We start from the raw sequence: 40,527 nt of genomic DNA, 5'->3' as shown, positions 1-40,527 counted from the left end.
GCTGTACCTGCTGAAACGGTTTGATTTTCATTGGTGGGGTCATTATCGTTGTCGGCCACAGAAATTGTACCTCCTCCGTCAGATAGGGTTACATTATTTCCTGCCTGGGATAAAGTCTGTAATTCATTCGTAGGATCAGAATCTGCATCGTCCACGTTCAATGTGAGGGTACTTCCATTTTGTATAGAAATATTACCTGGACTATTATCCGTGCTGATATCCTGACTGTCGCTCCCCGCAGCCAATTCATCCAAAGCACCCTGCACATCTGAGGCAATGAGAAGTCCAGTAATCGTATTATCATATGGATTGCTGGCTGCCCGGGTGTCGATGGTTTCGTCACTCCCATCATTATTAGTAAATGTGTAAGTGCCATCGGCATTATCTATGAGATCCGCTTTTGAAATTATTTCTGCGGCCCCAAGTTCATTCGTGTAGGTAAAAGTGCCATCTCCATTGTCCAGAATAGTAGTATTGGTCTCCCCGCTCGCCGCAGCATCTACATTTACGTAAAGTCGGCCATCTACCCCAAAAAGCAGGTCATTATTTGCATCTGTACTAATTAAGCTTTCTGAAAGTGTAGCCCCGATATCTGTTATTTCAAGGGCTCCTGCATTCATGGCTAAAGCTGTATTGTATTCATTTGCCGGATCTGCATCTGCATCATCAACTAAACTGGAAAGGTCCACTATTTCATTTGTACCATTTTCAATACCGATGGTAAGGTCTGTTCCAATTAGTACGGAACCTGAGATATTTTGATCATCAGACCCCCCGGCTACAGCTGTACTTACTTCATCAATCGCGGCCTGCACATCAGTAGCGGTTAGATTGCCAAGAATGGTATTATCAAAAGGCAGAGCAGCTGCATTGAAATCGAGAATAACATCCACACCATCGTTGTTGGTAAAGGTGTAAGTACCATCGGTATTATCAGTGATATCGGCCTTGGCCACAGTATCCTGAGTGCCGTCTTCTTTGGTGAAAGTGACAAATCCATCTCCGTTGTCAACTAAAGCTGTAATGGTCTCATTGATATCCGTATTACTTCCATCGGCCTGTGTGAGGGTGGCAATCAAATTACCGGCTACCGTGTTGGTAACAACCAGGCCATTTGTAGTAATGGTTACATCTACACCATCATTGTTAGTAAATGTATAGGTGCCGTCAAGGTTATCCGTGATATCCGCCTTGGCCACAGTATCCTGAGTGCCATCTTCTTTTATAAAGGTGACAAATCCGTCTGAATTATCAATGATACTGGTAACGGTCTCATTGATATTTGTACTGCTGCCATCAGCCAGAGTAAGAGTGGCAATCAAATTTCCAGCTATAGTATTGGTCACAGTTAAACCATTAGTAGATAAGATTACGTCAGATCCGTCATTATTCGTAAATGTATAGGTACCATCAAGGTTATCAGTGATATCAGATTTGGCCACTGTATCCTGACCACCATTTTCCTTGGTAAAAGTGATAAGACCGTCCCCATTATCTGTAAGGGCCGTAATGGTTTCATTTACAGAAGTACTACTTCCGTCTGCAAGGGTAAGTGTTGCAATTAAATTACCGGGTACCGTATTAGTTATGGTAAGTCCGTTGGTATTAAGAATTACATCAGTACCATCATTATTGGTAAAGGTATAAGTCCCATCTCCATTGTCTGCCATATCAGACTTGGCTACAGTTTCCTGGGTTCCATCTTCCGTGGTATAGGTAATAAAACCGTCGCCAGTGTCAGTAAGGCTGGTAATAGTTTCGTTGATATTCGTACTACTGCCGTCTGATAAAGTAACTGTTGCGATAAGGTTACCGGCCACCGTATTGGTAATTGTTAGTCCGTTGGTAGTTATTAACTGAATATTTCCCATCGAATCGGAAAAGCTATAAGTCCCATCCCCATTATCCACTAAAGAGATAGTGGTAACCGCTACATCCAGATCGTTTAAAGCGGTTTGTACAGGGGTGAGATCTAAAAATGCCCCGTTATCGCTCCCGGGGATGATGGAATTCCCTGCATCTGCACTTACTATAGCCGCGCTGGTAATATACCCTGCGTCATTGGTGAAGTCAATCAGAGTGACCTGTGAGTAATCCATTTCGTCATCGGTGATTGTATTGTCCTGTAATTCCTCGTTCCCTACAGAATCGGGCGCAAGTTTTGATGAAGTAATGGCATTGTTCTGAATATCAACACTGGTTATCGTAAAATCGACAATGTTTTGTCCCCGTATTTCGAGTACTTCAAAATTGACATTATCCGCACTTTCTGTGATTACAATTGTACTGTAATCGTTGACAATAGGGTCTGCCGTAAAGGTGAGCCTGAGTGCATCACAGAGATTGATCCATTCTGTGCCTTCATAATAAAAGAGGCATTGTTCATCCGTATTGTAAACCATGGCCCCGGGCAAAGGAGTAATTGCATTCATTTCAGCTGTACTGATACGTGTTATGACGAATACCCGGTTAGAGCTTTCCAACTCAAGGACGGAAGAAGGATCCAAATTTTGCGGATTGTCACCGATCTTAATCTGTGAATAAAGTCCGGCAGACAAGACCATGAATAGTAAGGTCAGTAGAATTCTTCGTTTCATCATCAAAAATTTACATCGCAAAGATGGCAACTACAAAAGTAGAATTATATCGGAATCGGACTAAAGATACACCCCGAAATACATAATTAATGGGTAAATCACCCTGTATTGATTACAAAGCCTTTATTTCCCTAAAATTTCGTAATTTCTTGAATAATACCCTGATTACGGATACGGAGAATAGTACTTTTTAACATAAGTTTTATGACACATTATTTTTTTATGAGTCGAACTTATTTTTTCTTTATCCACTCAAGGGATTCCGGTCTCAATTATAATTCAAATGGGTGCTCTACGCACTGATGCAACACATGAAACAACTGTTAATTCTTTTACCTGCACTCTTTTTTCTCTCCTTTGGCTTTTCTCAAACCGATGATCGCAGACCTTTGAGGGGGCAGGTGATCTACCGGAATGTACCTGTTCCCAATGAAAACGTTATCAATACAACTACCGAAAAAGCTACGATCACCAACGATAAGGGTGAGTTTCTGATCTATGTTGCAGAAGGAGATGAATTGGTCTTTACCGCCATCAACTACCAGATCGAGATTTTGAAAGTAACGGCCGATATTTTAAGGAAAAATCGACTTGTAGTGGAGGTCAACGAAAAAGTGACCGAACTCGACGAGGTTACTGTAAGCCCGGAAAATCAGAAAAAATTCCTGCAGTTGCAAAATGAGGAATTCAAGCAGTACGCTTATGAAACCGACGCCACCGCAGAGGTGCAGAATATCGCTCTGGATCCCACAGTAAGGGGGATGCAGGACGGACTTAATTTCAAGAATATCTTTAAGGCCTTGTTCCTGTCTTCTAATGACAATGCCGAAACAGCAAGAACGCCGTTAAAGGTCAGCGAAGTGCTCCGGCAGGTGTATGACGATGATTTTTTTGTGCGCGATCTCCAGCTACCCCAGGACAAGATCGATGCGTTTCTCCTGTATTGCGACAGCAAGCTTCCTGCCCAATCTCTTCTGAGGAAGGACAATGAATTTCAACTGATCGAATTTCTGGTCACTCAAAGTAAGGAATTCAGAAAGGGACTCGATGTGGAGGAATAATTACCTTTTCCCTGTTTTTCTTTTTTGCTGTTCCCTGCTGAGCGGACAATCTTACTTCAATTTTCAATTGGAAGGCCAGACTATGTTCGAAGGGAAGGGAGTGCCCGATGTGCATATCATGAATATAACTGCAGGGGAAGCAACTATTTCTAACCAGAATGGAAGGTTTGCCATCTCAGTTACTATGGGGGATACACTTCTTTTCTCAGCCGTACAATATCAGAGAAAGAGCCTGGTCATTTCAGCATCTATATTAGAAAGTAGTTTCGTTTATATTACCCTTGAGGAATTTGTAAATGAACTCGATGAGGTAGTGGTACGCCCTTATAACCTGACAGGCGATTTGAGAAGGGATATGAATGGGATAAAAACAGAGCCGGTGGTAACCGCATCAACCCTGGGTCTGCCCAATGCGTACGTAAAGCCATTGATGCAAAGTGAACGTCTGCTCAAAGAAGCATCCATGGGACCTTTTCAAATAGGTATGCTCACTGCGGTTCCTTTTAATCCTTTGATCAATATGATCACGGGACGAACCAAAATGCTCAAAAAAAGAGTGGCGAGAGATCAAAAATACCTGCTTACAGAACAGGTCCGCAATTATTATCCCGATAGTATTTTTGTAAAGAGACTGAGAATTCCCGCCGAGCGGATTGACGATTTTATGTACTATTGTGAAGTAGATGAGAAGTTTGATTCTATTGTCGCTACAGATGATCATATAGCCATCTTAAACCTCCTCCAGGTGAAAAGCAAAGCATACAGGGAAAATAATCAGCTCGAATGAACATACCTGGCACAGGAATTGCTTTTGAAATAATTGAAACTTTAGATAAATATTCTTGAAAGGACTTTACTTCATTATCATACCGCTGCTCATCGCCTTTGGCGTACATAAATTCTATGTAAGTGTTACCCAGGTCGAATATTACGCACCGGAGGAAGCTATCCAAATTACGAGTCGGGTTTTTATTGATGACCTGGAAAAGGCCCTGTTAGAACGATATGATGTTCAGACTTTTTTGGCGACCTCAAAGGAGGTAAAGGAAACTGACGGTATTGTAGAAAGGTATCTCATGGCAAAATTCGTTGTTCGAATTAATGGAAGTAAGGTAGAATACAAATACCTGGGAAAAAAGACAGACAGTGACCTTATGATCCTCTTTCTTGAGATTCCGGGAATTTCTTTGGATAAACTGAAATCTATAGAAATTCAAAACGAACTGTTGATGGATGTCTTTGAGGAACAGAAGAATATCCTCCATTTCAAAATAGGCGATAGAAAAAAGAGTTACGTACTGATCAGGGAAAGCAATAAGGGAATGTTAAATTTTTAAAAAGTCAAGGTTAATTCTCCCTGAAAAATCCTATTTTCCGCGCCGGAAAAAAATCAAATCACAATTAATTATATGGATCAGATAAAAAATTATGCTACGGCAGTCCTCGTTCTTGTTGCGACTGTCCTTTTTGCTCAGGAAGAGAAGATTTATGAAAGAGATCCCGGCCACCTGAATGAGAGTAAATTCAGGCAGATGTACCAGGAGTTTGCAACCCCGAATATGTACAGATCTGCTTCCGGTACTCCCGGGCCTGATTATTATCAGCAACAGGCTGATTATAAGATGGACATCGAGCTTGATGATAAGAATGCAAGGATATATGGGGAAGAAACGATAACCTATCACAACAATGCGCCCGAAGCCCTGGAATTCCTATGGCTGCAACTCGACCAAAACGTCAGATCCAGAGATTCTAAATCTCCACTTAGAAATTCAAGCAGCCTGAAAGTGGCTTATACCACAGCAGCGTTTTCAAAGACATATCTCAAGGAAGATTTTGACGGAGGGTTCAATATTGAATTTGTAAAAGACAGTAATGGCAACCCACTTCCTTATACCATCAACCAGACAATGATGCGTGTAGATTTACCCGAAGCACTGCAATCTGGCGAGAAAGTATCCTTTTCGGTAAAATGGTGGTATAACATACCGGACCATACCGTAGACAGGGCGCGATCTGGTTATGAGTATTTTGAAAAAGATGGAAACAGAGCCTATGTAATCGCCCAGTTCTTTCCTCGTATGGCAGTTTACAGTGATGTAGAAGGCTGGCAGAACCATCAGTTCTGGGGGAGTGGTGAATTTGCACTTCCTTTCGGGAATTACGATGTGAATATCACGGTTCCGGCAGACCATATCCTCGATGCTACAGGTGAGTTGCTTAACCGTAAAGAAGTCTTCAGTAAGGAGATGATAAAGCGTTATGAGCAGGCAAAAAAATCATATGATAAACCCGTGCTGATTGTAACTCAGGAAGAAGCAGAAGCAGCAGAAAAGGGTTTTTCTGAAAAGAAAAAGACCTGGAAATTCAGGGCTGAAAATGTCAGGGATTACGGATTTGCCACTTCCCGTAAATTTATCTGGGACATGCAGGCGGTAAAAATTGGCAATAAGGATGTCATGGCGGTTTCGCTTTATCCCAAGGAAGGAAATCCGCTTTGGGAAGAATTGTCAACCAAGGCAGTTGCCAGTACTCTGAAGTCGTATTCGGCCCATACGTTTGATTATCCATACCACAAAGCCATTTCTGTACATGCTAAAAACCAGGGGATGGAATACCCCATGATCTGCTGGAATTACGGTCGGCCTAATGAAGATGGGACCTATTCAGACAGGACAAAATACGGGATGATTAGTGTGATCATCCATGAAGTGGGTCATAACTTTTTTCCTATGATCGTTAATTCAGATGAACGTCAATGGGGATGGATGGATGAAGGACTTGATACCTTCATGCAATATCTTGCAGAGCAGGAATTTGGAGAGGCCTTTCCGGAAGTCATAACTCCTAACAAAAAATACCCTTCCAGAAGGGGAGATCCTTCTAAGATCGTGCCTTATATGAGTGGGGACCAAACCACGATAGCGCCTATCATGTCTAATCCGGAAAACGTTTACAAACTGGGCCCTAACGCCTATGCCAAACCGGCAACCGCCCTGAATATCCTCAGGGAAACCGTAATGGGAAGGGAATTGTTCGATCACGCCTTTAAAACATATGCACAGCGCTGGATGTTTAAGCACCCTACACCGGAGGATTTCTTCCGCACCATGGAAGACGCTTCTGCGGTAGACCTGGATTGGTTCTGGAGAAGTTGGTTTTATACGACTGATTTTGTCGATATCGGAGTGAAAGGGGTGAAGAAATTTGTAGTTAGTGATAAGCCCGGAAAGCAAATGCAGGAATATATGACATCGAGAAACCTGACGGAATCAGACTATCCTCCCCTTGTGTATCTTGCTGAGCAAAATACCGATGAAATAGACCCGACAATGGTTGGCAAAGCACCGAGTGAAGTTTCATCTTCCCTGAAAGAATTCATGATGGATAACCTCACGGCAGAAGAGAGAGCCAGGGTAAAAGAACCTAAGTATTTTTACGAAGTAACCTTTGACAAACCAGGAGGTATCCCAATGCCCTTGATCGTGGAGTACACTTATTCGGATGGAAGTTCCGAACAGGTAACTTACCCACCGGAGATCTGGCGTAAAAATGATGCCGAGTTCAGGCGTGTCATTGCTTCACAAACTGAAATTGTGGCCATTACAGTAGACCCACGGGCCGAGACTGCAGATATTGATGTCACAAACAACAGCTGGCCCAAAAAAGAATCACCTTCAGAATTTAACCAGTTTAAGGAGGGGATAAAAGGCGACTAAAAAAAATTTGTTGTAAGTATTACGATCCCGACAATTATGTTCGGGATCGTTTTATTTTATAAAAGGGCTTAAACTTGATTATATTTGTACTATGAATTTGATCCTGGTCTTATTTATTAGCGGTGCTGAAATTTTCTTTATCATGTTTATCGTGGTGATGGTTTTTGGCGCAGACAAAATCCCGGGAATTGCCAAGGGACTGGGGAAAGGCATGCGTCAATTGAAAGATGCAACCGAAGATATCAAACAGGAGATTCAGAAAAGTGCCGAAAAACAAGGGATCGATACGAGTATTACTGATGACATTAAAAAGGAGATGAATCAGGTGAAGAAGAATATCGAAGACGTCTCCGGAACTATCAAAAGAAAGTAAAGGACCGGATGTGGGAGAGGTTGTTACAGTGGGATCGCAATGCATTCATCTACCTCAATAGCCTAGGCATTGAAGAATACGACTGGTTCTGGTCACTGGTAACCCAAACTACCACCTGGATTCCCCTGATACTCCTCTTTTTTATTTTATTTCTACGCCATTTTAAAGGGAAAGATGCATTGGCCATGATTCTGATGACCGTCCTGCTTTTCGGTTTTGTGATGGCCCTGATGTACCTCACCAAAGAATATGTAGGTCGCCTCAGGCCTAATAATACAGCAGAACTCAGCGGACTTGTACGTATCCTGTTCAGACCGGAGGACTACAGCTTTTTCTCAGGTCATGCCGCCAACTCATTCGCGATCGCAACTCTGGTAGTTCTTTTTCTCCGTTCCAAACTCTCCTGGGTATGGGTCTTTTACCTTTGGCCCCTCTTGTTTTCCTTGAGCAGAATTTATGTTGGGGTACATTATCCCCTGGACCTGATCGCTGGAGCCCTGGTCGGTTTGCTGATGGCATTTATTTTTTACCGGGTTTTTACTAAGATCCTAGTACCCTACTTAGGGTTAAGCCATCCCTGACGGGGAGCATTACAGTTTCTATTCTCGGGTCTTCCTTCAACATTTTATTGTAGTCTAATAAAGCTTTTGTCGCTTTATCCGAAGGATCGAGGGGTTCTACTACCTTCCCGGACCACAATACATTATCTGAAAGGATAATACTTCCGGGTCTCGTCTTTGGGAGCACAACCTCAAAATAACGCTGGTATTCTTTTTTTTCTGCATCGATAAAGACCAGGTCGAATTCGATCTGTAGTTGGGGAATAAGTTCCAGAGCGTTTCCGGTATGTTGTATGATTTGATTGCTGAAGCCCGATCGATCAAAATACTTCCTTTGAATATCCACCAGTTCTTCATTGATGTCTATGGTGTGCAATTCGCCGGTATGCGGAAGGCCTTCTGCAAGACAAAGAGCCGAATAGCCCGTGTAAGTACCTATTTCCAGGATACGCTGCGGCATGATAATTTTGGAAAGCATACTGAGTACCCTGCCCTGGTAGTGCCCTGTGATCATTCTTGGTTGAAGCACTTTCAGATGAGTTTCTCTGCTTAATTCAGCCAGGTAATCCGGTTCATTTTCCGTATGATCTGATAGATATTGCTGCAGGCTGTCTGATAAAAAATGCATGCCATTCTTTTTGTAAAAATAGGCTTTTTGGGCTACTTTGAAGGCGGTTAAACATACCCTGATATGAACGAGATACTGATTCGCGATGCTGTTTTAGGTGACCTGCCTGTTCTTTTGCAATTTGAAGAAGAGCTGATTGAGGCTGAACGACCCTTCGACCCTACCATCCGAGATGGAAAAATCCATTACTACGACCTGCAAAGCTATATTGAGAGCAAGGAGGTTAAGGTAGTGGTTGCAGAAGACAAAGGTACTATTGTGAGTTCGGGATATGCTTTAAGTCGTCCTGCCAGGAATTATCTCGATCATGAGAATTATGCATATTTAGGATTCATGTATACCCTTCCCGGATACAGGGGAAAGGGCATTAACAATTTGATCATAGAGGAACTAAAGGCCTGGGCGTATCAAAACAACTTGCATGAAATTCGTCTTACAGTTTATGAGGATAATATCCCGGCTTTAAAGGCCTATGCCAAAGCTGGTTTTAAAAAGCATATTGTGGAGATGAGACTGACTTTTCATTAGCATGAATTCTTTATGAGAATAGCTGATTCATAAGTGTTGTTGTATTTTTGAGAAAAAGAAGTCTATGACCTTTCAGAATACGCTTTCCTTTGCACAACAACTCGATGCGGAGGATCCATTGGCGGCTTACCGGGATCAATTCCATTTTCCAAAAGTAAATGGAAAGGATGTCATCTATTTTACGGGAAATTCCCTTGGGCTGCAACCCAAAAGTACTTCAGCTTTTGTAGAGGAAATCATGAAAGACTGGCGGGAATTGGCTGTGGAAGGTCATTTTCATGCAGAAAAGCCCTGGTGGGATTACCATGAAAGGCTGGCAGAACCACTTGCCAAAGTTGTTGGAGCTAAATCTTCTGAGATTTCGGTAATGAATACCCTCACGGTTAACCTGCATCTATTGATGGTTACTTTTTACAGGCCTACACAAAAACGATACAAGATCCTTTGTGAAGAAAAAGCATTTCCTTCTGATCAGTACATGTTCCAGAGTCAGATTAAATTTCACGGCCTTGACACTTCCGACACCCTGGTGGAAGTGAAGAAGCGGGAAGGCGAACACTTCTGGCGTACAGAAGATGTGCTGGCAAAAATTGAAGAAGTTGGAGATGAACTTGCCCTCGTTCTTCTGGGGGGAGTGAATTACTACAACGGGCAGGTATTCGACATGGAAGCCATTACAAGGGCCGGAAAAGCGGCAGGAGCATATGTAGGATGGGATCTTGCACATGCTGTTGGAAATGTAGAACTTAAACTGCACGACTGGAATGCTGATTTTGCGGCCTGGTGTAGTTACAAATATATGAACAGTGGCCCAGGAAATGCCTCGGGCGTTTTTATACACGAACGCTACCACGGCCGTACTGATATTCCCCGTTTTGAGGGCTGGTGGGGAACCAAGAAGGAAACGCGATTTCTGATGCAACCGGAATTCGATCCCATGGATAACGCCGATGCCTGGCAAATCAGTAACGCCCCTGTTCTTGCCCTTGCCCCATACCTGGCTTCCCTTGAAATGTTTGAAGAGGTTGGTATGCAGGCACTGATTGAAAAAAGAAATAAAATAGTTGCCTATCTTGAATTTATCCTTCGTGAAATTGATAAGGAAGTAGACAGCTCCTTTGAGATTATTACACCAAAGGCCAGAGGTACTCAGCTTTCGGTATTTTTACACGGAGAAGGCAGGTCGCTTTTCGATTACCTTATGAAAAATGGTGTGATCACAGACTGGAGGGAGCCCAATGTTATCCGTCTGGCCCCTGCACCCTTTTATTGTTCTTTTGAAGATATGTATCACTTTGGACAGATTCTGAAGCAAGGAATCGAGGAGTCTTAAAAAGAAGGCCTCTTTAATAATTTTACACCTATGAGGTCGCTTCGACTCATCTTAACAAATCCCAGATATTTTGGCCCGGCCTGGGCCTTCGCCAGTCTGAATATACTATTCGGTACCTGGGCCATTTATATACCCTTGGTAAAAGAGGATTTGGGAATCGATAAGGCGACCCTGGGAATTGCCTTGTTCTTTCTTTCCCTGGGGGTTTTCACAGTGTTCCCTGTAGCGTCGCGAATCGTGAATTTTCTTGGTGTGGGAAGGGCGACCTGGATCGGGATCTTATTGTTGTGCTTTACCGCTTTATTTCCCCTGATGGCCAATAGTTTTATCACCCTGGCCCTTGCCCTGTTCTTCTTTGGATCGGCTAACGGCTTTCTGGATATTTCCATGAACACACTTGTCACGGAAATCGAAAAAGAAGACCAGCAGAAATTTATGTCTGCGTCTCATGGCTTCTTTAGCCTCGGGGGTGTTTTGGCAGGGCTGGGTAGCTTTCTAATCCTAGTATTTGAAAGCAGGATGCTGCATATGCTGGCGGCAATTTTCCTTGTCTTATCCATCAATCTTATTTTCCATAAACGCTATCGGCATATAAAAGCAGCACCGATTGAAAAAGAACCTTTTAAGCTAAAGAATTTCAAGCCTCTCTTGCTCCTCGGAATAGTCTCTTTTGTTGTTATGGGAAGTGAAGGTGCTATAGTAGACTGGAGTGGCTTGTTTCTCAAAGAAATAACATTAGCCCCTGAAACGCTATGGGGGGCGGGATTTCTCGGTTTTCAGGTCACTATGACCCTGGGTCGATTTCTGGGAGATGCCATCAGTGCGCGTATAGGTTCAGTTAAGATTGTAGCACTAGGTGCATCCATAGCCATTTTAGGGTATTTATTCGTGCTTTTAGCCAGTACCTATCTGGCTATAGTAGGCTTTGCCTTAACCGGACTCGGATTTTCGGTGATTATTCCTGAACTCTTCAGGATCGGGGGAAATGTAAAAGGGGTAGAGTCTTCTCAGGGGGTAGCTTTTATCGCCGGAACCGGATATTCAGGATTTTTAGTAGGGCCTGTAATCCTGGGATTTCTGGCGGAACAATTTTCCCTTAACACTAGTTTTACGGTTCTCCTGGTTGCTGTAATCGCAGTATTGGGAACAACCCTTCTTTTAAAGAGAAGAAAGTAAAATAAAGAAAATGTGGTGTTAATTAATTACCTCCACATTAGTGAAATAAAGAGAAAAGTTCCCCTCCTTATTTTTATGCATTCTGGATATACTCAGCCCGTTCAGATCGGCATAGTCCTCCCAGGTAGTAATGCTTGAAGGTTCTGGAGAATTACTTTTCCTGAAAACCCATTCCCTTATTTTATAATCGTCTCCCATGTAAAAATCGTAGGCATCCCCGGGAGTATACCCTCCTTCATTTCCGTAGACTACAGTAAGTTTTGAAAGGGAATCATTACTAATAGGTGCCAGGGCATTTTCCTCAAACTTGTACGTAAGGTTATTTTGATCCCAAAAAATATTGATAGGGGCCAGTAACCAGTATTTATCGTTGATAAAAGCGGCATCTGCCTTTTTGGAAAGGCTGTCAACAGCCTTCCTGTTGTAGAGGATAGTGTCCCCTCTGGAAATACCTTGTACTTCCTGACTTCTAGTGTTCCATACCCAATGGCGTTCAAAGTGCATGGTATCCCGATCTACATTAAAGGTAAAACGGATCTCTTTTACGTCGTTCCATCGGTCAATGCCATGTGCGTTGGCTACTTTTTCCAAAATAGTTTCCTCTTTTACCGGAGTAATTTTTTTATCAGTCTTACAGGCTAAAAGAAAGAGCAGAAGGAAAGCCAGGGAGAGTGCATTCTTTATCATGATATTTTTTTTCAAAGATAAGGGTTTGATCCTTGTTTTAGAATTTCCTGAAATTACAAGGTTGAATTTAAATTATTATGGTTCGTACGGTACTAAGGATTTCGATATAAGTTATTGTCGCTTTGCAAGAAATCCGATGAAATGCACATTTTGATCCATATGTTAAAATCGAAGTTTAATTGCAGCTGTTATAAATTACTGATAATTAGAGGGTTGATAAGCCTATTTTTTGAAGCAAACTCACTTGGTAAAACTTGGGGTAAATGCGTACCTTTGAAGTCAAATAAAATGTGATTATGGGTGCTAAAAAGGGAAAGGTACAGGAAGCAATTGACGACAAATTACTGCAGGAGAGAAAAGTTTTTCTATGGGGTATGGTTGATGATGATTCAGCCAAGCATGTTATTGACAGATTGCTGTATCTGGATATGCAGAATAACAAGGAAATTCAGCTTTATATCAATAGTCCGGGAGGATATGTCACCTCCGGATTCGCAATTTACGACACCATAAAATCTTTGAAAAGCCCGGTTTCTACAATTTGTACCGGTCTGGCGGCATCTATGGGTTCTATACTATTATCTGTAGGAAAGAAAGGAAGACGGTTTATACAGCCGCACGCAAGGGTGATGATCCACCAGCCCAGTGGAGGTGCAAGAGGACAGGCATCCAACATCGAGATTCAGGCCAAGGAGATCATTAAAACAAAAGAATTAGGGGCTAAGATTCTGGCGGAGAATTGTGGACAGACCTTTGAAAAAATCATGAAAGATTTTAATAGAGACTACTGGATGGGTGCAGAAGAATCCGTGGAATACGGTATTGTTGATGCGGTCATGGAATAAGAATCAACTCCCAGAAAAGATAAAAGTCCGGTGCAAATATGTACCGGACTTTTATTTTATATAGACGCCACTGGCGGATGGTATAATATGTACGTTTGAAACGATTAATCCGGATGATATTTCCTGAAATATTGATTAAAACTGATCGGGATTTTCAATGATCTGCGTGGCCCTGGACCTTATTTCTTCCATTTCTTCTTTTCCCAACTTTGATAGCAAATTAAGCATCATTCCCATTCGGGGATTGTCTTTAAACGATTCCTTTTTGGCATCGAGAAAATTCCAGTACAAAGCGTTAAAAGGGCAGGCATTGTCCCCTGTTTTCTTCTTGTGATCATAGGTACATCCGGAACAATAATTTCCCATTTTATTGATGTAATTGGCACTACTAACATAAGGTTTGGTGGCCACAATTCCCCCATCTGCAAACTGACTCATCCCCCGGGTGTTTGTGATCTCAACCCATTCAATCGCATCGATGTATACTCCCAGATACCAGGCATCTACCTCATCGGGATGGGTCTGGGTGAGCAGGGCGTAGTTTCCCGTGATCATCAGGCGTTGGATATGATGGGCATAAGCCTCTTCCAGACTTTGGTTTATTGAATGACTGAGGCAATTCATTTTGGTATCTCCAGTCCAGTAGAAATCCGGGAGTTTATTTTGGTTGTCAAGGGCGTTTTTTGATTTATAATGAGGCATTTCCCTCCAATATACGCCTCTCATAAATTCGCGCCAGCCAAGAATCTGACGGACAAATCCCTCTACCTGACTAATATCAATCTCTGTCTTTTTCTTTCGGTATTCCTCAAGAACCCTATCAATCACCTCTTTTGGAGAGATCATTTTACTATTCATGGCAAAGGAAATACGCGAATGAAACAGGAATCTCTGTTCGGTGTGAAGCGCATCCTGGTAGTCTCCAAAATGCTGTAATAAATTCTCGGCAAAATAATTCAGCACTTCCAGACTTTCTTTTCTCGATGTAGGCCAGTTAAAGGCCTGAGGATCTATTTTCCCTATGGTTTTAATCCCTGCCTTGTCTATTTCTGAAATTATTTTTTGTACGTCCTTACGGAGGTCATACTCGGAGGGAATGGCCGGACTACCCTTCCATTTTTTCCGGTTGCTCTGGTCGTAGTTCCATTTACCACCTTCGGGCTCCCCATCCTGCATCATGATATTGTGTTTTTTTCGCATCATGCGATAGAAGGATTCCATGACCAGTTGTTTCTTTCCTTCAAAAAACTCCTCTAGGGTATCCCTGCTGGTTAGAAAATGATGAGTATCAGAAAAATCACAGCTAATGTCAAGGGAAGTCGTAATTTCTTTCAATAGCTGATCGAGACGGTATTCATCGGGTAACAGGTACTCAAATTTATCTGCCTTTAGTTTGCCGATGTATTTATGGATAAGTTCATCCAGGTCTTGTGGATTTTCCTCTTCGTTAATTTTCAAATAGATCACCTTATGACCCTGCTCTTTAAGGGAGGCTGAAAAATTTCGCATAGCAGAGAAAAAGGCAACTATTTTCTGAATATGGTGCGTCACATAGTCGGTTTCCTGCCTCATTTCGGCCATGAGGTAAGTACAATCGGGGTCCACTTCCTTAAACCACGGATGTTGAAGATTTAGCTGGTCTCCCAATATTAAGCGTAATTTATTCATCTGTTTCTTATCTTTTAAAAAAGGCTCTGCTGCAACCAGCGATTCTGGAATTTACCCTGGGGGTCGTACATTTCTGCCTGTCTCTGAATATTGAATTTCCTATCCCTGGGATCGTTACCTACCCCACTGTTGTACATCCAGTTGCCCCAGTTACTGTGAACGTCATAATCGATCAGCATGGCTTCAAAATAGGAAGCGCCTATCCTCCAGTCCTGTTTCAGTTCCTTTGCCCAGAAAGAAGCAACGTTTTGCCTCCCACGGTTACTCATCCATCCTGTTTTTGCCAATTCAATCATATTAGCATTTACAAAAGGTTCACTGGTAGTACCATTAATCCAGGATGTTCTGGCTGCCTCGGAGTTGTTCCAGGGATAATCCTTCTTGAGTATTCCCCCGAGCTGAAATATGGCATCCCCGTATTTTAAGGAAACATATTTAAAATAATCCCTCCAGATCAGCTCAAAAATAAGCCAATAGGTGTCCTGATTTTTTTTAATTTCCTTTTCAAATCTTTTGACTTCCCGGTAGATTGTCCTGGGCGATATACTTCCATTGGCAAGCCAGGGGGAAAGTTTTGAACTGTAATCTTTACCCAGTAATCCATTTCTTGTTTTTTTGTAGTAAGCCAGTTTTTTGGTCTCCCAAAAATATTCTTCAATTCGTGCAAGGGCTGCATTTTCTCCCCCCCGAAATGGAAAAGCCGTATGTGGATGAGGTTCAAAAGGGGAGAAACCGAGATCTTTTAATTCGGGAATGGGGGTGGATTCAGAGAGCATATTTTCCGGACCTTTGGCCTCTGGTATGTCTAGACACTCCCTAACCCTTGCGTATTTTTCACATTGCTTTCTGAATTGGGTAAAGATATCAGGGAGATCTGATATATTCTTAAAGGGAATATCCTCCGGATGGAAGAGAAATTGGTCATAGGTCTCAATGAATTCGATATTCACTGAGCATTTTTCCCTTACTTCTGATAGCTCTTTTAACTCGTCCCTGGTCCATTCTTTTTGCAAACAGACACGGTCTATTTCGTATTTCTCTATCAGATCCGGAATTACGTCTTTTGCTTTCTGGGGGTAGATCAATAAACTGATATTGAGCAAGGCGAGGTTTTTTTTCAGGTCCCCCAGGGTTTGAAGAAGGAATTTCGCCCTGTATTTCTCCATCTTCCTGAAACTATAGGGACCTTTTTCAAAAAGGGAGGGGTCTATGCAATATACTGCTATAACCCTGTCACCCTGACAAGCCTTTTGCAGGGAAGCGTTATCGGCTACTCGCAGATCGTTTCTGAACCAGACTAATGATTTCATTTTTTTGATTTATAATTATTTCTGCGACATCTCTCACTGCAATACCTTACTTCTGCCCAGTCTCTTTTCCATTTCTTTCTCCAGCTAAAGGGGCGGCCACATTGGACACAGATTTTTTCGGGAAGGCTAAGTTTCTTATGTGCCATTTTTGATAAAATTTGGCTTAGATTCCGGCCTAGCATATGACAACCGGCCTAAAAATTTGGGCAGGGCATATCCGTCCTGGCCCATGGCCGCTACGGTGTTGATTTTATCTAGTTCCAGAAAACCGTCTGTGTCCTGAATATGATCAGGAAAATAAATGTGCTCAATCGCCCCGATCATCAGGATACAATCGTTTTCTTCCAGGAGGTAATGGTTTTTATAACTGCATCCAATCTTGATTTTGCTTTCCGCCACATAGGGGGCTTTAAAACCATCTAAGTATTGTTCGTTTAACCCCACTTCTTTGAACTCCGACGTTTGCTGCTTGTATTTCGCTGCAGTTTGGTGAGCTTGGTCCAGGAAATCAGAGGCAACCTGATTTACGGTGTATAGTCCTGTTTGTTTAATATTTTCAAAAGTATCCCGACGCACCGTCAGGGGACGAAGAATGAAGCCGAGCATCGCAGGAGAACTGCCAATGTGCACCAGTGAACTAAAGATCGCAAGATTCGTTTCTCCCTTCTCGGAACGAGTTCCAATGAGGTTGCACGACTTGTATCCCGTAAGACTGTTTATAAAATTTGCCCTGAATCGCGAATCGAGTTTATCAATACGTTCGAGATCAATATGTGTCATATTATTAACTGTTTAACAAAAATATCTAAAAGTTAAACATAATAGCGTTAAGGGTATAATAAAATCAGAAGAAGCGCTCTGATGATAATTTCTTACTTTTATCATCTTTAATTGGTCTACCTGAAAATTTATGGCTCAAAGCCCCAAGAACATTGCGATTGTAGGATCAGGATTAGTGGGTTCACTTTTAGCGATCTACCTACGTCGTTTAGGACACAGCATCACCGTTTTTGATAGAAGACCCGATATCAGAACCGTAGAATTTTCTGGTCGGTCCATTAATCTAGCCATGAGTGATCGAGGGTGGAACGCCCTGAAGGAAGTTTCCCTGGAGAAGGAGATAAAGAAAATTGCCATACCCCTCGATAAAAGGGCGATGCACGTTTTGGGAAAGCCCCAGTATTTTCAGAAATACGGGAAAGAAGGAGAGGCCATCTGGTCAATTTCAAGGGGTGTGTTAAACAGAAGGATGATCGACCTGGCAGAGGAGGCGGGGACCAAATTTAAATTTAACGAGAAAGTGTGGGATGTTGACCTACCCACTGCTACCCTTTACACCGGCGATTCCGAAAAAAGTGAGTGGCAGGAATACCAATTCGATATCATTTTTGGCTGTGACGGGGCATTTTCAAGAGTTCGGCATAAAATGCAAAGAAGGAGCCGTTTTGACTATTCGCAGCATTTCCTGGAAGTAGGATACAAAGAACTTACTATTCCCCCTAACAAGGACGGATCTCATAAACTCGACAAGCATTCATTTCACATCTGGCCCAGAGGAAAATTTATGTTTATCGCAATGCCCAATCTCGACGGGAGCTTTACCTGTACCCTTTTTCTCCCTTTTGAAGGAGAGGTGTCTTTTGAAAAGATCACAACCAAAAAGGAGGCCAAGGAGTTTTTTACCACCTATTTTCCGAATGTAATGCAGGATATAGAGAATCTGACCCGGGATTTCTTTAAAAACCCCACAAGCGCCATGGTAACTATGAAATGTTATCCCTGGACATACTGGGATAAGGTTGCCCTTGTAGGGGATTCTGCCCATGCTATAGTCCCGTTTTATGGCCAGGGAATGAATGCAGGGTTTGAAGATATCTATTCCCTTAATAAGATCATAAAGCAATTTGGAGATGACTGGGAGACTATTTTCCAGACCTTTCAAAAACAAAGAAAACCCAACGCAGACGCTATCGCCGAGTTGAGTTACCGTAATTTTATCGAGATGAGTAGTAAGACCGCCAACCCCTCATTTCTCTTACAGAAGAAGATCGAGAAGTGGTTTGCTGATAAACATCCCGATTTATGGGAACCTACGTATTCGAGAGTAACTTTTTCTGACAGGTCCTATGCTGAGGCACTGGCTATTGGAGATTTTCAGGAAGCCATCATGCAGGAAGTCATGAAAATACCGGATATTGAAAAGGTATGGCAAAGTAAAAAGGTGGAGGATAGAATTCTTCAGCTCCTCAGGACAAAAGAATAAAAGAATTACGGATTGTTCTTTCTTCTCATTTCCGCACGCCTCATGGGCATGCTGTCTATCAAATCAAAAATAGTAATAGGTTCGGTGTAAAATCCGGATTCAAGTTTAACTCCCCCGTCTTTTCCAATAAGGAATACTCCTTCTTGTTCAAATTCGATTTCTTTTTTGGAAACTCCTGAAACCGTTCTGAATTTCTCGTCTTTGATGGTGTTGCCATCGTAAATCAGAATAATAAGATCACGTTCTTCCAACCCCTTCTGATAGGAACTAAACAATTGGAGCTGAGATTTGCTCTTTTCCAGACCTTCACCTGAATCACATAAAAGGAGAATCCGATTTTTCCAGCGGTAAGCACTTAAATCCTGGGAAATCATCGTATAGTTGATCAACAAAATAAAACTCAATAAAAGTTTAAATTTCCGCATATCATACCCCTTCTGAATCAAATGTATAAAAAAAGCCATCCCGAAAGATGGCTTGCGATTTAATAGGGTGAGATTAATTAAATCTTGTCAAACATTTTATGCATTTTTTGCTGCTCTTCTTCAGCGAGGACAGGATCAACTAATATACGTCCACTGTGTTCATCAGTGATGATTTTTTTTCTCGATGCGATTTCTACCTGTACCTGAGGTGGAATTGTAAAAAACGATCCTCCGGAAGCTCCTCTTTCAATGGGAACAACTGCCAGGCCATTTTTAACATTGGTGCGAATTCTTTTGTAAGCTTTTACAAGGCGCTCTTCGATCTGCTTCTCAAATTTTCCCGATTGCTCAAGCAGGGCCTTCTCTTCTTTTTCAGTTTCGGCAAGGATTGCATCCAGTTCGCTCTTTTTATGCTTGAGGTGAGCTTCGCGTTCGGCCAGCTTTTCTTTGGTATCAGCGATTACTTCCTTCTTCTGCTCTATCTGTGCCTTAAATTCCTTGATGTTTTTCTCAGCCAACTGGATTTCCAGTTCCTGGTATTCAACTTCTTTGGCCAAAGAATTGAATTCGCGGCTATTCCTTACGTTTTTCTGCTGTTCTGCATACTTTTTGATAAGAACCTTTGCCTCGTCAATAAGATTTTTCTTAGCAGTTATCTCATAATTAATGGTCTCCAGATCTGTTTTTAACTTATCCATCCTGGTCTTTAGTCCCAGTACTTCGTCTTCCAGATCCTCCACTTCCAGGGGTAATTCCCCCCTTACATTGCGAATTTCGTCTACTCTTGAATCGATGAGTTGAAGATCGTAAAGAGCCCTTAATTTATCCTCTACTGTAGCTTCTTTCTTTGCTGCCATATATTAAAAATACTTAATGGGATTGGTTTTGCTTTCCGATAAAGCGATTGCAAAATTAGGGATTTTTTTTGTAAGATAATCTACAAGAAGATTTTTTGTGTATTGTTCTGATTCGTAGTGCCCTATATCCGCAAGGACAATGGTTCCCTCAGCTTCAAAAAACTGATGGTATTTCAGGTCTGAAGTGAGAAAAATATCAGCTCCCGCGGCCTTTGCAGCAGAAATTGCAAATGCGCCACTCCCCCCCAGAACAGCCACACGCCGAACAGGTTTATTTAAAAGAGCTGAATGTCGGATAGATCCCACTTTCATTTTTTTCTTTACCATGGCAAGAAATTCCTTTTCTGTCATAGGTGCAGCCAGCAGGCCGATCATCCCCATTCCCTCCAACTGGTTTGTATTGTCTAAAGTAATCACTTCATAAGCAACTTCCTCGTAGGGATGACTTTCAAACAATGCCCGGATTATTTTTTTCTCCAATCGCGCAGGGAAGGTCATATTGAGCTGGATTTCTTCTGTTATCTCAATTTCACCCTGTTTTCCCTGGGTAGGCTGGGCCCCTTCCTCCGGTTTAAAACTTCCTTTCCCTTCAATTGAGAAACTACAGTGACTATAGTTTCCAATAGCGCCGCCTCCAATAGCGAATAAGGCTTCTTTTACTTCTTCTGCAGCATTTATTGGAATATAGGTGCTCAACTTTTTAATACTACCCGACTTAGGGAGAAGGATTCTGGGATTCTCAATTCCCAGAACTTCACATATTTTACCATTGACACCCCTGGACACATTATCGAGGGCTGTATGTATGCTATAAATATTGATCTTATGTTCAATGGCCTTGGATACCACTCTTTCAACATAAGTCCTACCGGTAATTTTTTTTAATCCCGAAAAAATAATAGGGTGGAAGCTAACAATAAGGTTGTATTTCCGGTCAATGGCTTCATCAATTACGTTTTCCAGAGTGTCTAAGGTTACCAGTATACCATTAACTTCCCTTTGAGGATCTCCCACCAACAGTCCCACATTATCAAAATCCTCGGCTAGGCTTAATGGCGCCAGCTCCTCCAGAATATCCGCTACTTCTTGTACAATCATGCTTAAATAACCGAGCTTCAAAGATAAAATATTATATTTTCGTTCCGATGCAACTCCTGAGAAAAATAGCCTTTCCTTTTTCCCTGCTTTATGCCATGGTAGTTTATCTACGTAATCTGTGCTATGATACAGGGGTATGCAGGTCGAAAAGTTACCGCACACCAACCGTTTGTATTGGTAATCTCAGCACAGGAGGAACCGGGAAAACTCCCATGATAGAATGGGTACTAAGACAGCTTCAGCAAAATAAAAAATGCGCAGTGCTGAGCAGGGGTTACAAAAGAGAATCCAAAGGATTTTTAGTCGTAGAACCGGGGTTAGCTCCTGAAGAAGCGGGGGATGAGCCCTTGCAGATTGCAAAAAAATTTCCAAATGCGATTGTCGCTGTAGATCGCAACAGGCAAAGAGGTATAGCCAATTTGGAAATGCAGCATTCTCCTGAACTTATATTGCTCGATGATGCCTTTCAGCATCGCAAGGTAAAAGCAAGCTTAAATGTCCTTCTTACAGCCTATTCTCAATTGTATTCACAAGACTGGTATCTCCCTACGGGAAATCTGAGAGATCACAAGAATCAGTCTAAAAGGGCAAAGATCATTATTGTAACCAAATGTCCTGTTGACCTGGATAAGGAAGAACAGCATAAAATTATCAGCAGCCTGGATCCCGGTCCCTCTCAATTAGTTTTATTTTCAAGTCTGGCATACAATGATCAGGTTATCGGAAAAAACGATTCCCGCTTACTGAGTAGTTTTGTGTCGGAGGAGGTTTTATTGGTTACTGCCATCGCTAATCCTGAACCACTGTTACTTCACCTCAGGCAAAAAGGGATTCAATTCAAACATAGAAATTTTCCAGATCACCACTATTTTACTGAAAAGGAGATTATGGAGTTTAATAATGCACCTATTGTGCTGACCACGGAAAAAGATTTTACAAGGATGGGAGGGAAGGTATCCGGGGCCTATTATTTACCCGTACAACATCAATTTCTGAAAGATGGAAAAGACAAGTTTCTAAGTATATTGAATACTTTATGAAGCGGATTTTTTCTGCTTGGCGTCCACAAAGTTCTCTCCGATTTTCTGATAGAACACTTCCGGTTTAAAAGGTTTTGTTACTACATCATTACATCCGGCTGCATAAAAAGATTCCAGACTATCGTCTAATGAAATGGCCGTTAATGCTATGATTGAGGTTTGGCGATCAAATTTCCTGATTTCGATGGTAGCTTCAACCCCGCTTATTCCGGGCATATGGATGTCCATTAAAATACCGTCGTACTGGTTTTTATTGGCCTTGTCGATGGCTTCCATACCATTTTCGGCAATATCACAGCCAATACCTCGCTTAGCCAGCATTTTCTTGGTAATTACCTGGTTGATCTTGTTGTCCTCAACCACAAGGACATGGAGGCCATTGAGATCGTACTCCTTCTGCTCCAGTTCAAATGGCACGTCATCCACGACACTATCTTTTGCTTTAAGTTCCAGTTCAAAAAAGAAAGAACTGCCCTTACCTATTTCACTTTTCAGTTGGATCTGACTGTCGAATAGTCCCAGAAGACTTTTTACGATGGTCAGTCCCAGACCAGTTCCTCCGTATTCTCTGTTGATTTGAATAGAGCCCTGTTCAAAACTGTCAAAAATACTTTGCTGCTGTTCTGTGCTGATTCCGATACCGTTATCCCTGACCTCAAAATAGATGGTGACATTTTCTTCTTCCTTTTTAAGCAACTTTGCTATTACCCGAACTTCTCCGTTTTTAGTGAACTTTATGGAATTTCCTATAAGATTGATAAGTATCTGAGAGAGTTTTAAAGGGTCGCTCATCAGATGCTGGGGTATATTGTCATCGTATTCGAGAATGATCTTGGTATTCTTTTCCTTGGCACTTTGCTGGAGCGAATCTATCACCTCACTGATAATCTTTTTCAGATAGAATTCTATGCTTGCTGGTTCTAATTTATCAGCATCAATTTTATTGATCTGGAGAATGTCATTGATAAAATTCAGGAGGTAATCCCCTGAGAATTTAAGGGATTTGAGGTGTTCTTTCTGATGATCCGGAGGGTTTTCTTCCAGCAATAAATGAGTTAATCCGGTAACGGCATAGAGCGGCGTCCGTAACTCGTGACTCACAGTTGACAGGAAATTTGTTTTAGCTTCCATAGCCTGTACGGCGGCATCCCTTGCGGCCTGCAATTCCCTGTTCTTGGTTTGCAGCAAATCGTTGGTCTTGAGTTTGATTTGGTTATTGCGATACAGGGAAACAGCAAGGAGTGAAATTATGGTTAAAAAGGCCGATGTGAGTATAGCGGTAATCTCAGATCGGTTGGCCGATTCACTGAGTTCCTCAATTCGTTCATCCTGTCTTGCAATAACAGCCTTGGCATCTTCCATAGCCAGCTTATCGGCTTTGTTGGTTTCAGCCTTTAATTTATCTATGGTAAAAATAGAATCCTTGATTTTAACAATGTTCTCTTTGTATTGCAGTGCCAGTTTGTACTGCGCATCTTTTTCATAGGCCTGGGCAAGATATTCGTTGGCTTGCAGAAATTCGGTCTTAAAATTATTACGCTTAGCCAGCTCAAGGGCATTTATACTATTCTTTATACTCTCTTTAAAATCCTCGGTTTGCAGGTATAGTTGAGCCAGACCTAGGTATGCTTTGGTAGTGAGAAAATTCTTTTCTACTGGATCTGTGTTTACCAGAAGGGCATTGAAACTTATTGAGGCTTTTTCATAATCCTGGATCCGCATATATATCATTCCCTCCAACAAAACCATGTTGTTTAGGAGGTTTCTGTCATTACTGAGCTTTTTAGCTTCAATTAGCTCCTGTAATGCTCTGAAATTGAGATCTGAACTAAAGAGTAGTTTAGCTTCCACAAACTTGGAAAACCCCTCACCTGAGGGATAAGACAGGTAGCTTTCCAGCATTCGATTGGCTCTCGCCAGGTAAAATTCGGCCTTTTCTCTGTCGCCCCTTAACAAATTCAGCAGCGCAAAACGATTGTAGGTGCCAATCATTCCTTTTTCGTTCAGGGAAGATTCTGCAAATTGCTGGGCCTTATCAAGTACATCAAAGGCCCTGTCAAGCTGATCCTGGTTTTTATAAGTAGTGTATTCCTCAAAGTATTCGGACAGAGTGGCTTCAATAGAAGCTGTATCCTGCGACCGTAAGGGCATAAGGATGGTAGCCAGTACAAAGAGTACCAGAAAGCCTAAGCGTTGTTTATATGGTCTAAGATCGATCAAATATATTCTTTACGCTCTAAAAATTGAATTACATCGATGATCCTGCTGCTATATCCGGTTTCATTATCGTACCAACCTATAACTTTTACCATTTTACCCAGTACAGATGTCATCATAGAATCAAACGTACAGGAATAGCAACTATTGTTTATATCTATAGAAACTATAGGGTCTTTCGTATAAAAAAGTACGTTTTTTAGTTCATTTGCCGCTAATCTCTCAAAAGTATCATTAATTTCCTGAATGCTGGTATCTTTTTTAACGTTTAGTGTGATGTCGGTCAGAGATCCATTTGGAACCGGAACCCTGATCCCGCAACCGCCGATAACTTCGGCGAGATCGGGAAAAATACGCGTTAAAGCTTTGGCCGCCCCCGTTGTAGTCGGGATGATCGATTGTGTAGCCGCTCTTGCCCTTCTCAGATCACGATGTGGCCGATCGTGAAGGCTTTGATCTGAAGTAAAGGAATGTACCGTGGTAATGTAAGCCTGCTCTACTCCCCAGTGATCATCGATGACTTTGATCATGGGTGCTGCGTTGTTGGTAGTACAAGAGGCATTTGAAATAATATGGTCATCGGCGGTAAGCGTTTTGTGATTTACCCCATATACAATCATTTTGATGTCATCGCTTTCCGGTGGCACTGCCAGAATAACTTTCTTTGCCCCATTAGTCAGGTGTTTGTTTAAATCATCTTTAGATTTAAACTTTCCCGTAGCTTCAACAACCAGGTCTACTGCAGCTGTGGTCCAGTTTATTTTTTCCGGGTGGTCATGTTGGGTCATAAGAATTTCCTGCCCGTTCACCAGTAAGAAGTTTCCCCGGGCTTCGATTTCCTGACTGAAAGGTCCGTGGATACTGTCGTATTTCAATAAATGAGCAAGGGTAAGTGGATCTGCCAGGTCATTTATTGCGGTAACCCTTATGCTTGGATGCCCCTGTAGTAGACGAAATAAGGTCCGGCCTATACGACCAAATCCATTGATGCCGATATTTATCTTTTTCATGGGATTTTAAATATGTCCAGGCAGAAGATCCTGTGCCCGGGTTTGGTCTTCGCCTGTCCTGGTGATCAGAGGATATGTTTATGAGCCTTGTAAGAAGACCGAACCAAAGCACCACTCTCCACATGTCGGAAGCCCATTTCAAGCCCTATGGTTTCGTATTTCTTAAACTGCTCAGGGGTAATAAATTCCTTCACAGGAAGGTGCTTTTTTGACGGTTGTAAATACTGCCCAATCGTTACGACATCAACATTAGCTTCTCGAAGGTTTTTCAGTGTTTCAATAACTTCTTCTTCCAGTTCTCCCAGACCAAGCATAATACCTGATTTGGTCCTGTTGACTCCTGCATCTTTCAGGTAGCGCAAAACTTCTAAACTACGTTCATATTTGGCCTGTATCCTTACCTCCCGGGTTAACCTTTTTACAGTTTCCATGTTATGGGAAACAACTTCGGGAGCTACTTCTACTATCCTGTCCAAGTGCCGTTCAATACCCTGGAAATCGGGAATAAGGGTCTCTAATGTGGTCTGTGGATTCATTCTCCGAATTGCCTTTACGGTCTCTGCCCAGATTATAGAACCCATATCTTTTAAGTCGTCCCGATCCACAGAAGTAATCACCGCGTGTTTAATTCCCATGATCTTGATAGACCTAGCAACTTTTTCGGGTTCTTCCCAGTCTACTTGTTCCGGCCGGCCTGTTTTTACGCCACAGAAACCACAGGATCGGGTACAGATATTCCCGAGGATCATAAAAGTGGCAGTGCCCTCTCCCCAACACTCTCCCATATTAGGGCAACTCCCGGATGTACAAATGGTATGCAGGTCATACTTATCTACCAAACCTCGCAATTGGGTATATTTCTTCCCTGTTGGAAGTTTAACCCTTAACCATTTTGGTTTTCCTTTAGGTGGGGCTACCGTAGCCGTACTTTCCTCACTCATAGGTAAAATTTGTACAAATATACGAACAAAAATGATCGCAATTTTCCTTTACGTAGGGGGGTTATTTCGCCTTGATCATTTCAGCGAGAAGTTTTTTAGCTCTTAGTAATTTAACTTTTACATTGTTGATTGGTTCATTTAATTCCTCAGCAATGGCGGCATAGGAAAGTTCCTGAAAATATCGCAGGTTAATCACTTCTCTGTAATGTGGCTTAAGATTCCTGATATGACCTAAAAGGCTGGCCAGATTTTGCTTTTGAATTAACTGATCTTCAGCACTGGGAGCACTGTCAAGCACTTTTTTGATGACTTCCTGATTCCCGCGATGACTCTGTTCCCAAACGTTTCTTTTACGTTTTCTTATCAGGTCGATGTGTATATTTTTGGAAATGGTAAATAGCCAGGTTTTAAATTCATAGGAATCGTCATAGCTTTGAATTTTGTCGAATGCCCTGGAAAATGTCTGAATCGTAATGTCTTCAGCATCATTTTCATTCTTGGTCCTGCTTAGCTGAAATCCGTAAACCTCATTCCAGAACCTGTCAAGAAGAGCACTGAAGGCCATCTGATTACCGGCCTTGGCTTTTTCAATCGTTTCCTTGAGGTTTAGGGAGGAGGTATCCAATTTATCTGATTAGGAAGTAAGGATGATCGAATAATATGGCCTACTGCAAACGCGAAGTCTCGTTTCTGCATTCCTGTTCATCCGGCAGTTTGCCGCACATCCCACAGGCTTCCCCACTTTTATTAAGGAAGGGGCTCTGGCTTGCGCAGGTTCCGGCAAATTTACCGTCTTTCTGCGTCCAGATTTTAATGGCGATGCCTGCAAAAGCGAGGGCTAACAGACCAATTGTCAATAAAACTAACTTCATGATTAAAGTTTGTACAAAGATATAAAAAATAAGCCCCCGAAGTGGGGGCTTAAAAGTTAATCAATCACCAAAAATCTAATAAGATATATTGGCTACGATGTTTTGTACGGTCGGACTTGGATTTCCGCCCATTGGTTCAATGGTAATATAGCCGATCGCATTTTTACCATAGGGTAAAGGAAGTAATTTGTCCTTGTCTTCGATACTTTTAATGATGCCTAGATTCACCATATCTCCGTTGACCTCTGCCCACATTTGATAGACCTTATCCTCAGGGAGATTTGGTAAATTCCTGACATTGATATAAGATAGTTTTTTAACAGGGTTAACATACGCCACGGCCTTCAATTCCCTTGCTTTTTCATTGCCATTAACAAGATATTTCTTGGTCTGAGGGTTGTTGAGAACGATAAATTGGTTGCGAACATCCTCCAATTGTTGTTTCATATCCGCTTCCAGGTTTTGAATTCGGTTGTTCACCATGGTATTCTCATCCTGCAGGTTCATATTCTGATTCCAGAAAAAATAAGAAGACCCTGCAAAGAGGAAGGCAGCAATACTTGCAGCAATAGCGAAACGACGCACTTTTCTCCTCCCCAGATCCTGCTTCCTGATTCTTTGAAGGATTTTTGCTTTCAGGCCATCAGGCGTTGGTATAGCATGCATTTTTGCATAAATCTCCAGGTTTTCCTGGAGTTCTTCAAATTGCTTCCTCACATCGGGATACATGACGATATAGCGCTCAACACGGGCTGTCTCAACAGCGGAAGTCGCCCCCAGGAGATATCTCTCAAGAAGATCCGACTCTAAAAAAATCTTTATTTTGTCTTTCATCACTTTAGAATTAATAAGATCAACATCATCAGGGTACTGCCGTAAATTTTACCTAATTCCCTCAGGCCTATTTTTAATCGTGATTTGATAGTGCCAAGGGGAATATCTAGTTCGTCGCTAGCTTCCTGCTGGGTCATTCCCTGAAAGAAAAGTGCTTCAAGTACCACCTGGTATTTGTGCTCGATCTTTTCGAGATTCTCCCTGACATCCATAAACTCTGGTCTGATGTCGTCAATTCCTAAATTATATACGTTGGAAACGTCTAATTGGATTTCCTTGTCCGATTTTGTTTGAACACTTCTGAGTTTGTCAATTGCCGTATTTCTGATAATTCTGAAAAGCCAGGTAAACAATTTTGCTTTGGAGGGGTCGTAAGTGTCAGATTTTTTCCAGATTTTAACAAAACTTTCCTGCACCACGTCCTGAGCCAGATCTTCATCTCTGACAACCTTAAGCGCTACGCCGTAAAGCGTATCTCCGTAATGGTCGTATAAGAGTGAAATGGCCTTTTCATTGCGTTCCTGCAATAACTCTACAATGTGTTTTTCAAGCAGTATGCTCATGGCTGGATGAGATATTAAAAAATACCCCGGGGGCATCCAAAAATATCATTTTTCACGTATATAGTGGAAACGCTAATTTATAAAATTGATTCTTATTAAAACGGGATCTCACATTTAATTAGAGAAATGAGCAACTGATTATTGCTCATATAGTTTTTGGTTAGTTTGGTTTGAAGTAACCTCCGGGATAGCAGATTCCGGGGGTTATTTTTTGATGATCTATCCCATTTCGGAAGTTATAGTACGTTCACCTCTGGCTCAATAGAAATGCCAAAGTTTTGCTTCACTTTTTTCTGAATTTGTCTTGCCAGGTTGAGGATTTCCTCTCCGCTGGCATTTCCGTAATTGACCAGGACAAGTGCCTGATACTGATGAACTCCCGCATCGCCCTGGCGAAGTCCCTTAAAACCACATGAATCGATCATCCATGCTGCAGGGATTTTAATCTTGTCTTCGGAAACCTTGTACGAAGGGATCTCAGGGTAGCGTTCCTTCAACTGCTCGTAAATATCGACCGAAACCACAGGATTTTTAAAAAAACTACCACTGTTTCCCAGGATGGCGGGATCAGGTAATTTACGCTGCCTGATGCTGATTACCGCTTTTGAAATATCTTTAATGGTGGGCTGTAAAATTCCTGTGTTACTTAACTCTTCCCCAATAGTGCCATATCCTATCCGTAGCTTGTGATCTTTGGTGCTCAACCTGAAATTTACAGAAGTTATGGCATATTTCCCTTTTCCCTCATGTTTGAAATAAGACTCGCGATATCCAAACCGGCAATCCTGCAATGAAAAAGTGTGCAGTTTCTGAGTTTCGATTTCCATTGCTTCACAACTCACAAAATGATCCTTTAATTCAACCCCATATGCTCCGATATTCTGAATTGGAGCACTTCCCACACTTCCGGGTATTAAAGAGAGGTTTTCCAGTCCTCCCAGATCTTTTTCCAGTGTCCAAAGCACCAGATCATGCCAGTTTTCTCCTCCCATCACCTTGATCTCTGCAAAATCATCCTGCTGTTCAATGATTTCTTTCCCCATCAGACCTATGTGAATAACCAGTAAATCAAGGTCTTTGGTAAGAAGCATATTGCTGCCACCCCCCAGAATCATTTTATTTGGATATTTATCCTGTTGAAGGACCCATGTCAACTCCTCAATAGAAGTGACTTCCGCGAAGTATCGCGCTTTTACATCAATACCAAAGGTATTATAGGGTTTAAGGGAAACATGTTCCAGAATTTTCACGCCTGAGGATATTTTTTAAGTGCCTCTCTGAGAATTTCAACGGCTTTGATAAGTTGGTTTTTTTCAAGAACATAGGCAATTCTGATCTGATTTTTCCCCAGGCCTTCTGAGGCATAAAAGCCGGCAGCAGGGGCAACCATAACAGTCTGGCCGTTTAGTTCGAATTTTTCAAGCAGCCATTGTGCAAAATCATCTGCATCTGCAACAGGCAATTCGACCATACAATAAAAAGCTCCTTGCGGCCTGGCGATCTTCAGGCCTTCTATTTTCGATAACTCTTTTAACAGAATATTCCGCCTTTCTACGTATTCCTCTATCACAGCATCAAAATAGCTTTGGGGTGTACTCAGGGCAGCTTCACTGGCAATTTGAGCATATGTGGGCGGGGAAAGCCTTGCCTGCGCAAATTTTAGGGCTGTCTGGATAACCGACTTGTTTTTGGTTACCAGAAAACCAATCCGGGCACCACACATACTGTACCTTTTCGATACTGAGTCAACTACAATACTGTGATCTCCCATTCCCGGTTCCTGCAAAATGGAATAGTGTTCTATTCCATCGTAGGCGAATTCCCGGTAAACTTCATCGGCAATCAGGAATAAGTCGTGTTTTTTCGCCAGGGCAGCCAGTTTCTTAATTTCCTCTTTTTTATATAAATATCCGGTTGGATTCCCCGGATTACAAATCAAAATAGCCCTGGTTTTATCGGTTATAGATTTTTCAAAAATCTCCAGGGGGGGCAAAGCAAAATTATCCTCGATTTTAGAAACAACGGGTACCACCCTTATTCCTGCGGCTACGGCAAATCCATTGTAATTGGCATAAAAGGGCTCGGGGATAATGATCTCATCATCGGTATCTGCAATACTACCCATTACAAAGGCAAGTGCTTCCGATCCGCCTGTGGTAACAATGATATCCTTATGCGTTACCTCAATATCGTTGACTTTGTAGTAAGAAGCGACTTTCTTGCGAAACTCGTCCGTTCCCTCTGTCCTGCTATAGGAAAGTACCTCAATATCGTTGTTTTTAATTGCGTCAAGGGCTGCCTGAGGCGTTTTTATATCGGGCTGCCCGATATTGAGATGAATTACATCAACCCCCCTCGCTTTGGCATCCTCAGCAAAAGGAACCAACTTCCGGATAGGTGATGAAGGCATTAACCGGCCTTTTTTTGATATAACAGGCATGTTTTTAATTTTCAGCAAAAATGGTAAATAAGGATGTACAAAACAACTGCAATAAGCTTATTATTGAGGAAATAAGGGAATGTTAAAAGTAACACAACCTAAAAATTTAATTTGTATCTTAGAGAGGTATCCCTTAGGTACTTAGCATGTTAAAACATCCATTTTGGCTGGGCCTAATACTTCTGTTGTGCATCCCGATTTCAGGAACAGCACAAAGATTTTATATGCCTGAAGGGGTGAAGTCGCAAAAAATCAATTTTCAACTCATTAACAACCTCATTGTAATTCCACTGGAAATCAATGAAGCCAAACTGAATTTTATCCTGGATTCGGGCGTCAGCAAACCCATACTGTTTAACCTTTCCGATCAGGATTCCATACAGCTTAAAAATGTTTCGGAAATCACTATCAATGGCCTGGGAGCCGGGGAGCCAATAAAAGCACTCAATTCCAAAGGGAATAATTTTAAACTTAAAAAAATACGAAATAACGATCAGCAAATTTTTGTCGTTTTAGACAAGGATATCAATTTTTCGCCCACCCTGGGGATTCCGGTTCATGGGATCATTGGCTTCGACCTGTTTCGGGACTTTATTGTGGAGGTGAATTACGGAGGGAAGACGATCAGGTTTCACAATCCCGAATATTATAAGGAAAAGTCTTCAAACAATGCTCAGACCATTCCTCTTTCCATCGTCGACAGGAAAGCCTATATCACGGGTAAAGTGAGTTTTGAGGACCAGGACAATGTCCCTGTTAAGTTACTGGTCGATACAGGAAGTAGTGATGCGGTCTGGTTGTTTCAGGATCTGGAAAAAGGCATCAATATCCCCGAAAAGCACTATGTAGATTATTTAGGGAAGGGTCTTAATGGGAGCATTTTTGGAAAACGTACAAAAGTAAGGAAAGTACAATTGGGCGATTTCGTCCTGAAAAATGCTAAGGCTGCCTTTCCAGATATGTTTTCCTTTAGTAGTATAAAGGACCATGGTGACAGGAATGGTACTTTGGGTGGTGAGATACTCAGGCGTTTTAACATCGTCTTTAATTATCGCGAGAATTTTATACAATTAAAAAAGAATAGCTTTTTTAATGAACCCTTTAAGTTTAATATGAGCGGTCTAGAATTACAACACAATGGGGTTCGGTATATTGCTGAGAGAATTACCGATAGCCGGGGAGTTGTCAAGAATGACGAGCGCAGTTTCGGGGATGTTCAGATTCTGATGGAAAACAGAACCCGACTCAGTTTGGTTCCCGAGATAATCGTATCGGGTATCAGAGCGGGTAGCCCCGCGGATGAGGCCGGACTCAGAGAAGGAGATGTTATTCTTGCGGTAAATGGAAAGCGAGTCCATAAATACAAACTCCAGGAGATCATGAACATGATTAATGAAAAAGAAGGCAAGAAAGTTCGGCTTCTGATCGAAAGATACGATTCGGATTTGCTCTTTTCCTTTACGCTCAAAGATGTCTTCAACAAAAAACCCTGACCAGTCGGCCAGGGCTTTCTTATAAAATATTCTTAATCTTATTTTCCGTCAATTGGCTTCACCTCACCTTTGATTTTTAAAACCTTGGTAGGGGTATCAGCATTGGAAATAACAGTAATGGCCTTTCTGATAGGACCCACTCTGTTCGTATCATATTTCACTTGAATTTCGCCAGTTTTACCGGGCATAATGGGTGCTTCCGGTTTTTTCGGTATAGTACATCCACAGCTTGAACTCACCTTTGAGATGATCAAAGGAGCCTCTCCGGTATTTGTAAATTCGAAAATTCGGACTCCATCACTACCCTTTTCAATCTGACCATAATCAACAGTTTCAGTCTTGAACTGTATTTTGGCCATTTTTTCCTGAGCCTGAACGCTTAAGGCCAGAAGGCCAACAAACAATACTAATACTATTTTTTTCATCACATTACTTTTTGAGGAATCTCAAATGTAGCATATTTGCAACAACATCCAAAATTCTTTTGTTATCTACTAACGTTACTTATTTTTGTTTCGTATTTCACATTTAATTTTTGTTCGGTTTTCAGGTTAAAATCCCTGATCAACCCATAAAATACAACACATTCACCCCCTAAAAGTCAAGAATCATACCAAAATGGACATTCCTTCAAAATACGATCCCGGCAAAATAGAAGACAAGTGGTATGATTACTGGTTGAAAAACAAGTATTTCCATTCTGTTCCTGACCATCGGGAACCCTATACCATTGTAATTCCACCCCCGAATGTTACCGGGGTATTGCATATGGGGCATATGTTAAATAATACGATTCAGGATGTACTGGTAAGGAAGGCACGTCTTCAAGGTAAAAATGCTTGCTGGGTGCCGGGTATGGATCATGCTTCCATTGCCACAGAAGCCAAGGTGGTGAGCAAACTCAAAGAGGAGGGTATCCGCAAATCAGATCTCAGCAGGGACGAATTTCTTGAACACGCCTGGGATTGGACGCATACTTATGGCGGTGTAATCCTGGAACAGCTAAAAAAACTGGGATGTTCATGTGATTGGGACAGGACGAAATTTACTATGGATGAGGATATGTCCGCCTCCGTAATCAGGGTTTTTATCGACCTTTATAAGAAGGATTTGATCTACAAGGGCTACAGGATGGTCAACTGGGATCCCGAAGCAAAGACCACCTTGTCTGATGAAGAAGTTATTTACGAAGAAAAGCAAGGAAAACTCTTCTATATCAGATACAGTGTAGAGGGAAGCGAGGAGAAACTTACCATTGCCACCACCAGGCCAGAAACAATTTTGGGGGATACAGCCATTTGCGTGCATCCTGAGGATGAACGTTTTGTTCATCTTCACGGGAAAAATGCTATCGTTCCTGTATGTAACAGGGTAATTCCTATTATTCTCGATGAATATGTCGATATGGAATTCGGGACGGGATGTCTGAAAGTTACCCCGGCCCATGACGAGAATGACTGGCAACTGGGAGAAAAACACCAATTGGAGACCATAGATATTTTTAATGAGGACGCATCACTAAACAGCTACGGACTCCACTATGAGGGGAAAGATCGCTTTATAGTTAGAAAGGAAATCAGTGAGGAACTAAAAGAGCTGGGTGTATTAGAAAAAATTGAGCCGTACACCAATAAAGTGGGTACATCGGAACGTACTAAAGCTGTTATTGAACCCCGTTTGTTAGATCAGTGGTTTCTTAAAATGGAAGACCTGGTAGAACCAGCGCTGAAGGCAGTAACCGAAACTAAGGAAGTAAGGTTTTTTCCAAAGAAATTTGAGAATACCTACAAGTACTGGATGGAGAATATCAGGGATTGGAATATTTCCCGCCAATTGTGGTGGGGACAACAGATTCCTGTTTTTTATTACGGAGATGGCCCTGATGACCTTGTGGTTGCCGAAAATGCAGCAGAAGCCCTGGAAGAAGCGAGAGAAAAAAGCGGAAATCCATCCTTAAAGCCCGCAGATCTGAGACAGGATGAAGATGTTCTCGATACCTGGTTTTCCTCCTGGCTTTGGCCAATAAGTGTTTTTGGGGGTATACTGGATCCCGATAACAAGGAGGTAAGCTATTACTATCCAACCAACGACCTGGTAACCGGTCCGGATATCATCTTTTTCTGGGTAGCCCGAATGATAGTGGCAGGTTATGAGTTCAGGGGAGAAAGACCTTTTGAAAACGTGTATTTTACCGGACTCGTAAGGGATAAGGAGAGACGAAAAATGTCTAAGCAACTCGGGAACTCACCGGATGCACTAAAATTGATTGGAAATTACGGTGCAGACGGAGTACGGGTAGGATTGCTACTCAGTGCTGCTGCAGGAAATGATCTGCTATTTGATGAATCGCTCTGTCAGCAGGGGAAAAATTTTGCCAATAAGATCTGGAATGCGTTCAGACTGGTTAAAGGCTGGGAAGTAAAAGATATGCCACAACCTGAAGCGGCAGCACTTGGTATAAAATGGTATCAGGCGAAAATGAACGCAACCCTGGTAGAAATTGACGACCATTTTTCAAAATATCGTATCTCCGATGCCCTGATGGCCATTTATAAACTTATCTGGGACGATTTTTGTTCCTGGTTGCTGGAAATCGTAAAACCTGCCTATCAGCAGCCCATTGACCAGAAAACTTATGGGCAGGTCATCGGCCTGTTTGAAGAAAACCTGAAGGTCCTGCACCCATTCATGCCTTTCTTGTCTGAGGAAGTATGGCAATGTATGGCTGAAAGGACCCCGGAGCAAGCCCTGGTGGTATCCGCCTGGCCAGAGCCCGGGAAATTAGAACCTGAAGTACTAAAGGCTTTTTCCTATACGGCTGAGGTCATTTCGGGAGTCAGGACGATCAGGAAGGATAAAAATATCCCTTTAAAAGAGGCTTTAAGCCTGGCGTGTATTATTTCTCAGGAAATAGACCCTGAATGGGATACTATTGTGAAAAAACTGGGGAATATCGAAGAAATCACTACAATTTCGGAAGCCCCCGAAGGTGCACTGTCATTTCGGGTAAAGAGCAATGAATATTTTATTCCTGTGGCGGGTTCGGTAGATATTGAGGCTGAAATCAAAAAAATAACTGAGGAATTAAATTATACTAAGGGATTTTTACAATCTGTCGAGAAAAAACTCGCGAATGATCGCTTTGTTAATAATGCCCCGGAAGCTGTTGTGGCTATTGAAAGAAAAAAGGCAATGGATGCAGAGGAAAAGATCATTACCCTCGAGAAAAGTCTTGCCTCCCTCTCCGGAGCGTAGCAAATCCTAATAAAAAGCTAATAAGAAGCAGGTTTTCAACTACTTGTGATATATTTATCCAAAAAGGAACTATGAAAAAATTTAATTTTATCCTCCTGGGAATTCTTTGTTTTGCCTTGCTTTCATGTTCAAATGACGGCGATAATTCAGATACAAATCAGGAACAGATGGCACCAGCGCTTCGAACAAACATCGTCGATGCAGCATTTGAACAGGCTCTTGTGGATTTGGGAATAGATGATGTTGTAGACGGATCAGTGCTGACCAGTGAAGCTGAAATGGTTACCTCTCTTGTCATGAACGATAAGGGTATATCCAGCCTGCAGGGCATTTCTGATTTTATTATGCTCGATAATCTTTGGGTAAATGACAATCAGATAAGCAGTCTGAATCTCTCTGGCAATACGCTTCTTAAGTTTATTTACGTTCAGAATAATGCATTAACAAGTATCAATGTATCTAATCTGAATGTTCTGGAGAAGTTGTCTGTTCCGGGTAACAACCTTACCCAACTTGATATTTCTGACAGCAGTACTTTACAGCTTCTGGAAATCAATGACAATACTTTAGGGGCAATTGATCTGTCGGCCATTCCCAATAGTTTGCAGTTGAACACATTCGCGGTTGAGAATAATCCACTTACCTGTATCAAGGTCAATGAAGAGATTCTAAATGACATCCCTGCTCAATGGACCAAGGATATGGACGATAACTACGCCCTGAACTGTAACTAATGTCGTTTTACATCTTAAAAAATAGGAACTTCAAAATTGATGCCTGTTTTTTTTATCTTTAGGCAAAGCGAATCCAATGAAAACACTTGTATCATTATTCCTTGTATTGCCGTTTTTTTTAGGTGCACAAGAGGAGAATGTAAAAATTCTGCCTAAAGAAGTTCAGATTGCAACTGCTGTATTGCCCTTACCTGAAAATCAAAAGGAGGGAGCCATGGTCTATGGTTATAATGCTGATGGAGAATTCGTAGTCCTGAGAAAGGGAACCAATAACATGGTTTGTGTCGGGGATAATCCATATAGAAAAGGAATCAGTTCCAGTTGCTACTCTGTAAAACTTGAACCTTTTATGGCAAGGGGAAGGGAGTTAAATGCTGAGGGTAAATCCCAGGATGAACGAAATGAAATCAGGGGTCGGGAAATTGAAACAGGTGCCCTTCCTATGCCCAGGGAACCAAGTATGCTTTATGTCTTCTTTGGCAAGGAGGAAGACTATGATACTACTACCGGAGCCCTGCCTAATGGCAAGTTTCGATATGTGATCTATACTCCTTTTGCCACTACAGAATCAACAGGTCTGCCAGATAAACCTCACGCTCCGGGAATGCCGTGGCTGATGGATCCGGGAACCCACAGGGCACATATTATGGTAGGACCTTTTAATTAGTTTTATACCTTCTTTGAATTTGTTATTTTATCCCTGACAGACAGTATCACAAAATGGAAACTTACGCCAATGCCCTCTTATATGCTATTCCCTTCTTTATAGTCTTGTTGTTAATAGAGATTCTGTACGGGCATTTTGTAAAAAATCAGCATCATAAGGTATTGGATACGGTAAGCAGTATTAGTTCCGGACTGACCAATATTGTTAAAGACTCTCTGGGCCTGGGGTTGATATTGGTAAGTTATCCTTTCCTGTTGAAAAACCTTGCAATAACAGAGATTGAAGCTACATGGCTGGTCTGGTTAGTCGCCTTTCTGGCTATTGATTTTGCCGGATACTGGAACCATCGTCTCAGTCATCATATAAATATCTTCTGGAATCAACATGTGATCCATCACAGCAGTGAGGAATTTAACCTGGCCTGTGCCTTACGCCAGTCCATCTCAAATTTACTGGGCTACTTTCCTCTTTTTCTCTTTCCTGCTGCCTTTCTGGGTGTTCCTGCTGAGGTGATCGCCATCATCGCACCTGTACATTTGTTTGCACAGTTCTGGTATCATACGCAGCATATTGGAAAAATGGGATGGCTCGAATACATTATTGTGACACCATCACAGCATCGGGTACACCATGCGATCAATCCCGAATATATCGATAAGAATCTGGGGCAGATCCTTTGTGTCTGGGATCGGTGCTTCGGAACTTTCCAGGAAGAACTGGAGCAGGTACCTCCCCAATACGGGGTTTTAAAACCGGCACATACCTGGAATCCCATATTGATCAATTTTCAGCATTTATGGAGATTATCTGTGGATGCCTGGCGGACTAAGAGTTTAAAAGACAAATTCAGGATATGGTTTATGCCTACCGGTTGGCGGCCCTTAGACGTACAGGAAAAATATCCCACCAAGATAATACAGGATGTATACGGTTTTAAACGATATAAAACATTGGCCTCCTCATTCTTAAAAGGCTATGCCATTTTTCAGATGGTTTGTACCCTGGCTTTAATTCTCTTTATGTTTTACAATTATACTGAGATCGGGTTTAGTGGGCTACTTCTTTGCGGAGCCTATATTTTTCTTGGAATTTTTGGGTATACCAGCCTGATGGACCGTCAGAATTTTGCGTTTTATATAGAATTTTTCAGGGGTATTGCCGGTATCGCCCTTATATGGGTAACAAATGACTGGTTTGGAATTAATTCGATCTGGGAATATGGTAGTCTTGTAATTGCTACGTATTTCGGTCTATCCATTTTGGGTGGATTCTACTTTACCTTTGTCGAAAGAGCAGGCATAGAACAACAAATCGCTTTATAAAATAATATGGGAATAAGACCTTACATCCTTGCTGAAACTAACTGGCTGGCGTTAAAGCAAACTCAATTTGAACTGGCAATTTTACCCTGGGCAGCTACCGAGGCACATAATTACCATCTCCCATATGGAACGGATATCTACGAGGCCGATCATCTGGCTGCTGAAGCTGCTAAACTGGCATGGGAAAAGGGAGCTAAGCCCATAGTGCTGCCAACCATACCCTTTGGTGTCAATACCGGACAATCTGATATCTATCTTGATATCAACTTAAATCCAAGCACACAACTAGCCATACTGGCAGATATCATCACCGTACTGGAGAGACAGGGGATACATAAATTACTTCTTTTCAATAGTCACGGGGGTAATAATTTTAAAGCGCTGGTAAGAGAATTAGGCCTGAAATTTCCCAACATGTTCCTCTGTGTCTCCAATTGGTTCAAAGCCCTGGAGAATGCCGATTATATTGTTGAAAAAGGAGATCACGCCGATGAAAGAGAAACCAGTCTGATGCTGTATTTCCGTCCCGATCTGGTCCTCGATAAAAACCAGTGGGGTGATGGGAAAGCGAAAAATTTCAGGATTCAAGCTTTTTCTGAAGGATGGGCATGGGCAGAAAGAAGGTGGTCTGAAATATCAGAAGATACTGGGGTAGGGGATCCATCGAATGCCACTGCAGAGAAGGGTGAACGTCTTTTTAAAGATGTAACTCTAAAAATGTCTGAATTTATCTTCGAGCTGTGTAAGGCGGATACTAAAGATCTCTATGCCTGAAATTAAAAAGAGCTTATTCCGAATTCTTTTTTAACCAGGACAATGTATTTTTCCATCGCTTCTTCGGGTTGTAAATTTTGTGCCTGGAAAAGTGCATTCGCTTTAAAGGCATTAATAAGGGGAGTCTTACTTCCGGGATTGTTGTAATTCTGATTGGCGATCTTGTAGTATGCGTATAGTTTTAAGAGCAGATCGGGGGGGAGAGGGTCAGTATAGTTACTGATATAGTTAACTGCTTTTTCAAATTCGGTATGCAGCCTATCCTTCTCCATCATTTTCTTTAATTGTAGCCAGACAGGTGATGGCACCTTTTACCTTTTGATTGAGTTTTACAGCCACCCGGGCATCTACCGGGAGTAGTACGTCAACCCTGGAGCCAAATTTAATAAAGCCGCTTTCTTCACCCTGTTGTGCACTTTCGCCCTCTTCCGCGTAATTCACTATGCGTCTGGCCATGGCCCCGGCAATCTGACGATAGAGAATATCTCCGAATTTTGGAGTTCGTATGACCACGGTGGTCCGTTCGTTTTCTTCACTTGATTTGGGATGCCAGGCTACCAGGTATTTTCCCGGATGGTATTTGGAATATTGAATGACTCCACTGGCAGGATATCTCGTCACATGTACATTTACCGGAGACATAAAGATGGAAATCTGTAGTCTTTCTTCATTAAAATACTCCTTTTCCATGATCCTTTCAATCACAACAACTTTTCCATCCACCGGTGCATGGATCTCGTTAAAATTTTTATTGGATATTCTTTTTGGATTTCTGAAAAATTGGAGAATAAGGATAAGTACCACTAATGCCAGACCCTGAACGATTAGTTTATAGGTAGGATTACCCATATAAAAATGCGCCAGAAGAATGATGATGGCTACGGTGAAGAAAGTCAGGAGGATAATGGTGCGTCCCTCTCTATGAAACATAGGTAAAAATATTTAATACAAGATATGCAAATGGTGCTGCAAATATAAGACTATCCAAACGATCGAGCATCCCACCGTGCCCGGGAAGAATTGCACCACTGTCTTTTACTCCTGCCAATCTTTTTAGTTTTGATTCAATCAGATCTCCCAGACTGCCCATTATGACAATTACCGAAGCGAGAATTATCCACTCTGCCGGCTTTAAAATGGGTTCGTAAAGGGAAAGAATATAGGCAGCAATAAGCGTAAAAATAAAGCCTCCCAAAGTTCCTTCTACAGTTTTCTTAGGGGAAACAGAGGGATATAA

The 40,527-nt window shown here is 41.9% G+C and carries 41 protein-coding genes (1 of these 41 cut by a window edge); 18 read left to right on the top strand and 23 right to left on the bottom strand.

Going from position 1 to position 40,527, the window contains the following annotated elements; all coding sequences use genetic code 11:
- Positions 1-2,597 (bottom strand): beta strand repeat-containing protein (locus ACA086_RS13300; protein WP_371003834.1); only part of this gene is annotated, 2,597 nt, incomplete at its 3' end.
- Between the two features lie 311 nt (positions 2,598-2,908).
- Between ACA086_RS13300 and ACA086_RS13295 the strand changes: the two genes are divergently transcribed.
- The 6 genes from ACA086_RS13295 (at position 2,909) to ACA086_RS13270 (ending at position 8,331) form a co-directional block, all read left to right on the top strand.
- On the top strand, positions 2,909-3,658 hold the full coding sequence (locus tag ACA086_RS13295; RefSeq protein ID WP_371003832.1) for a carboxypeptidase-like regulatory domain-containing protein: 750 nt from the start codon (positions 2,909-2,911) through the stop codon (positions 3,656-3,658).
- Positions 3,659-3,740: 82 nt separating this feature from the next.
- Positions 3,741-4,445, top strand: a complete 705-nt coding sequence (locus ACA086_RS13290) for a hypothetical protein (RefSeq protein ID WP_371003831.1) — start codon at positions 3,741-3,743, stop codon at positions 4,443-4,445.
- A 55-nt stretch (positions 4,446-4,500) separates the two neighbouring features.
- Positions 4,501-4,995, top strand: a complete 495-nt coding sequence (locus ACA086_RS13285; protein WP_371003829.1) for a DUF6702 family protein — start codon at positions 4,501-4,503, stop codon at positions 4,993-4,995.
- A gap of 72 nt (positions 4,996-5,067) precedes the next feature.
- Positions 5,068-7,377 (top strand): M1 family metallopeptidase, encoded by a 2,310-nt coding sequence (locus ACA086_RS13280; protein WP_371003828.1) that lies wholly within the window; start codon positions 5,068-5,070, stop codon positions 7,375-7,377.
- A gap of 91 nt (positions 7,378-7,468) precedes the next feature.
- Positions 7,469-7,750: a twin-arginine translocase TatA/TatE family subunit gene (locus ACA086_RS13275; protein WP_369747144.1), complete on the top strand. Its 282-nt coding sequence runs from the start codon at positions 7,469-7,471 to the stop codon at positions 7,748-7,750.
- A gap of 8 nt (positions 7,751-7,758) precedes the next feature.
- Positions 7,759-8,331 carry a phosphatase PAP2 family protein gene (locus tag ACA086_RS13270; RefSeq protein ID WP_371003827.1) on the top strand — a complete coding sequence of 191 codons (573 nt, stop codon included), beginning with the start codon at positions 7,759-7,761 and terminating at the stop codon, positions 8,329-8,331.
- Here the strand turns inward: ACA086_RS13270 and ACA086_RS13265 are convergent.
- Positions 8,291-8,938, bottom strand: coding sequence for an O-methyltransferase (locus ACA086_RS13265; RefSeq protein WP_371003826.1), 648 nt, complete (start codon positions 8,936-8,938; stop codon positions 8,291-8,293). The genes ACA086_RS13270 and ACA086_RS13265 overlap by 41 nt on opposite strands.
- Positions 8,939-9,001: 63 nt before the next feature.
- Between ACA086_RS13265 and ACA086_RS13260 the strand changes: the two genes are divergently transcribed.
- From ACA086_RS13260 to ACA086_RS13250, 3 genes are all read left to right on the top strand, one after another.
- Positions 9,002-9,466, top strand: a complete 465-nt coding sequence (locus ACA086_RS13260) for an N-acetyltransferase family protein (protein WP_371003825.1) — start codon at positions 9,002-9,004, stop codon at positions 9,464-9,466.
- Between the two features lie 64 nt (positions 9,467-9,530).
- Positions 9,531-10,799: a kynureninase gene (gene kynU / locus ACA086_RS13255; RefSeq protein WP_371003824.1), complete on the top strand. Its 1,269-nt coding sequence runs from the start codon at positions 9,531-9,533 to the stop codon at positions 10,797-10,799.
- A gap of 30 nt (positions 10,800-10,829) precedes the next feature.
- Positions 10,830-11,975, top strand: a complete 1,146-nt coding sequence (locus tag ACA086_RS13250; RefSeq protein WP_371003823.1) for an MFS transporter — start codon at positions 10,830-10,832, stop codon at positions 11,973-11,975.
- Between the two features lie 18 nt (positions 11,976-11,993).
- Here the strand turns inward: ACA086_RS13250 and ACA086_RS13245 are convergent, their stop codons facing one another.
- On the bottom strand, positions 11,994-12,662 hold the full coding sequence (locus ACA086_RS13245) for a hypothetical protein (RefSeq protein ID WP_371003822.1): 669 nt from the start codon (positions 12,660-12,662) through the stop codon (positions 11,994-11,996).
- A 296-nt stretch (positions 12,663-12,958) separates the two neighbouring features.
- On the opposite strand from ACA086_RS13245, the gene ACA086_RS13240 reads away from it, so the two are divergent.
- Entirely contained in the window at positions 12,959-13,507 is a 549-nt protein-coding gene (locus ACA086_RS13240; protein WP_371003821.1) for a ClpP family protease, read from the top strand.
- Positions 13,508-13,642: 135 nt separating this feature from the next.
- On the opposite strand, the gene ACA086_RS13235 is transcribed toward ACA086_RS13240, so the two are convergent.
- The 4 genes from ACA086_RS13235 to ACA086_RS13220 are packed head-to-tail and all read right to left on the bottom strand — an operon-like array spanning position 13,643 to position 17,265.
- Complete coding sequence (locus ACA086_RS13235; RefSeq protein ID WP_371003820.1) at positions 13,643-15,175, bottom strand: cryptochrome/photolyase family protein; 1,533 nt, start codon at positions 15,173-15,175, stop codon at positions 13,643-13,645.
- Positions 15,176-15,189: 14 nt separating this feature from the next.
- Positions 15,190-16,485, bottom strand: a complete 1,296-nt coding sequence (locus ACA086_RS13230) for a DASH family cryptochrome (protein ID WP_371003819.1) — start codon at positions 16,483-16,485, stop codon at positions 15,190-15,192.
- Positions 16,482-16,631 (bottom strand): DUF2256 domain-containing protein, encoded by a 150-nt coding sequence (locus ACA086_RS13225; RefSeq protein ID WP_371003818.1) that lies wholly within the window; start codon positions 16,629-16,631, stop codon positions 16,482-16,484. The genes ACA086_RS13230 and ACA086_RS13225 overlap by 4 nt, the downstream gene beginning before the upstream one ends.
- Positions 16,621-17,265 (bottom strand): flavin reductase family protein, encoded by a 645-nt coding sequence (locus ACA086_RS13220; RefSeq protein ID WP_371003817.1) that lies wholly within the window; start codon positions 17,263-17,265, stop codon positions 16,621-16,623. The genes ACA086_RS13225 and ACA086_RS13220 overlap by 11 nt, the downstream gene beginning before the upstream one ends.
- A 130-nt stretch (positions 17,266-17,395) precedes the next feature.
- On the opposite strand from ACA086_RS13220, the gene ACA086_RS13215 reads away from it, so the two are divergent.
- The gene (locus ACA086_RS13215; RefSeq protein ID WP_371003816.1) at positions 17,396-18,748 is read left to right on the top strand and encodes an FAD-dependent oxidoreductase; all 1,353 of its coding nucleotides are present in this window, start codon (positions 17,396-17,398) and stop codon (positions 18,746-18,748) included.
- Positions 18,749-18,753: 5 nt separating this feature from the next.
- On the opposite strand, the gene ACA086_RS13210 is transcribed toward ACA086_RS13215, so the two are convergent.
- The 3 genes from ACA086_RS13210 to ACA086_RS13200 form a co-directional block, all read right to left on the bottom strand.
- Complete coding sequence (locus ACA086_RS13210) at positions 18,754-19,173, bottom strand: DUF4174 domain-containing protein (RefSeq protein ID WP_371003815.1); 420 nt, start codon at positions 19,171-19,173, stop codon at positions 18,754-18,756.
- Positions 19,174-19,250: 77 nt separating this feature from the next.
- A complete protein-coding gene (locus ACA086_RS13205) occupies positions 19,251-20,030 on the bottom strand; it encodes a zinc ribbon domain-containing protein (RefSeq protein ID WP_369747158.1) in 780 nt (259 codons plus the stop codon).
- 3 nt (positions 20,031-20,033) lie between these two features.
- Positions 20,034-21,128, bottom strand: coding sequence for a Nif3-like dinuclear metal center hexameric protein (locus tag ACA086_RS13200; protein ID WP_371003813.1), 1,095 nt, complete (start codon positions 21,126-21,128; stop codon positions 20,034-20,036).
- A gap of 47 nt (positions 21,129-21,175) precedes the next feature.
- On the opposite strand from ACA086_RS13200, the gene lpxK reads away from it, so the two are divergent.
- Positions 21,176-22,168, top strand: coding sequence for a tetraacyldisaccharide 4'-kinase (lpxK, locus tag ACA086_RS13195; protein WP_371003811.1), 993 nt, complete (start codon positions 21,176-21,178; stop codon positions 22,166-22,168).
- Here lpxK and ACA086_RS13190 read toward each other — a convergent pair.
- The 9 genes from ACA086_RS13190 to ACA086_RS13150 form a co-directional block, all read right to left on the bottom strand.
- The gene (locus ACA086_RS13190; RefSeq protein ID WP_371003810.1) at positions 22,163-24,388 is read right to left on the bottom strand and encodes an ATP-binding protein; all 2,226 of its coding nucleotides are present in this window, start codon (positions 24,386-24,388) and stop codon (positions 22,163-22,165) included. The two genes, lpxK and ACA086_RS13190, sit on opposite strands and share 6 nt — an antisense overlap.
- Complete coding sequence (gene gap / locus ACA086_RS13185) at positions 24,385-25,395, bottom strand: type I glyceraldehyde-3-phosphate dehydrogenase (RefSeq protein ID WP_371003809.1); 1,011 nt, start codon at positions 25,393-25,395, stop codon at positions 24,385-24,387. Before gap ends, ACA086_RS13190 begins: the two co-directional genes overlap by 4 nt.
- A 65-nt stretch (positions 25,396-25,460) precedes the next feature.
- Entirely contained in the window at positions 25,461-26,336 is an 876-nt protein-coding gene (gene lipA, locus ACA086_RS13180; RefSeq protein WP_371003808.1) for a lipoyl synthase, read from the bottom strand.
- Positions 26,337-26,397: 61 nt separating this feature from the next.
- Complete coding sequence (locus ACA086_RS13175) at positions 26,398-26,961, bottom strand: RNA polymerase sigma factor (protein WP_371003807.1); 564 nt, start codon at positions 26,959-26,961, stop codon at positions 26,398-26,400.
- A gap of 40 nt (positions 26,962-27,001) precedes the next feature.
- On the bottom strand, positions 27,002-27,208 hold the full coding sequence (locus ACA086_RS13170) for a membrane or secreted protein (protein WP_371003806.1): 207 nt from the start codon (positions 27,206-27,208) through the stop codon (positions 27,002-27,004).
- 75 nt (positions 27,209-27,283) lie between these two features.
- The gene (locus ACA086_RS13165) at positions 27,284-28,042 is read right to left on the bottom strand and encodes an anti-sigma factor domain-containing protein (protein WP_371003805.1); all 759 of its coding nucleotides are present in this window, start codon (positions 28,040-28,042) and stop codon (positions 27,284-27,286) included.
- The gene (locus ACA086_RS13160; protein WP_371003804.1) at positions 28,042-28,605 is read right to left on the bottom strand and encodes an RNA polymerase sigma factor; all 564 of its coding nucleotides are present in this window, start codon (positions 28,603-28,605) and stop codon (positions 28,042-28,044) included. The genes ACA086_RS13165 and ACA086_RS13160 overlap by 1 nt, the downstream gene beginning before the upstream one ends.
- 236 nt (positions 28,606-28,841) lie before the next feature.
- Positions 28,842-29,855: a UDP-N-acetylmuramate dehydrogenase gene (murB, locus tag ACA086_RS13155; RefSeq protein WP_371003802.1), complete on the bottom strand. Its 1,014-nt coding sequence runs from the start codon at positions 29,853-29,855 to the stop codon at positions 28,842-28,844.
- Positions 29,852-31,045, bottom strand: coding sequence for a pyridoxal phosphate-dependent aminotransferase (locus ACA086_RS13150; protein ID WP_371003801.1), 1,194 nt, complete (start codon positions 31,043-31,045; stop codon positions 29,852-29,854). The genes murB and ACA086_RS13150 overlap by 4 nt, the downstream gene beginning before the upstream one ends.
- A 224-nt stretch (positions 31,046-31,269) precedes the next feature.
- Between ACA086_RS13150 and ACA086_RS13145 the strand changes: the two genes are divergently transcribed.
- A complete protein-coding gene (locus tag ACA086_RS13145; RefSeq protein WP_371003800.1) occupies positions 31,270-32,538 on the top strand; it encodes an aspartyl protease family protein in 1,269 nt (422 codons plus the stop codon).
- A gap of 38 nt (positions 32,539-32,576) precedes the next feature.
- Here ACA086_RS13145 and ACA086_RS13140 read toward each other — a convergent pair whose 3' ends face one another.
- Positions 32,577-32,963 (bottom strand): DUF1573 domain-containing protein, encoded by a 387-nt coding sequence (locus ACA086_RS13140; RefSeq protein WP_371003798.1) that lies wholly within the window; start codon positions 32,961-32,963, stop codon positions 32,577-32,579.
- Positions 32,964-33,156: 193 nt separating this feature from the next.
- Here ACA086_RS13140 and ACA086_RS13135 point away from each other — a divergent pair, with 193 nt between their 5' ends.
- From ACA086_RS13135 to ACA086_RS13115, 5 genes are all read left to right on the top strand, one after another.
- A complete protein-coding gene (locus tag ACA086_RS13135) occupies positions 33,157-35,793 on the top strand; it encodes a valine--tRNA ligase (protein WP_371003797.1) in 2,637 nt (878 codons plus the stop codon).
- A 71-nt stretch (positions 35,794-35,864) separates the two neighbouring features.
- Positions 35,865-36,527: a hypothetical protein gene (locus ACA086_RS13130; protein ID WP_371003796.1), complete on the top strand. Its 663-nt coding sequence runs from the start codon at positions 35,865-35,867 to the stop codon at positions 36,525-36,527.
- 76 nt (positions 36,528-36,603) lie between these two features.
- Positions 36,604-37,194: a hypothetical protein gene (locus ACA086_RS13125; RefSeq protein WP_371003795.1), complete on the top strand. Its 591-nt coding sequence runs from the start codon at positions 36,604-36,606 to the stop codon at positions 37,192-37,194.
- A gap of 53 nt (positions 37,195-37,247) precedes the next feature.
- The gene (locus tag ACA086_RS13120; protein WP_371003794.1) at positions 37,248-38,516 is read left to right on the top strand and encodes a sterol desaturase family protein; all 1,269 of its coding nucleotides are present in this window, start codon (positions 37,248-37,250) and stop codon (positions 38,514-38,516) included.
- Positions 38,517-38,522: 6 nt separating this feature from the next.
- Positions 38,523-39,290 carry a creatininase family protein gene (locus ACA086_RS13115; protein ID WP_371003793.1) on the top strand — a complete coding sequence of 256 codons (768 nt, stop codon included), beginning with the start codon at positions 38,523-38,525 and terminating at the stop codon, positions 39,288-39,290.
- A 2-nt stretch (positions 39,291-39,292) separates the two neighbouring features.
- Here the strand turns inward: ACA086_RS13115 and ACA086_RS13110 are convergent, their stop codons facing one another.
- The 3 genes in view from ACA086_RS13110 to ACA086_RS13100 are tightly spaced (each overlapping or abutting the next) and all read right to left on the bottom strand, a layout consistent with a single transcriptional unit that may run on beyond the window.
- Entirely contained in the window at positions 39,293-39,562 is a 270-nt protein-coding gene (locus ACA086_RS13110; RefSeq protein ID WP_371003835.1) for an acyl-CoA-binding protein, read from the bottom strand.
- Positions 39,549-40,220: a phosphatidylserine decarboxylase family protein gene (locus ACA086_RS13105; RefSeq protein ID WP_371003791.1), complete on the bottom strand. Its 672-nt coding sequence runs from the start codon at positions 40,218-40,220 to the stop codon at positions 39,549-39,551. Before ACA086_RS13105 ends, ACA086_RS13110 begins: the two co-directional genes overlap by 14 nt.
- Positions 40,210-40,527 carry the end of a phosphatidate cytidylyltransferase gene (locus ACA086_RS13100; protein ID WP_369747178.1) on the bottom strand. The gene runs 483 nt beyond the window's last position, so only the last 318 of its 801 coding nucleotides appear in the window; the start codon falls outside the window, past its right edge — the gene reads right to left on this strand; its stop codon occupies positions 40,210-40,212. Before ACA086_RS13100 ends, ACA086_RS13105 begins: the two co-directional genes overlap by 11 nt.

This window comes from Muriicola sp. E247 (assembly GCF_041358175.1).
Lineage (GTDB): Bacteria > Bacteroidota > Bacteroidia > Flavobacteriales > Flavobacteriaceae > Muriicola.
The sequence above is the reverse complement of the archived record's forward strand: the minus strand, read 5'-3'. Positions and strand labels throughout refer to the sequence as shown.

Excerpts from the sequence above, each read along its gene's own strand:
- ACA086_RS13275 (WP_369747144.1), top strand. The coding sequence starts at position 7,469 with ATGAATTTGATCCTGGTCTTATTTATTAGCGGTGCTGAAATTTTCTTT.
- gap (WP_371003809.1), bottom strand. The coding sequence starts at position 25,395 with ATGAAAAAGATAAATATCGGCATCAATGGATTTGGTCGTATAGGCCGG.
- lipA (WP_371003808.1), bottom strand. The coding sequence starts at position 26,336 with ATGAGTGAGGAAAGTACGGCTACGGTAGCCCCACCTAAAGGAAAACCA.
- ACA086_RS13265 (WP_371003826.1), bottom strand. The coding sequence starts at position 8,938 with ATGCATTTTTTATCAGACAGCCTGCAGCAATATCTATCAGATCATACG.
- ACA086_RS13150 (WP_371003801.1), bottom strand. The coding sequence starts at position 31,045 with ATGCCTGTTATATCAAAAAAAGGCCGGTTAATGCCTTCATCACCTATC.
- ACA086_RS13290 (WP_371003831.1), top strand. The coding sequence starts at position 3,741 with ATGTTCGAAGGGAAGGGAGTGCCCGATGTGCATATCATGAATATAACT.
- ACA086_RS13145 (WP_371003800.1), top strand. The coding sequence starts at position 31,270 with ATGCCTGAAGGGGTGAAGTCGCAAAAAATCAATTTTCAACTCATTAAC.
- lpxK (WP_371003811.1), top strand. The coding sequence starts at position 21,176 with ATGCAACTCCTGAGAAAAATAGCCTTTCCTTTTTCCCTGCTTTATGCC.
- ACA086_RS13245 (WP_371003822.1), bottom strand. The coding sequence starts at position 12,662 with ATGATAAAGAATGCACTCTCCCTGGCTTTCCTTCTGCTCTTTCTTTTA.
- ACA086_RS13125 (WP_371003795.1), top strand. The coding sequence starts at position 36,604 with ATGAAAACACTTGTATCATTATTCCTTGTATTGCCGTTTTTTTTAGGT.
- ACA086_RS13220 (WP_371003817.1), bottom strand. The coding sequence starts at position 17,265 with ATGACACATATTGATCTCGAACGTATTGATAAACTCGATTCGCGATTC.
- ACA086_RS13295 (WP_371003832.1), top strand. The coding sequence starts at position 2,909 with ATGAAACAACTGTTAATTCTTTTACCTGCACTCTTTTTTCTCTCCTTT.
- ACA086_RS13210 (WP_371003815.1), bottom strand. The coding sequence starts at position 19,173 with ATGCGGAAATTTAAACTTTTATTGAGTTTTATTTTGTTGATCAACTAT.
- ACA086_RS13160 (WP_371003804.1), bottom strand. The coding sequence starts at position 28,605 with ATGAGCATACTGCTTGAAAAACACATTGTAGAGTTATTGCAGGAACGC.
- ACA086_RS13250 (WP_371003823.1), top strand. The coding sequence starts at position 10,830 with ATGAGGTCGCTTCGACTCATCTTAACAAATCCCAGATATTTTGGCCCG.
- ACA086_RS13120 (WP_371003794.1), top strand. The coding sequence starts at position 37,248 with ATGGAAACTTACGCCAATGCCCTCTTATATGCTATTCCCTTCTTTATA.
- ACA086_RS13110 (WP_371003835.1), bottom strand. The coding sequence starts at position 39,562 with ATGGAGAAGGATAGGCTGCATACCGAATTTGAAAAAGCAGTTAACTAT.
- ACA086_RS13215 (WP_371003816.1), top strand. The coding sequence starts at position 17,396 with ATGGCTCAAAGCCCCAAGAACATTGCGATTGTAGGATCAGGATTAGTG.
- kynU (WP_371003824.1), top strand. The coding sequence starts at position 9,531 with ATGACCTTTCAGAATACGCTTTCCTTTGCACAACAACTCGATGCGGAG.
- ACA086_RS13230 (WP_371003819.1), bottom strand. The coding sequence starts at position 16,485 with ATGAAATCATTAGTCTGGTTCAGAAACGATCTGCGAGTAGCCGATAAC.
- ACA086_RS13135 (WP_371003797.1), top strand. The coding sequence starts at position 33,157 with ATGGACATTCCTTCAAAATACGATCCCGGCAAAATAGAAGACAAGTGG.
- ACA086_RS13260 (WP_371003825.1), top strand. The coding sequence starts at position 9,002 with ATGAACGAGATACTGATTCGCGATGCTGTTTTAGGTGACCTGCCTGTT.
- ACA086_RS13280 (WP_371003828.1), top strand. The coding sequence starts at position 5,068 with ATGGATCAGATAAAAAATTATGCTACGGCAGTCCTCGTTCTTGTTGCG.
- ACA086_RS13205 (WP_369747158.1), bottom strand. The coding sequence starts at position 20,030 with ATGGCAGCAAAGAAAGAAGCTACAGTAGAGGATAAATTAAGGGCTCTT.
- ACA086_RS13270 (WP_371003827.1), top strand. The coding sequence starts at position 7,759 with ATGTGGGAGAGGTTGTTACAGTGGGATCGCAATGCATTCATCTACCTC.
- ACA086_RS13165 (WP_371003805.1), bottom strand. The coding sequence starts at position 28,042 with ATGAAAGACAAAATAAAGATTTTTTTAGAGTCGGATCTTCTTGAGAGA.
- ACA086_RS13200 (WP_371003813.1), bottom strand. The coding sequence starts at position 21,128 with ATGATTGTACAAGAAGTAGCGGATATTCTGGAGGAGCTGGCGCCATTA.
- ACA086_RS13140 (WP_371003798.1), bottom strand. The coding sequence starts at position 32,963 with ATGAAAAAAATAGTATTAGTATTGTTTGTTGGCCTTCTGGCCTTAAGC.
- ACA086_RS13105 (WP_371003791.1), bottom strand. The coding sequence starts at position 40,220 with ATGTTTCATAGAGAGGGACGCACCATTATCCTCCTGACTTTCTTCACC.
- ACA086_RS13115 (WP_371003793.1), top strand. The coding sequence starts at position 38,523 with ATGGGAATAAGACCTTACATCCTTGCTGAAACTAACTGGCTGGCGTTA.
- ACA086_RS13235 (WP_371003820.1), bottom strand. The coding sequence starts at position 15,175 with ATGAATAAATTACGCTTAATATTGGGAGACCAGCTAAATCTTCAACAT.
- ACA086_RS13225 (WP_371003818.1), bottom strand. The coding sequence starts at position 16,631 with ATGGCACATAAGAAACTTAGCCTTCCCGAAAAAATCTGTGTCCAATGT.
- ACA086_RS13240 (WP_371003821.1), top strand. The coding sequence starts at position 12,959 with ATGGGTGCTAAAAAGGGAAAGGTACAGGAAGCAATTGACGACAAATTA.
- ACA086_RS13170 (WP_371003806.1), bottom strand. The coding sequence starts at position 27,208 with ATGAAGTTAGTTTTATTGACAATTGGTCTGTTAGCCCTCGCTTTTGCA.
- ACA086_RS13130 (WP_371003796.1), top strand. The coding sequence starts at position 35,865 with ATGAAAAAATTTAATTTTATCCTCCTGGGAATTCTTTGTTTTGCCTTG.